This is a genomic window from Variovorax sp. YR566 (assembly GCF_051992195.1).
Lineage (GTDB): Bacteria > Pseudomonadota > Gammaproteobacteria > Burkholderiales > Burkholderiaceae_C > Variovorax.
This window is the reverse complement of record NZ_CP197092.1, coordinates 765991-822307: the sequence shown is the minus strand read 5'-3', so window position 1 is coordinate 822307 and position 56317 is coordinate 765991. Positions and strand designations below refer to the sequence as shown.

The window sequence follows — 56317 nt, the reverse complement described above, 5'->3', positions numbered from 1 at the left end:
GCCTGATGGAAGACCGCGCGACGCTGCGCATCTCCAGCCAGCACATCGCCAACTGGCTGCTGCACGGCGTGGTGACCAAGGCGCAGGTCGACGAGACCTTCCAGCGCATGGCCAAGGTGGTCGACGAGCAGAACGCGGGCGACCCGCTGTACCAGCCGATGGCCGGCAACTTCACGACCTCGTCGGCCTACAAGGCGGCGCAGGACCTGGTGTTCAAGGGCATCGAGCAGCCGAGCGGGTATACCGAGCCGCTGCTGCATGCGTGGCGGTTGAAGGTAAAGGGCGAAGCCTGAGACCCGATCAGGCAAAGCAAGCCAAGCCACACAAACGGCACCTTCGGGTGCCGTTTTTTATGCGCCCGGCGCTTTCTTCCTGGAGGCCCTCTTGAGCTGCGGCGTCATGGATAACTGCCGGATTTCCCGGCGCAACTCTCGTTCGAGTTCCTGCTCGGTCGGCAGGTGCAACTGGTAGCGGCTGGCGAAGATATTGCGCTCCTGCTGCTCGCCCAAGGTGTACTTCACCACGGCATCGTTCTTGTCCGGGCAAAGGATCACGCCCAAAGTCGGGTTGTCGCCTTCAGTGCGACGCTCGCGGTCGTAGTAGTTCACATAGAACTGGATCTGACCGAGGTCGCCATGAGTCAGCTTGCCGACCTTGAGATCGATGAGCACATAGCACTTGAGCACTGCGTGATAGAAGACCAGATCGATGTAAAAGTGGTCGCCGTCGATGGTGATGCGCTCCTGACGCGACACAAATGCAAAGCCCTTGCCCAGCTCGAGCAGGAAGGTTTGCAGGTTGTCGATGAGCGCCTGCTCCAGCTTGGACTCGACCAGCCTTGGGGACTCCGGCAGGCCGAGGAACTCAATGACTACCGGGTCTTTCAAGGCATCGAGCGGCTGCATCACCTCCTGGCCGTGAGTTGCCAATCGCATCAACCCCCTCTTGTCCTTGCTTTTGGCCAGGCGGTCGTACAGCAGGCTGGCCGTCTGGCGCTGGAGCTCACGCACGGACCACGCGCTTCGGATCGCTTCGATCTCGTAGAAGGCACGCGCTTGCGGCCTCGTCACACGCAAGAGTTGACGGTAGTGACTCCACGAAAGAGACGGGTGCAGCGATCCGGGGCACCAGTCCGTGCCGCCATCGGATTTCCGAGACGGCGTCTCGGAACTGGCTTGAAGAGGCAGCACCAGCGGTGCGGTCGATTTCCGAGACGCCGTCTCGGAAATCAGTTGCGGATAGTCCAGATAGAACTGCCTGAACGCTTCCAGGTTGTCCACGGAATAGCCGCGACCAAACTCGGCATTCAGGCGGGTCGACAGATCGGCAAGCAGCTTGGCCCCATAGCCCGCTCGGCGCCGCCCTCGCTGCTCTTCCTCGACGATCTCGCGTCCGATCAACCAGTTGGCCGCGACCTGTGTCGTGTTGACCGTACGCGCTACACCGGCACGTGCAGCATCCAGGATCTCGCGCACACGGCTGAAAAGCGGCTGCGCGGCTGGCGCACCCTTTGCCGTGCGGGTACTGGGGGAGGTGGAGGGCGTTGGCAATGCGAAGCTCTGAAGAGTTGTCTGGAAATTATGGGGGTACCTGTCATGCTCAGTCGAATGCGCACAAAGCGTCGCCGCCGCGACTACGCGCGCTCCATGATCAACTAGCATCCAGGTCGCCCATCCTTCCTGGCCTCTCGCCCCATGAACCCGAACGCGGCATCCAAGCCCGCGGAGCGCACCGGCAACCCCGGCTCCAGCTCACGCTTTTTCCGCTGGTCCGACTCGACCACCGCGATGCTGATCGCCCTCGCCACCGCTTTCGCCCTGAGCCAGGCCTTCCGCACCGTTGGCGCCATGATGGCCACGCCCCTCAGTGGCTACTTCGGCCTGACGCCCCAGCAACTCGGCATGTGGGCAGGCACCTTCCACTTCGCCTTCGGGATCATGCAGCTCGCTATGGGCGTGTCGATCGACATCTTCGGCGTGCGCCGCACGGTGCTGACAACCTTTCCCCTGGCCGTCGCTGGCGCAGCGCTGTGCGCCGTGGCGCCGAACTTCCACGCACTGCTGCTCGGGCAGGCGTTGATCGGCGTCGGTTGCGCGCCGGCGTTCCTGGCCTGCACGGTGTTCATCGCGCGGCATTTCGATGCCTCGCGCTTCACCGCGATGTCGGGGCTGGTGATGAGCATGGCCGGCATGGGCATCCTGTTCACCGGCACGCCGCTGGCCTTGCTGATCGAGGCTGCGTCCTGGCGCGCCGGCTACGCGGTGCTGGCCGCATTCGCGGTGCTCTCGTGGCTGGTCATTTTCTGGCGCGTGCGCGAGCCCGCCGCGCGCGCGAACCCGCAGCCCGAACCGGCCGAACGCCAGTCGCTGCGCAAGGCCGTGCGCGAACTGCTGCCGCTGTTCGCGATGCCCCACACCTTGGGGCTGGTGTGCTTCGCCTGCGTGTCGTACGCGGCATTCATCACGCTGCGAGGCCTGTGGCTCGGCCCGGTGCTGCACGACCGCCACGGCCTCTCGCTGGTGGCCAGCGGCAACGTCGCACTGGTGATGACCGTCGCCGGCATGATCAGCCCGATGCTGTTCGGCCGCATGGACCCGGGCGGCGCGCGGCGCACGCGCTGGATGATGGGTTGCGCGTTCGCCGGTACGCTGATGTTCGGCGCGATGGCGCTCACGCATTCGCGCATGGTGGACATCGGCCTGCCGATCATCTATGGCCTGCTGTCCGGCTACAGCGTGCTGCAGTACGCGTACACCAAGAACGCTTACCCGGCGGCCATGACGGGGCGCGCGATGGCGCTGATGAACATGGCCATGTTCCTCGGTGTCTCGTTGATGCAGTGGACGACCGGCGTGGCCGCATCGTGGGCTGTGGCGCATGAGGTCGAGCCGTACCGCGCGGTGTTCCTCACGGTGGCGGGCATGCTGGCCGCGGGCACGATTGCGTTCCTCGTGCTGCCGCGGGCGCCGGCGCGAGCTGGCTAGCGCTTGATCGCCAGCATCAGCACGCCGCCGGCGATCAGCCAAAACGCTTTCGCACCTCCCATTGGCTGAGTCTGCGCATGGCGGAGGCGTACACATGATCGCGCCCATACATCTCCCGATGATCGGCTGAACCGAAGGCCGGCTTTTCGCAACCGCCGCGCCGCGTGACCGGGCAGCGGCGCAACACGTCGTAGTACGTCACATCGAGCATCGTCCGCCGCAACTCGGGCAGCGGCGCGAGCGTGACCTCGTCGATCACATGAAAGACAGGCGCCTTGCCGGCCGGCGGCCTGCTCCACGCGGCGCGATAAGCCAGCTTCTGCGCCTTGCGCGCTTCATGCAAGCGCCGGTTGGGCAGCAGGATGCCGGTGACCGGATGCACGAAGAGTTCCACATGTGCCGCTTCACTCAGTAGCGTGCGAAGGCGGCTCCGCCACCGCTCGGCAGGCACCCACACCTGGCCGTCGCGCAGTTCGGCCCTGCGCTCCACGAAGCCGTCGATGTGCTCGAAGATGTGCGCCTGCACCGTGCTGCGGCGGTCAATGCCGCTACAGAGTTCGGCGTACACCTTGTCCCACGGCCGGTGTACCTGCTTGTGCAACCAGCGCTTGAGCGGCGCGAGGTTTTCGCTGAGCCACTTCGGGTGGGCATGGCCACGCTTCATGCCCAGGTGCGACCCCCGGTCCTTGCTGTTGCGCCACTTGCGCCCATCTCCCTGCACGCGCCAGCCGCCTCGCGGCCGCTCGACGATGACCTTGTCCATGTCTTCACGCATCGTCGCCCCTCCCGCCCAGGCTGCGCGCAGCCTTCTGCAGCGCCACCTTCTGCGCACGCCGCTCCGCGCGGTGCGTACGCAGGTGACGTCCCGCGCCTTGGCTCGATTCGCCGCGCGCCATCGCGGCCACCACTGGATTGCGAGGTGCCGCAGTCGGCACCGAAAAATAGAACCGGCCCAGACGCTTGTCGTCGTCGCGGGCCTTTCGTTGAGCACTCATGTGCACACACTCCAAAAAACAAAAAAGCCCCGGCGAATGGCTGCGCGGGGCCTTTGTCGATAGGCCTCGGCGGATGCGTGGATGCACGTCCGGCCGGGGCGGTCGGTGTGCGGGTCAGGTGTTCAGGAAACGGTTCATTGAATTGGTTTGTCGCCCGGGAGGTTGGTCGTCGCCAGGCGCGGTGAAAAGAAACTGTTGCTGAAAAACGAAGGGCGGATTCTGTCGAGCGCGCTCGTGATGCGCAAGCGCCGCACGCGCGGTTGTGGCGCAAAGCCGACGCGTGAATCCAGTTGCGCGGCCGCGCCGTATTCGACTCAAGCGCATCGCGCCTCCGAGCTGCCGGCGGTTTCCGCAGAGAACTTCAAGAACCATTCTTTTCAGGAGCCTTCAATGAAAAAACTCATGATTGCAGTCGGCGTTTCGGTCCTGCTCGGCGCTTGCGCGGGCGGCATGGGCGGCAGCAGCGGCGGCATGTCGTCGACGAACCCGATGGTCGGCGGCGCCGCGATGTACCCGACGAAGGACATCGTCGACAACGCCGTGAATTCGAAGGACCACACGACGCTGGTGGCCGCAGTGAAGGCCGCGGACCTGGTCGGCACGCTGAAGAGCCCCGGCCCGTTCACCGTGTTCGCACCGACCAACGCGGCCTTCTCCGCGCTGCCGGCCGGCACTGTCGACACGCTGCTCAAGCCCGAGAACAAGCCCACGCTGACCAAGGTGCTGACCTACCACGTGGTGCCCGGCAGGATGGACGGCCCGGCGCTCATGAGCGCCATCAACGCAGGCGGCGGCAAGGCCACGCTGAAGACCGCGAGCGGCGGCACGCTGACCGCGACGATGAGCGGCAGCAACGTGATGGTGACCGACGCCAAGGGCGGCACGGCGATGGTGACGATCGCCAACGTCTACCAGTCGAACGGCGTGATCCACGTCGTCAACAAGGTGCTGCTGCCGGGTTGATCGTCGGTCAGCTTCGCTGCGCGGCCTCGGCTTCGTCGCGCAGCCACTGCGCGAAGTCCTGCGCGTCGCGGTTGCCCGCGGCGCGCCTCGACATCTCGATGAAATAGCCGCGGTGCGATGCGGCGCCTTCGCCGAGCGGCGCCACGAGCCGGCCATCGCGCACCAGTTCGCTCAGCAACGGCAGCCGGCCGATCACCACGCCCTGCCCCGCCACCGCGGCGGCCACGGCATCGGCGTACTGCGTGAAGTGCAGCGTGCTCTTCATGCGCAGGTCTTCCAGCCCCATCACCTTGAGCCAAGGCTCCCAGTCGGCGGTCGGGGCTTCGCTGTGGTCGGGGTATTCCACGGTCAGCAGCGTGAGCTTCGAAAAGTCCGAGAGCTGGCGCAGCGACGCGGCAAGCTGCGGCGAACACAGCGGGATGACGGACTCCTCGAACAGCGCCGGTCCGATGCCGCGGCCAATGGGCGCGAAGCGCACGGCCAGGTCGATGCGGCTGCTTTCCAGGTCGAGCACGTCGAGCGTGGCCGACACGCGCACGTCGACCTGCGGATGGCTGCCGGTGAAGCGCGCCAGTTTGGGAATGAGCCAGATCGACGCGAAACCCGGCGTGGTGGTGATCGCCACCTGGCGCGGCGCCGAACTCGCACGCACACGCGCCGTGGCGTCGCGCAGCCGCTCCAGGCTGTCGGTAACGGCTCGCTGCAGCACGCCGCCGGCCTCGGTGAGCGCCAGCGCGCGGTGGCGGCGCTCGAACAGCAGCACGCCCAGGCTGGCTTCGAGTTGCTGGATCTGCCGGCTGACGGCCGATTGCGTCAGGTGCAGTTCGCCAGCCGCCAGCGTGAAGCTCAGCCGGCGCGCGGCCGCCTCGAAACTGCGCAGAAGTTCGAGCGGCGGCAGCTCGCCGCTCATGGCGCCTGGGGCTTTCGCATTCTCTGGGTGCATGCAACGAGTTCCGAATAACCGTGTGTAAATGGGAGGTCGGCTCACTATATTCATTCGTATCACGAATGCAATGGAGCTTGCCATGAGCGCCTCTTCTTCCAGCACCTCCCGCTTCCACGTCAACCTGCCGAAACGTTCCGTCTTCACCGTGCCCGACGGCGCGGGCGTGGGCATCGAGTGCCGCAGCGGCTCGGTGTGGGTCACGCTCGACCGCGATACGCGCGACATCGTGTTGGAGCCCGGCGACCGCTTCGAGAGCACCGATCACCGGCGCGTGCTGGTGTCGGCGCTGGAGCCGTCGTGCATCACGGTGTCTGACGCACAGCCGGCCGCCATGCCACTGCCCGCGCGTTCGCACGCATGGTCGCCTTGGCGACTTCTGCCCCACGGGTTGTCCCCGGCTTGACCGTGCTCCATGGGCGCCGAACCATCGATACCCATGAGCCCCGACGCACCGATACAACCCTTCATCCTCCAGGAACAGGCCGACGGCATCGCAACGCTGACACTGAACCTGCCCGCCAAGCTCAACCCGATCGCGCACGGCCTGCAGGTCGAACTGCGTGATGCGCTGGAACGCATACGCGACGACCGCTCGGTGCGCGCCGTGATCCTCACGGGCGCCGGCAAGGCCTTCTGCGTGGGCGCCGACCTGAGCGCGATGGCGCCGGGCGACAAAGACAAGTCACTGGGCACACAGACTGCCGAGTGGATGCAGGAGCTCAGCAACCCGCTGATCGAAACGCTGCGCAGCCTGCCGGTGCCGGTAGTTGCCGCAGTCAATGGCCCGGCGGCCGGTGCCGGCGTGGGCCTGGCGCTGGCAGCCGATGTGACCATCGCGGCACGCAGTGCCTACTTCTACCTGCCCTTTTTGCCGAAGCTCGGCATCGTGCCCGACCTCGGCTGCACCTGGGCCATTCCGCGCCGCGCCGGCCGGGCGCGCGCGATGGGCATGGCCCTGCTCGACGAGCGCGTAGGCGCGGGGCGTGCCGTGCAGTGGGGGCTGATCTGGGCCTGCGTGGACGACGAGCAGTTGCTGGAAGAAGCCAAGGGCATCGCGCAGCGCCTCGCCCGCCTGCCGGCGCATGCCGTGCTCGAAGCGCGCGAAGCCTTCGAGGCCTCGGAGCACCACACGCTGAAGGAACAGCTGCACTACGAGAGCGAGCGCCAGCGCGAGCTGATCGACCGCCCCAGCTTCCGCGAAGGCGTGAGTGCTTTCCTGCAGAAGCGGCCGCCTGTCTTCGAGAGCCGCTGACATCCTGACACGCCGGCACTGGCGCCTGTCGTAGGGCTGCGGGAGAATCCCGCGCATGCCCATCCTCAACGCCTTCTACGCCCAGTCGGGCGGCGTCACCTCGGTCATCAACGCGTCGGCCTGCGGCGTGATCGAGACGGCGCGCCGGCACCCGGACCGCATCGGCAAGCTCTACGCCGGGCGCAACGGCATCATCGGCGCGCTGACCGAAGAGCTGATCGACACCGGCGCCGAATCGGCCGAGGCAATCGCAGCGCTGCGCAGCACACCTTCGGGCGCCTTCGGCTCGTGCCGCTACAAGCTCAAGTCGCTGGAGAAAAACAGGCGCGAGTACGAGCGGCTGATCGAGGTGTTCAGGGCGCACGGCATCGGCTACTTCTTCTACAACGGCGGCGGCGATTCGGCCGACACCTGCTTCAAGGTGAGCCAGCTGTCGCAGTCGATGGGCTATGCGCTGCAGGCCATCCACGTGCCCAAGACCATCGACAACGACCTGCCGCTGACCGATTGCTGCCCGGGCTTCGGCTCGGTCGCGAAGTACGTGGCGGTGTCGACCATCGAGGCTTCGTTCGATGTGCGCTCGATGGCGGCAACCTCGACCAAGGTGTTCGTGCTCGAAGTGATGGGCCGGCACGCGGGCTGGATCGCCGCGGCGGGCGGCCTGGCGGCGGACCAGGGCATTCCGGTGGTGGTGCTGTTCCCGGAGATCGAATTCGACAAGGCACGCTTCATCGCACGTGTCGATGAACTGGTGAAGCAGCACGGCTACTGCTCGGTGGTGGTGTCCGAAGGCTGCCATCACCCCGACGGCACATTCCTCGCGGAGCAGGGCACGCGCGACGCCTTCGGCCATGCGCAGCTCGGCGGAGCCGCGCCGGTGGTGGCGCAGATGGTCAAGGAAGCGCTGGGCCACAAGTTCCACTGGGCCGTCGCCGACTACCTTCAGCGCGCGGCGCGCCACATCGCCTCGGCAACCGACGTGAAGCAGGCCTACGAGTTGGGCCAGCGCGCGGTGGAACTGGCGCTGGAAGGCCGCAACGCGGTGATGCCGACCATCGAGCGCATGTCCGACGTGCCGTATGCCTATCGCATCGGCAGCGCGCCGCTCGAATCCGTCGCCAACGTCGAGAAGCCGATGCCGCGCGATTTCATTTCGGACGACGGCTACGGCATTACCGAGAAGTGCCGTCGCTACCTGCTGCCGCTGATCGAGGGCGAGGACTACCCGGCCTACAGCGGCGGGCTGCCGGTGTACGTGACGCTGCAGAACGTGGCCGTGCCGAAGAAGCTGCCGGCCTTCGAGATCGCATGACCACTCTGGCGGCAGTCCCGGGCCTGATCGACGCCACGCGCTGTCCGCTGTGCGGCGAGCCGAACCGCTGCGCGATGGAGATCGAACGAGAGACGGGGCAAACGCAGCCACCCTGCTGGTGCATGCAGGTCGACTTCAGCAGGGCGCCGCTCACGAACCTGCCGGAAGACATGCGCGGGCTGGCGTGCATCTGCATGCGCTGCGCGACGGGCGAGTCGCCGCCTCAGGGCTGACCGGAGCTTTGCGATTGCGTCTGTGATTGCACCTGCTCGGGTGCAGGGTCGGCCACATCGCCAGCCACCACCATCGTCGGCGCATCGCCCGGCCGCTGCTGCGTGATCACGCGGTGAATGAACTGCAGCTTTCCCACCGCCACGCGCGGCAGCACGAAGGGGTAGTAATCGGGCTGGCCCATGCTGCGCGACAGTTCGTTGAGCACGTTGGTGAGCAACACCCAGCCGTTGATGAAGTCCAGGAACTTGCCGGCATCGGGATCTTCCGGCTGCCACAGGTCGTCGAGGGTGAACAGGTCGCTCGTGAGCTCGACGTTGGTCGCGTCGACGCCAAAGCTCATCGCCGTGTCTGCGGTGTCGGCCATGTGCAGGTAGTGGGCCCAGGTCTCGGCCCAGTCTTCCCACGGATGGGTGCTCGCGTAGCTGCTCACGAAGCGGTCGGCCCAGTCGGGCGGCGGGCCCTGCTCGTAGTGGGTCTGCAGCGCGGCGGCGTAGTCGGCGCGGTCGTCGCCGAAGAGCGCGCGGAAGTCGTCGATCCACGGCGTGGGCAGCACCAGCAGGTCCCAGTAGTAGTGGCCGATCTCGTGGCGGAAGTGGCCGAGCAGCGTGCGGTAGGGCTCGCGCATCTCGGCGCGGATGCGCTCGCGCACGGCGTCTTCGGCCTCCTCGGCGTTGAGGGTGATCACGCCGTGCTGGTGGCCAGTCATCACGTGCGGGCCGCCCGGCATGTTGCTGAGGAAGTCGAAGGTCAGGCCGTGCACGGGATCGACATGGCGGCTCACCACCGGCAGGCCGAGCGCGAGCAGCTGCGAGATGAGCCGGCGCTTGGCGGTTTCGAGCTTGCGCCAGAGTTCTCCGTTGCTCTCCAGCGAGAGATCGGGGATGGTGCGCGTGACGCTGCAGGCCAGGCAGTAGCCCGGCGCAAGGCCTTGGGTATCGGGAGGCAGTTGTTCGCCGTCGCGCGCGGCGGGCACCATCCAGCTGCAGGCGGCCGGCGTCATGAGGTTCGCGCAGCGGCGGTAGGTGTTGCCGTGCGGATCGCCGAACACGGTGAAGGTGTCGGGCTGCGCGCCCTCGCCCACGGCCGGTGCGAGCGGCATGACGCCGAGCCGGTCGATCACGTAGCCGAGCGGCGTGTGGCAGGCCAGGCATTCGCTGTTGCGCAGGAAGACGGGGCGGCCGCACTGGCAGCGATAGGCGCGGCTGACGGTCGGCGAGGCCAGTTCGGCCGCAAGCGTAGGCGCGCCTTCGGGCTCGATGGCAGCCTGCGGGGCATTGGCTTGTTCGTCGGGTGAAGAGTCCATGTTCTTGTCTTGATCTTCTTGACGCGGAGGGGACAGCGGATGCATTGTGCGGCCGCCTCGCGCAGTCCCGGCCGTGCAAAGACCGATATGCTTGTAGGACGACGGACCCCGAGACATTCCGCCGCCCCATGACCTCCCCACAGACTTCCGAAGCCGCGATCGCGCCGGCCCCGCCTTCCATCGGCTCGCTGCGCGAGCGCTATGGCGAACGCTACCGCTGGTACTTGCTGCTGTCGGTCATGGTGGGGACGATGGCGTCGATCATGTCCTCGACCATCGTCAACGTTGCGATTCCGGGCATGAGCCATCACTTCTCGCTCGGGCAGGAGCGCGCGCAGTGGGTGAGCTCGGGCTTCATGGTGGCGATGACGGTCTCGATGCTCACCACGCCGTGGCTGCTGTCGCGCTACGGCTACCGGCGCACGTACGTGGGCACGATGCTGTTGCTGCTGGTGGGTGGCATCGTGGGCGGCGTGGCCAACGACTTCTCGCTGGTGCTGTTCGCGCGCGTGGCCGAAGGGCTGGCGGCGGGGGTCGTGCAGCCCATTCCGGCCATCATCATCCTGCGCGCCTTCGAGCCGCACGAGCAGGGGCGTGCGAGCGGCATCTTCGGCATGGGCGTGGTGCTGGCGCCTGCCATCGGGCCGAGCATCGGCGGGGTGCTGGTCGACCTGTTCGGCTGGCGCTCGATCTTCTTCATGGTGGTGCCGTTCTGCCTGGCCTCGCTCTGGCTGGCCTACAAGTTCGTACCCAAGACTGCGCCCGGCGGCGTGGCCGCGGTACGCGGCAGCGGGCTCGACGCGCGCGGGCTGGCGCTGGGCACGGTCGGCACGCTGTGCCTGCTGAACGGGCTGGTCGCGCTGCGCGGCGATTCACCGCTGCAGGCGGGCCTGCTGCTGGCCGGTGCGCTGCTGGCGTTCGGCATCTTCGTGTGGTGGCAGCGGCGACTTGCGGCCTCGGGCGGCACGCCGCTGATGAACCTCGCGCTCTTCCAGTACCGGCAGTTCGCGATGGGCAGCGTGGTCGCCTTCATCTACGGCACGGCGCTGTTCGGCTCGACCTACCTGCTGCCGGTGTACATGCAGGTGGGGCTGCATCTTTCCGCATCGCACGTGGGCACCATCCTGCTGCCGGCGGGCATCGTGCTGGCGCTGACCATCGCCGGCGTGGGCCGGCTGGCCGACAAGCATCCGACCTGGGTGCTGGTGACGATCGGGCTCGTGCTGCTGGCAGCCTCGTTCGCGCTGATGATGGTGCTGCGGCTCGACAGCGCGCTGTGGCTGCTGGTGGCCTTCGCGATCATCGGGCGCATCGGGCTGGGCTTCATCCTGCCTTCGCTCAACCTGGGCTCGATGCGGCCGCTGGCCAAGCCGCTGATCCCGCAGGGCGCGAGCGCCATCAACTTCGTGCGCATGCTGGGCGGCGCGGCGGGCGTGAGCCTGTGCGCGATCGTGCTGGAGTGGCGTCTCGCGGCGCACGGCGATTCGCTCGCCAACCCGATGACCAGCCCGGCGCGGCTCGCGGCCTTCGACGAGGTCTTCGCGATGCTCGCCGGCCTTTGCGCGCTGGCCATCTGCGCAGCGTGGCAATTGCGCCGCCCGCCACAGTCAGGGTAAGCACCAAGTAGTACGAAAGAACCCATCGTCTCTAATTGTGAGAATTTGTTAAATCAGTTGGGATGGGTCTTACATGCAACGCAGAAGTTTTATCGCCTCGACGGCCGTGGCGGCCGCCGGGCTCGCTCGGCTCTCTTCCGCGCAAGCCGCCGAAACGGGGGTGAGCGACAGTGAAATCGTGCTCGGCAGTTCGGCCGTGCTGAGCGGGCCGCTCGGATCGCAGATCAAGGTCGTGCACAACGGTGCCGCGCTGGCGTTCGATGCCGTCAACGAACAGGGCGGCGTGAACGGGCGCAAGATCAAGATGGTGGCGCTGGACGACGAGCTGAAGGCCGACAAGGCGGTAGAGAACTACACCAAGCTGCTGAACGACCATCGCGTGTTCGCCTTCTTCGGCTGCGTGGGCTCGGGCACCACGGCCGCCGCGGCCAAGCTGCTGCAGCAGAGCGGCGCGCCCAGCGTGGGCGGCTACGGCGTGGGCGACAGCGCGCGCGAACGCGTCGCGGGATCGGCTTACTTCGTGCGCGCCAGCAACGCCCGTGAAGCGCAGGCCCTGGTCGAGCACCTGGCGACCATCGGTGTGAACAAGATCGCGATCGCCCACCTCGACAACCCCGGCGGCGCCGAGGCGGTCAAGCTGATCGAGGCGGCCATGGTCCCCCACAAGCTGGTGCCGACGGCCAAGGTGGTCGCCAAGGGCGACGGCTCCGACGCCGCCGCCGCCGGCAAGGCGCTGGCCGACAGCCAGTCGCAGGCCATCCTGATGTACCTGGCCGGCACCGTGGCCGGCGAGGTGATCAAGGCCACCTACGCCGCCGGCAGCAAGCCGATGTTCTACGGCATGTCGATCGTGCCGGGCGAAGTCACGGCCAAGGTGGTGGCCCTGCAGGCGGGCGGCCTCGCGATCTCGCAAGTCATGCCCTATCCCTGGGGCGAGGTGGAGACGGTGACGCGCGACTATCGCCGGCTGGCGGAGCGGGCACAGGTACCGGTGGGTTACGGCAGCTTCGAGGGCTACCTGAACGGGCTGGTGATGATCGAGGCACTCAAGCGCACCGGCCGCGACCTGACGCGCGCCCGCCTGCATGCGACGCTGCGCGCGCTCAAGTTCCGCCTGGCCGGCATGGACATCGATTTCTCGACCGGCAACACCACCGGCTCGCGCTTCATCGAAATGGTGCGCGTCACGCCCGAGGGCCGCTTCGTGCGCTGAGCGGCGAGCGGATCCGCCGCACGGCCGGCCGGCACTCGCGCTCTAATAGCGCCATGTGCCAATTGCTAGGAATGAACTGCAACACGCCGACCGACGTGACCTTCAGCTTCACGGGGTTCGCGCAACGCGGCGGCCGCACCGACCACCACGCCGACGGCTGGGGCATCGCGTTCTTCGAGGACCGCGGGCTGCGCCATTTCGTCGACCACCAGCCGGCGAGCGAATCGCCGGTTGCGGAGCTGATCCGGCGCTATCCCATCCAGAGCCGCAACGTCGTGGCGCACATCCGCAAGGCGACTCAGGGCGAGGTCAACCTGCAGAACTGCCACCCCTTCGTGCGCGAGCTGTGGGGGCGCTACTGGGTGTTCGCGCACAACGGCGATCTGAAGGAATTCCGCCCGCGGCTGCACGGCAACTTTCATCCGGTGGGCAACACCGACAGCGAACACGCCTTCTGCTGGATCATGCAGGAGCTGGCCAAGTCGCATGCGGGCGTGCCGAGCATCGAAGAGCTGACGCTCACGCTGCGCGAGCTGGCGCCACAGCTCGCGAGCCACGGCACCTTCAACTTCATGCTGTCCAACGGACAGGCGCTGTGGGCCCATGCCTCGACCAACCTTTGGTACGTGGAGCGCCGCCACCCCTTCGTGACCGCGCAACTGTCGGACGAAGACGTGGAAATCGACTTCGCGCAACACACCACGCCCAATGATCGCGTGGCCGTGGTCGTCACCGCGCCGCTGACCACCAACGAGACCTGGACACCCTTCGCGCCGGGCGAGCTGCATGTGTTCGTGGACGGGCAGCGATCCGGGTTCTGACGCAGATGTGAAGTCTTTCGACTGACACTTTTTTGCAACATTGCAAGAAAGTATCAATAGGTGGATGCAATCGAGTGAACAATAACCGTTCTCATTTGCATCTTATCCGGATCGTCCATGCCCGCTCCCCGCTTCTTCCTCCGGCCGACCGTGGTCGCGTCGCTGCTCGCGCTCAACACCGTGGCCGCCCTGGCCCAAACCACCACTGCCGAGCCGGCTGCGGCAGCGGCCAGCGGCACGCTCTCCACGGTGACCGTGGAAGCCAGCGCCGATGCATCGGCCGAAGGCCTGACCAAGCCCTATGCGGGCGGCCAGGTGGCGCGCGGCGGGCGGGTCGGCATCCTGGGCAACCAGGACATGATGAGCACACCGTTCTCCAGCACCAACTACACCAACGAACTGATCCAGGACCAGCAGGCCAAGAGCGTGGCCGACGTGCTGCTGAACGACCCGTCGGTGCGCCAGGCGCGCGGCTTCGGCAACTTCCAGGAGCTGTACGTGGTGCGCGGCTTCCCCGTCTACTCGGACGACGTCTCGTACAACGGCCTCTACGGCATGCTGCCGCGCCAGTACATCGCCTCTGAGTTCTTCGAGCGCGTGGAGGTGTTCCGCGGCGCCAACACCTTCCTGAACGGCGCCGCGCCCGGCGGCAGCGGCATCGGCGGCGCGATCAACCTGCTGCCCAAGCGCGCGCCCAACGAGCCGCTCACCCGCGTCGGCTTCGGCGTGCAGACCGGCGGCCAGGGCTTCGTCAACCTCGACCTGGCCCGCCGATTCGGTCCCGACGACAGCCTGGGCATTCGCGTGAACGCTGTGCGCCGTGAAGGCGGCACCGGCGTGAAGAACGAAAGCCAGCAGCTCAGCGCCTTCGGCGTGGGCCTCGACTGGCACAACCGCAACGTGCGCCTGTCGGCCGACTTCGGCTACCAGGACTACGACCTGAAAGACGGCCGCCCGAGCCTGACGCCCTCGTCCACGCTGCCGATCCCCCGCGCGCCCGACGCCCGCACCAACTTCGCCCAGCCCTGGACCTACTCGAAGGAAAAGGACAAGTTCGCCACCTTCCGCGGCGAAGTCGACATCACCGACAACATCACGGCCTGGGCCGCCGGCGGCGTGCGCCGCAGCGACGAAGACAACGTGCTGTCGAACCCCACGCTCACCGACTCGTTCGGCAACACGAGCAACACTCGCTTCAGCAACACCCGCAAGGACCGCATCGGCACCGCCGAGCTCGGCGTGCGCGGCAACTTCGCGACCGGCCCGGTGAAACACACGGTGGTGGCCTCGGTCGCCAAGTACAGCAACGACCGCGACAACGCGTACACGATCTCGCGCGGCACCATCCGCAACAACATCTACGCACCGTACGCAACGGCATACCCGGTCGCCAACGCCTTCACCGGCAACACGCTGGAAGACCCGCGCCTGACCGACAAGATCGACACCTCGAGCGTGGCCATCGCCGACACCATGTCCTTCATGGACGACCGCCTGCTCGTCACCCTCGGCGCGCGTCGCCAGACCATCGAGCAGACCAGCTTCGCCTACACCACGCTCAAGCAGACGAGCACCTACGACAAGAGCAAGACCACGCCGGTGGCCGGCGTCGTGTTCAAGATCACGCCGACTGTCTCGGCCTACGCCAACTACATCGAAGGCCTCGTCAAGGGCAACGTCGCGGGCACCACGGTGAACAACCGTCCCGTCACCAACGCCGGCGAAATCTTTGCGCCCTACCAGGCCAAGCAGAAGGAAGTCGGCGTCAAGTACGACGGCGGCACGCTCGGCGCCAGCGCCGCGTTCTTCACCACGGACCAGCCCACCTACTACTACTCGGGCCAGACCTACGGCCTGTACGGCAAGCAGCGCAACCAGGGCCTGGAGTTCTCGGTGTTCGGCCAGCCCACCAAGGGCCTGCGCTTGCTCGGTGGGCTGACGCTGCTCGACGCCAAGCAGAAGAACACGCAAGGCGGCGCGACCGACGGTCTCACCGCCATCGGCGTGGCCAAGCAGCAGGCCAACCTCGGCGCCGAATGGGACGTGCCCGGCCTGCGCAACCTGTCGCTGAACGCACGCGTGCTGTACACCTCGAAGCAGTACGCCAACGCCACCAACACGCAGTCGGTGCCGTCGTGGACGCGCTTCGATATCGGCGCGCGCTACCTGGTCGACCTCGGCAACGGCCGCGCGCTCACGCTGCGCGCCCGCATCGACAACCTGTTCAACAAGTCGTACTGGGCCTCGGTGGGCGGCACGCAGGGCAGCAACTACCTGGTGCTGGGCGCGCCACGCACCTTCGCGGTGAGCGGCACCATCGACTTCTGACCTGCTGCGTCAGCGGCCCTGCGTGCGCAGGGTCTCTTCCAGCGCATCGATGAACATCGCCGGCACGTCGAAGCCGGTCTGTTCGGTGATCTCCTGGAAGCAGGTCGGGCTGGTCACGTTGATCTCGGTCACCGAGTCGCCGATCACGTCGAGCCCGATCAGCAGCAGCCCGCGCGGCGCGAGCGCACGGCCCACGGTCTCGGCGATCTCGCGGTTGCGCGCAGTCAGCGGTTGCGCCACGCCCTTGCCGCCCGCAGCCAGGTTGCCGCGCACCTCGGTGCCCTGCGGAATGCGCGCCAGCACGAAGGGCGCCGGCTCTCCCGCGATGATCAGGATGCGCTTGTCGCCCTGCACGATCTCGGGCACGAAGCGTTGCACCATGATCGTCTCTGCGCCGTCCTTGTTGAGCGTCTCGACGATGGAGCCGAGGTTCAGCGCGTCTTGCCGCACGCGGAAGATGCCCATGCCGCCCATGCCGTCGAGCGGCTTCAGGATGATGTCGCCGTGCTCGGCGTGGAAGTCGCGCACGGCCTGCGAGCTGCGCGTTACCAGCGTGGGCGTGGTGAACTGCGGAAACTCCATGATCGCGAGCTTCTCGGGGTGGTCGCGCAGCGCGCGCGGCTTGTTCACCACCTGCGCGCCCTCGCGCTCGGCCTGCTCCAGCAGGTGCGTGGCGTAGATGTACTCGGCGTCGAAGGGCGGGTCCTTGCGCATCAGCACGGCGTCGAAGTCCTTCAGCGCCTTGGCTTCGGTGATGTCGACGCTGTACCAATCTTTCGGGTCGCCGGTCAGCGTGATCTGCTGCACCGTGGCCGTGACCACGCCGCCCGACTTCCACTGAATGTCCTGCGGCAGGCAGGCCGCGATGCGGTGGCCGCGGCGCTGGGCCTCGCGCATCATCGAGAAGGTCGTGTCCTTGTAGATCTTGAAGTGATCGAGCGGATCGGCGACGAAGAGGATGTTTTTCATCAGGCGTTCTTTCTTGCGGTGCCGGGAGCGACGGCTGCCACCGGGATATCGGGCGCGATGTTGCCGGAAGCGGCGATGTCCTTGCCGACTGGGGCCTTTTCTTCATGCGTCCGGCCGAGCTTGGGGAATCGCATCGGGCGATTGTGCCGGGAGGCCGGCAGCACAAGATTGTCAACAATCTGAATTCCATAATGTCAACCATCAGGCACGGGAATTGCACGAACCCAGTCGCGACATCCCGCCGTGCACCGCCATGGCCCAGCAAGATTGGAGAACCCCGTGGACGCATCCGTTTCGCAGCAGAGCAACCCCGCGCTCGACCCCGCCGCCGTGGTCGACGAGTTCCTTCGCCTGGTGATGATTCCCGACCCGGAGTCGGCCTCCCGCTTCACCGCGCCCGGCATCCGCATCCGCTTTACAGGCAACCGGCCAATGCAGGCGCCCGGCGACACCTCCGCCTTCAACGCAAAGCGCTATGCGTGGGTCAAGAAGAAGATCGAGCGCACCGAAACGGTGGCCGGCGGAACGCCCGAGGAAACGGTGGTCTACAGCCTCGGCACGCTCTACGGCGCATGGCCCGACGGCACGGCCTTCGAAGGCAATCGCTATGTCGACCGCTACGTGGTGCGCCATGGCCTGATCGTGCAGATGGACGTGTGGAACGACAGCGCCGAATGGCTGCTGGTGCGCGCCGGCCTCGCCGTGCTGTGATGAGGCCCCTGGCATGACGACGCGCTGGCCCGACCGGCTTCCCACGCACGACCGCTTCGACTACCGGCCCATCACGCGGCGGCCCGACTACGTGTGGCCGAACGGCGCGCGGCTGGCGGTGTACATCGGCTTCAACGTCGAACACTTCGCCTTCGGCGACGGGCTGGGCGCATGCATCGGCCCGGCCTCGCCGCAACCCGACGTGCTCAACCACGGCTGGCGCGAGTACGGCAACCGCGTCGGCGCGTGGCGCTGCCTGGAGCTGTTCGACGCGCTCGCGCTGCCCACCGGCGCGCTCGTCAACACCGCGCTGTACGACCACTGCCCCGAGCTGGTCCAGGCGCTGGTGGCGCGCGGCGACGAGCTGATCGGCCACGGCCACAGCAATGCCGAGCGCCAGGGCGCGCTCGACGAAGTGCACGAACGCGCGCTGCTGCAGCGCTGCCGCGAACGCATGGTGCGCGAGAGCGGGCAGGCACCCGCCGGCTGGCTCTCGCCATGGATTTCGGAAAGCGCCGTCACGCCCGACCTGCTGGCCGAGACCAGCTACAGCTACACGCTCAACTGGTGCCACGACGACCAGCCGCTGCGCATGCGCACGCGCGGCGGCGGCTCGCTGTGGTCGGTGCCATATCCGCAGGAGCTCAACGACATTCCGATGATCGTCGGCCGCCTGATGGACGCAAAGGACTTCAGCTCGATGGTGATCGACAACTTCGAGGAGATGCTCGAACAGTCGCGCACGCAGCCGCTGGTGATGGGCCTGGCGCTGCACCCGTACATCGTGGGCCAGCCCTATCGGCTGCGGCACCTGCGCACCGCACTCACGCACCTGGCGCAGGCGCGCGACCGGGGCGACATCTGGTTCACCACGCCGGGCGCGATCGCCTCGCACGTGGAAGGGCTCGCGAAGGAGCGCCCAGGAGAATTCGACTGAGGCGCCCTGCCTGAGCCTCAGATCTCGATCTTCGACCCCAGCTCCACCACCGCGTTGTTCGGCAGCCCCAGGAATGCCGCCGCCCCGCTCGCATTGTGGTGCATCTGCGCGAACAGCTTCTCGCGCCACGGCGCCATGCCGCTGCCGAGCGTCGGAATCACGACGTCGCGCGACAGGAAGTAGCTGGTCGTCATCGGCTCCAGCTGGCAGCCGCGCATGCGCGCGTTTTCGAGCGCGCGCGGCAGGTCGATGTCGTTCTTGAAGCCGTAGTGCACGATGATCTGCCAGCAGTGGTGGCCGAGCGCCTCGATCTCGATGCGCTTGTCCATCGGAATCCACGGCACCTCGTGGTTGCGCACGGTGACGAACATGTTCTGTTCGTGCAGCACTTTGTTGTGCTTCAGGTTGTGCAGCAACGCATTCGGCACGGTGCCCGGCTCGGCCGTGAGGAACACCGCCGTGCCGTCGACACGCGCCGGCGGGCTCACGAACACCGAGTCGAGAAAGGACTTCAGGTCGATCGCGTCGGCATGCTGCGCCTCGCCCATCAGGCGGCGTCCTTCCTTCCACGTCATCATCAGCGTGAAGACGAAGCCGCCGATCAGCAGCGGGAACCAGCCGCCCTCGAACAGCTTGAGCAGGTTCGACGCGAAGAACAGGAAGTCGACCACGAAGAAGACCGCTGTCGATGCGATGCACAGCGCCAGCGGAAGCTTCCACGCATAGCGGATCACGAAGAAGGTCAGCACCGTGGTGATCAGCATGTCGGTGGTCACGGCAATGCCGTAGGCCGCGGCCAGGCTGCTCGACGAGCGGAACATGACCACCGCCAGAACGATGGCCACGAACAGGCCCCAGTTGACCAGCGGAATGTAGATCTGGCCCGCCGTGCGCACGCTGGTGTGCTCGATATTCAGGCGCGGCAGGTAGCCCAGCTGGATGACCTGGCGCGTGACGCTGAAGGCGCCCGTGATGAGGGCCTGCGACGCGATCACCGTGGCCGCCGTGGCCAGCAGCACCAGCGGAATGAGCGCCCATTCGGGCGCCATCATGAAGAACGGGTTCTTCACCGCCTCGGGGTTCTCCAGCAGCAGCGCGCCCTGGCCGAAGTAGTTGAGCGTCAGCGCCGGCATCACGACCGAGAACCACGCAATGCGGATTGGGCTCTTGCCGAAGTGGCCCAGGTCGGCGTACAGCGCCTCGGCACCGGTCACACACAGCACGGTGGCGCCCAGCAGGATGAAGCTGGTGCCCGGGTTGTCCCACATGAACTTCAGCGCATAGAACGGGTTCAGCGCCTTCAGGATCTCGGGGTGGTGCAGGATCTGCGACACGCCAAGCACGGCAATCGCCAGGAACCACACGAGCGTGATCGGCCCGAAGAACTTGCCGATGCCCGCCGTGCCGCGCTTTTGCACCACGAAGAGGCAGAACAGCACGACCAGCGTGAGCGGGATCACGTAGTGCGTGAAGTGCGGCGACACCACTTCCAGGCCCTCGACCGCCGAGAGCACCGAGATGGCCGGGGTGATGACCCCGTCGCCATAGAAGAGCGAAGTGCCGAAGATGCCGACCACCAGCAGCAGGTGGCGCAGCCTGGGCTTGTCGGCCACCGCGCGGGAGGCCAGCGCCAGCATGGCAACGAGGCCGCCCTCGCCTTCGTTGTCGGCCCGCAGCACGAGCACGACGTACTTGATGGAGACGATGACGGTGAGCGTCCAGAAGAACATCGAGAGGATGCCGTAGACGTTCTCGACGGTGAACGGCACGTGGCCGTGGCCGAACACTTCCTTGACGGCATACAGCACGCTGGTGCCGATGTCGCCATAGACGACGCCGATGGCGCCGACGATGAGGCCGGCTGAGAGATTTTTGGGGGCTGACACGAAGTCGATGGGAAAAGGGCAGGCTGCTGGAATCGACGCGTCAGACACGCCGGGGCGAGGCAAGTGTGAACTTTAGTCCACCTGCGTCACCCTCCCGCCCTTTTGTTTCCGTTGCTGTGGGGCCGCTATTTTGCCGTTGCTTGTGGTCGGCGCAAGCCGCCACAAGCCGCCCCCGGCAATCATTCGTAGATTTCGGCGTCCGGATCGGTCGCTTCCATCTCGTAGCTGGCGGCCACCATGGCCAGCCGGCCGACCACGCCATACATGTAGAAGCGGTTGGGCGCGCTGGCGCCAGGCTTGGCGCCGGGCTGTGGCAAGTGCGCACTTTCAGAAAAAGCCAGCGGCACGAAGCTCGCACCGGGCAGCTTGAGGTTTTCGTCGGCGGCGCGCTCGGCATGCACGCGGTAGAAACCGCCGACAACGTAGCGATCCATCATGTAGACCACCGGCTCGGCCACGCCGTTGTGCACGCGCTCGTTGGTGAGCACGCCTTCCTGGACGATCAGCTCGGTGGGTTCGCGCAGCTCGCGGCCGGCGCCGGTCTTGCCGGCCGGGGCGCTGCTGGCGGTGCCGCGCGGCTTGCCGATCAGCGCCTCGACGTCCTTGGCATCGCGCACCGTCACCACGCCCGGGCTGCCGCTACCGCTGTGGCCGCCCTTGACGACCACGAACGGCTTCTCGTTGATGCCGTATTCCTTGTACTTGCGGCGCACCTTGGTCAGCACCGCATCCACATGGCTGGTCAGCACGTCGATGCCGCGCCCCTCGGCCACATCCACGCCTTCGGCGCGCGCATAGATCGGGTTGATGAGCCACGGGTCGATGCCCAGCAGCTTGCCGAGGCGCTTGGACAGTTCCTCGTAGCTGTGCAGGTGGTTGCTCTTGCGGCGCACCGACCAGCCTGCGTGCAGCGGCGGCAGCAGATACTGCTCATGCAGGTCTTCGAGGATGCCGGGCGTTCCCGCAGAAAGCTCGTTGTTGAGCAAAATTGTGCAGGGATCGAAGTTCTTCAGCCCCAGTCGGCGCTTGCTGCGCACCACCGGCTCGAGCGTCACGGTCTCGCCGTTCGGCAGTTCGATCTTCTTGGGCGACTTGATGGCCGGATCGATCGACCCGATGCGCACGTTGAGCCCCGCCATGTGGAAGATGCGCACCAGTTGCGCGACGTTGGCGAGATAAAAGGTATTTTTGGAGTGATTTTCCGGAATGACGAGCAGGTTGCGCGCTTCCGGACAGATCTTCTCGATGGCCGCCTGAGCAGCCTGCACCGCCAGCGGCAGCATCTCCTTGGTGAGATTGTTCCAGCCGCCCGGAAAGAGGTTGGTGTCGACCGGGGCCAGCTTGAAGCCGGCGTTGCGGATGTCGACAGCGCTGTAGAACGGCGGCGTGTGCTCCATCCACTCGAGCCGGAACCAGCGCTCGATGGCGGGCATCGAGTCGAGCACCCGCTGCTCCAGTTCGTTGATCGGGCCGGTCAGGGCGGTGACGAGATGCGGAACCATGCGGCGGCCTTGTTGGTTTTGTGCTTAAAGGTGGAGCGGAATTGTAGGATTTGGGGATGGCCGCCCCAATGACAAGACCGCACGCGGGCGCATCGGATCAGGTCCGGACTTCGCCCTGCCCCAGCACCACGTACTTGAGCGAGGTCAGTCCTTCGATGCCCACCGGACCGCGGGCGTGGAACTTGTCGGTGCTGATGCCGATTTCGGCGCCCAGCCCGAACTCGAAGCCATCCGCGAAGCGTGTGCTCGCATTGACCATCACGCTGGCCGAATCGACCTCGCGCAGGAAGCGCTGTGCGTGGACATGGTCGCGCGTGACGATGGCATCGGTGTGATGGCTCGAATAGCGGTTGATGTGCGCGATGGCCTCGTCCACGCCGGCCACCACCTTGATGCTGATGACGGCGGCCAGGTATTCCTCGGACCAGTCGGACTCGACCGCATCGACCACCCGGGCCTTCGGATCGAGCGCCTCGTCGGCGCGCAGGATGGCGGCAGCCACCGGGTCGCAGCGCATTTCCACACCCTTGGCCGCGAAGATGGCGGCGATCTCGGGCAGGAAGTCGTCGGCCACCGACGCCGACACCAGCAGGCCTTCGGCGGCGTTGCAGGGGCTGTACTTCTGGGTCTTGGCGTTGTCGACGATGCGCAGCGCCATGTCGAACTCGGCCGTGTCGTCCACGTAGACGTGGCAGTTGCCGTCCAGGTGCTTGATGACCGGCACCTTGGCGTCGCGGCTGATGCGCTCGATCAGCCCCTTGCCGCCGCGCGGAATGATCACGTCGACGAACTCGGGCATGGCGATGAGTTGGCCGACGGCCTCGCGGTCTGTGGTCTGCACCAGTTGCACCGCTTCGACCGGCAGGCCGGCTTCGGCCAGTGCCTCGGACACCAGCAGCGCCAGCGCCTTGTTCGACTCGATGGCTTCCGAGCCGCCGCGCAGGATGGCCGCGTTGCCGCTCTTGATGGCAAGACTCGCGGCCTCGATGGTCACGTTGGGCCGGCTCTCGTAGATCATGCCGAAGACGCCGATCGGCACGCGCATCTGGCCCACGCGGATGCCGCTGGGCTGCTGCTTCATGCCGATGATTTCGCCGATGACGTCGGCCATGCCGGCAAGCTGTTCGCAGCCGATGGCCACGGTCTCGATGACCTTGGGCGTGAGCTTGAGACGATCGACCATCGGCGCCGAGAGGCCGGCGGCGGTGGCGCGTTCCAGGTCCTTCTGATTGGCGACCGCCAGCACCGGGCCGGCTTCGCGCAGACGCCGGGCCAGCGCCTTCAATGCTATGTTTTTGGTAGCTGCATCCGCACGGGCCATGAGGAATGCAGCGGCTTTGGCTTGCAGACCCAGGGTCTGCATGTGCTCGCTGACGTTGAACGCGTTCATGTACGCATTTTCCCACGCCGACCTGTGACCCGGCTTACACGGGCCTTTTGATGGCTGGAGCCATCGCGCCCAAGCGGATCAGGCGCGCCGAGGAGCGGTCGCCGCGCTGCAGCAGGCGCGGCACAGCATCAGCGCCAGCCGCTGCAGGGCCTGCCAGCCACTGGCGGGCCAGTCGGGCTGCCTCAGCCCCTTCACGATGCCGTCCACCACATGCGCCGCGCGCAGCAGCCGGGTCAGCATGCGGTCGTCCAGCCGCGGCAGCACGCGCTCGAAGGCGCGCTCGCGCGGGCCCCAGATGCGGTTCTCGCGCAGCGCCATCGGCAGCGGGCGTCCCGAGGCCATGGCGTCCTTCACACGCTTGAGCGCGCGGATGTCCTCGGCAATCGTGTAGTGCACCAGCACCTCGGCCTCGCCCTCGGCCTGCAGGCCATCGAGCATGCGCGCCACGCGCTGCGGATTGCCGGCCAGCACGGCTTCGGACAGCTTGAACACGTCGTAGCGCGCCACGTTGTTGACCGCACCTTCGACCTGCTCCCAGCTCAGCTCGCCGGCCGGGTGCAGCAGCGCGAGCTTCTGGATTTCCTGGTGCGCGGCGAGCAGGTTGCCCTCCACGCGATCGGCAAAGAACTGCAGCGTGCGCTGGCCTTCGTCGCCGGGCATCACGCGCTGGCCCTGCTGGCCCAGGCGCTGCGCGATCCATTGCGGCAGCGCGCCGCGCTCGATCGGGTCGACCTGGATGCTCGCGCCGTTATTCTCCAGCGCCGAGAACCAGGCGCCGGTGCGCGTGGCCTTGTCCAGCCGCGGCAGCATCACCAGCGTGAGCGTGCTGTCGTTGCCGGGCGCGGACTCGGCCATCTGCTGAAGGGCCGCGCTGCCGTCCTTGCCGGGCTTGCCCGAGGGGATGCGGATCTCGACGATCTGCTTGTCTGCGAACAGCGAGAGCGAGCCCCCGGCCGCGAGCACCGCGCTCCAGTCGAAGTGCGCGCCGGCCACGGTGTAAGAGCTGCGCTCGGTGTAACCCTGCGCGCGCGCGGCGGTGCGGATGGCGTCGGCCGCTTCCTGCGCGAGCAGCGGCTCGTCGCCGTGAATCGTGTAGAGCGGCTTCAGGCCCTTCTGCAGGTGGGCTCCGAGCTGGGCGCTGGCAAGTTGCATGGAAATGGAATGGCCGGAGCGCGCGGGCTCAGAGTTCCTTGACGGCCGCCAGGCGGCGCATCAGCTGCTGCGCGATGTCCGACTGCATGTCGCGGAACAGCAGGTCGGCTTCGCCTTCCTTGGCCAGCGCGTTGGTTTCGTTGAAGCTCAGGTCGCGCGTCTGCGAGACGTCGGTGGCCGGCAGCAGGTCTTTGCCGCCCGGCGTGCGCAGGCGGAAGCGCACCTTCAGCTGAAGCTGCAGCTCGCGCACCAGGCCGGCCGAATTGGTCGAGATCACGATGCGGTTGCGGTCCTCGCTCAGGATCTCCAGCACCACGTCGGCGGCCGGCGCCGTAGACGAACCACCGGCGGTGGACGTGTCGGGCGTCACCACCGTCACGGTGCCCGTCGCCCGCAGCTCACGCCGGATCTGGTTGATCATGGCCGAGTTGCCCGACACCTGCAGCGTCTTGAACGCGAAGACAGGCGCCTTGCGCAGCTCGAAGCCGCAACCGGCCAGGCCGAGCGAAGCGCCCGCCGCCGTCAATCCGAGAAGAAAGCCGCGGCGCGGCAGCGAGACATTGCGAGTGTTCATGCTTGAGTCGTTCAAAGGACCACGTTGACCAGACGGCCGGGAACCACGATCACGCGCTTGGGCGGCGCGCCTTCGGCGAAGTTGACGAAATCGTCGCAGGCAAGCGCGAGCTTCTCGATCTCGTCCTTCGATGCGCCGGCCGGCACGCTGAGCTTGCCGCGCAGCTTGCCGTTGACCTGCAGCATGAGCTCGATCTCGTCCTGCACCAGCGCACCGACGTCGACCGCGGGCCAGGGCGCGTCGAGCAGGCCGCCCAGGTCCTTGTCGTAGCCGAGTTCGTTCCACAGCTGCTGGGCGATGTGCGGCGTGGCCGGGTACAGGCAGCGCAGCAGGATGCCGAAGCCTTCGCGCACCGCGGCCAAGTCGCCCGGGGTGCCCTCGGATTTGAAGCCCTCGAGTGCGTTGAGCAGCTTCATCGCGCCCGACACCACCGTGTTGTATTGCATGCGCTGGTAGTCGTAGTCGATCTGGCGCAGCACGGTGTGCACCTCGCGGCGCAGCGCCTGGGCGCCCTTGCCGAAGGTCTGGCCGCTGACAGCCACTGGCGCCACGTCCGCCTGCGCCACGCCGAAATTCCACACCCGGCGCAGGAAGCGGTAGCTGCCCTCGACGGCCGCGTCGTTCCACTCGAGCGTGGCTTCGGGCGGCGCGGTGAACATGGTGTACAGGCGCGCGGTGTCGGCGCCGTATTTCTCGATCAGGTCCTGCGGGTCGACGCCGTTGCGTTCGCTCTTGCCCATCTTGCCGACGCCGCCGTACTCGACCTTCGTGCCGTCGGCGGTGGTGCCGCCGGTGATGCGGCCCTGCGCATCGAGCACCGTCGTGACTTCGCTGGGCGGGAAGTAGTCCTTGCCGCCCTTTTCATTGCGCTTGTAGAAGATGTGGTTGAGCACCATGCCCTGGGTGAGCAGCTTGCTGAAGGGCTCGTCGGCCTTCACGAGGCCGAGGTCGCGCATCACCTTGGTCCAGAAGCGCGCGTACAGCAGGTGAAGAATGGCGTGCTCGATGCCGCCGATGTACTGGTCCATCGGCATCCAGTAGTCGGCGCCGCCGGCCACCATCGCCTCTTCGTTCTTCGGGTCGCAGTAGCGCATGAAGTACCACGACGAATCGACGAAGGTGTCCATCGTGTCGGTCTCGCGCCGCGCGGGCTTGCCGCAGACGGGGCAGACCACGCCGGCGTGGAAGCCTTCGTGCTTGTGCAGCGGGTTGCCCGAGCCGTCCGGCACGCAGTCGGTGGGCAGTACCACGGGCAGGTCTTTTTCGGGCACCGGCACCGCGCCGTGTTCGTCGCAATGGATGATCGGGATCGGCGTGCCCCAGTAGCGCTGGCGGCTCACGCCCCAGTCGCGCAGCCGCCAGGTGGTCTGCAGCTCGCCCAGGTCCTTCTGGCCCAGCGCATGCGCCACGGCGGCCACGGCCTCCTTGTACGACATGCCGCTGAAGTTGTCGGAATTGATGGTCACGCCGCGCTGCTTGTCGCCGTACCAGTCCTGCCACTTGTGATAGTCGAAGTGCGGCTCGTCGTCGACCAGCACCACCTGGATGATCTCGATGCCGTACTTGTTGGCGAAGGCGAAGTCGCGCTCGTCGTGCGCGGGCACGCCCATCACGGCGCCGTCGCCGTAGCCGATCAGCACGTAGTTGCCGACCCACACGGGCACCTGCTCCTCGGTGATCGGGTGCTTGACGGTCAGGCCGGTGGGCACGCCCTTCTTCTCTTGCGTGGCGAGTTCGGCCTCGGTGGTGCCGCCGCTCTTGCACTCCTCGATGAAGGCCGCGACCTTGGGGTCGAGCGTGGCGGCGTGCGCGGCCAGCGGATGCTCGGGCGCCACGGCGCAGAAGGTCACACCCATGATGGTGTCGGCGCGCGTGGTGAACACGTACATGCGGCCGTCCTGGATCGGCTTGCCGCTCGCGTCCTTGATGTCATGCGTGAAGGCGAAGCGCAGGCCCTCGCTCTTGCCGATCCAGTTTTCCTGCATCAGCTTGACGCGCTCGGGCCAGCCCGGCAACTTGTGCTGGGTGTGTTCGAGCAGTTCCTCGGCGTAGTCGCTGATCTTCAGGTAGTAGCCCGGGATCTCGCGGCGCTCGACCGTGGCACCGGTGCGCCAGCCCTTGCCGTCGATCACCTGCTCGTTGGCCAGCACGGTCTGGTCGACCGGGTCCCAGTTGACGACCTGGGTCTTGCGATAGGCAATGCCCTTTTCGAGCATCTTCAGGAACAGCCACTGGTTCCACTTGTAGTAGCTGGGGTCGCAGGTGGCGATCTCGCGGCTCCAGTCGATGGCCAGGCCCATGGCCTGGAGCTGGCCCTTCATGTAGGCGATGTTCTCGTAGGTCCACTTGGCCGGCGGCACGCCGTTCTTCAGCGCCGCGTTCTCGGCCGGCAGGCCGAAGGCGTCCCAGCCCATGGGCATCAGCACGTTGTAGCCGCTCATGCGCAGGTGGCGCGTGAGCATGTCGTTGATCGTGTAGTTGCGCACATGGCCCATGTGCAGCTTGCCGCTGGGGTACGGCAGCATCGAGCAGGCGTAGTACTTCTTGCGGCTCGTGTCCTCGGTGACGCGGTAGGCATCGGCGGCGCTCCATTGCGCCTGGGCAGCGGACTCGACGTCGCTGGGTTTGTAGCTGGGATTCATGGCGGTTCGGCAAGAGCCCGGCTCGGAGCGGCCGGGAACGCGGGATTATCGCGCCCGGGCGAAAGCCCCGGCCGGCAGACTCTAGACTCGGGGCACGTAACCTGCGTGTTGCGCGGGTAACGCCTGCCGTCCGACAGGTTTTTCGCACCGCCTGGAACACCATGAAACTGCGCCTGAAACACCTCGCCCTGGGCCTCGCGGCCGCCGTCGGCCTCGCCGCCACGCCCCTGTGGGCCCAGCAGAACGACAAGCCCCTGCGCATCGTCGTGCCCTTCGCCACCGGCGGTGCGCAGGACGTGATCGCCCGCTACCTGGGCGCCAAGCTCACCGACAAGCTGGGCCAGCCCGTCATCATCGACAACAAGGCCGGCGCTGGCGGCATCGTGGCCGCCGACGCGGTGGCCAAGGCAACCGACGGGGCCACGGTGCTGCTGGCCACCGGCGGTGCGGTCACGATCGCTCCCCACCTGCAGCCCAAGCTCCCCTACGACCCGGTGCACGAACTGGTACCGGTGGCCCTGGTGGCCGACACGCCGATGACGCTGTCCGTGCGCACCGAGAGCCCCTACAAGACGGTGGCCGACGTGCTGCGCGACGCCAAGGCCAGGCCGGGCCAGGTGACCTATGCCTCGACCGGCAACGGCACCGTGTCGCACCTGACCGGGGCACTGCTGGCGCAGGCGAGCGGCACGAACCTGCTGCACGTGCCCTACCGGGGCGCCGCACCGGCCATGACGGACCTGCTGGGCGGCCAGGTGGCGACCATCGTTACCAGCGTGGCCTCGATCGAACCCATGGTCGCCAGCGGCAAGGCGCGCGTGCTCGGCACCTTCTCCCGGGTTTCCCTTCCCAGCATGGGTTCGGCCCCGACCATCGGCGAGGCCACCGGCCTGCCGGGAATGGAAGTGCCGGTCTGGGTCGGCGTGATGGCGCCCGCGCGCATGCCGGCGGCGAGCGTCGAGAAGCTGTCGGCGGCGCTGCTCGAGGTGTGCAACCTGCCGGAGACCAAGCAGCGCTTCGCCCAGTTGGGCGCGGTGAACACCTGTGGCGGCCCGGCTGCCTTGGGCAAGGTCGTGACGGAAGACAGCCAGCGCTGGGCGAAGGTGATCAAGCAGGGCGGGATCAAGGTTGACTGAGTTTTCGGGCAAGAAGTACCGCGTCGGCATCGCGGGCACCGGGGCAATCGCGCTGGCCAGCGCGGCTTGGCTGCGGCAGGCGGGCCGCGGCGTCACCATGTGGTCGCCGGGCGGCCAGGGAGCAGAAGCCTTGCGCACGCAGGCACTGGAGGCCAGTGGCATCCAGTCGTTTTCAGTGACCGTCGAGGTCGCCGACGACGCGGCCGGGCTGTGCGCGGCCTCGGACGTACTGCTGTTGGCCCTGCCGGTCAACGGCCACAAGCGCGTGATGGATGCGCTCTTGCCCTCTCTGCGCGATGGCCAGGCCGTGATCGTCAGTTCGATGGCCTCGCTGTCGTCGCTCTATCTCCATGAAGCAGCCCGCCGCGCGGGCAGGCAGATCACCGTCGCCAGCTTCGGCACGACCGTTCTGACCGCGCGCCGCGAGTCCGGCACGCAGGTCAAAGTGATGACGCAGCGCAAGGCCGTCGGCGTCTCCGCCCTGCCCGGCTCAAAAGTCGGCGAAGCCGTCGCGCTGTGCACCGCCCTCTTCGGCGATGGCTTCTCCGCGCAGGACAGCGCCCTCGCCAGCGCCCTGGCCAACGTCAACCCGCAGTCGCATGGCCCGCTCGCGGTCTTCAACTGGACCCGCATCGAGCGCGCCGAGAACTGGCCGCAGTACCACTGCATGACGCCCGGGGTGTCGCGCGCGATCGAGGCACTTGACCAGGAACGCCGCGCCGTGGCGGCAGCCTTCGGCATCGAGCTCGGCCCCATCGAGGCGCATTTCGCGCGCTCCTTCGGCACCACGTCGGAAAAGCTCGAAGACATTGCCGCCGAGCTGCACGCCAAGCGCGGCGGCCCGCCCGGCCCCACGCAGGTCGACACCCGCTACGTGACCGAGGACATGCCCTACGGCCTGGCCTTCGTCGAGGCGCTAGGCGTCATCGCGGGCGTGTCGACGCCCGCGACGCGCACCATCGTGGATGCGGCCTCGCTGGTCAACGGCGTCGACTTCCGCCGCGAGAACGATTTGCTCGAACCGCTGGGCCTGGCGAGCGAAACCGTCGCCGGGCTGCTCGCGCGCCTATGAACCGTCTGCTTCGGGGAACACCGGCTCCCCGAGGTTGAGCATCAGCCGGTTGGCCCAGGCGAAGATGGCCACCGAATGAATCAGGTCGAGGATTTCCAGCTCGCTCAGCCCGACCTCCTTCAACCCGCGCACGTCGTCGGCCGTGACCTTGTCGGGCTCCGCGCCAAGACGGATCGAAAACTCGACGATGGCCTTCTCGCGTGCCGTGGTGCCCGCGCCCGCCGGCTCCTCGAACACCTGCGAGATCACGTCGTTGCGCTTGGCCAGCTGCTCGAAGCGCTGCGCATGCACCGAGGCGCAGTACACGCAACCATTGACGCGCGACTCCACCGTGGCACCCAGTTCGCGCTCGGCGCGCGGCATGCCGCCCGGCGCGAACATGATCGCGTTGAAGGCAATCGAGCGCTGCAGCAGTATCTCGGGCTGATGCGCCAGCACCAGAAAGTATGGCGATGTGCGCGCCTGCGGGCTCATCTCGTCCAGCGCCGCCAGTTGCGCCGGCGTGGCGGTGTCGACGTTCACCGTGTCGAGCCACGGCGTCCACTTCAGCACCTCGTTGGTGAAGCCCTTGATGCGGATCGGTTGCGTCATGCCAAGGCCTCCACTGCTGCCAGCGCCTTCAGCCCCGCGGCGACGCGGATCTGGTACGACAGGAAGGCGATCAGCTGGCTCATCGCCACGATGGCGGGCGTCGACAGGCCGCTGTCGACCAGCGATTGCACGGCCGCCTTGTCGCCCTCGATAGGGCGTTCGATCAGCTTGCCGGTGAAGGCCAGCACGGCCTGCAAGCGCGCATCGGCTATGGGCTTGCCGGCGTCCACCGCCGCGGTCACGGCATCGTCCGCGCCTTCGGTCGCCAGCCGGTCGCGGTAGTGCGCAGCAAGGCTGTCCGCCTTCGACAGGCGGCAGGCATGCAGCGCCACGAGCAGCCGCTCGCTCACCGACAGGCCTTCGACGGCCGGGGAAAACATCGCGTCGTAGCTGCCTTGCGTCGCGGCGACGACCTTGTCGCGCTGGCGCCGCAGCGCCCAGGCGGGGTGGTCTGGTGCCAGCGGGACGGCGGCATCGATCACATCGGAAGTGGGGGTGCTGGTTGTCATGGTTCAGTTTCTTTCCTGAGGCGGCAGCGCGGGCGTCCATTCGTCGCCGAAGAGTTCCGGCTCGGCGTAGGCCTCGAGGTTGGCGTAGTGGTGGTCGAAGTCTTCGCGGTAGAACAGGCTGGCGATGCCGCTCGCCAGCCGCTTGGCGCCGTCGCTGATGGCCGGGATGTCGCCCGACACCGTGCCGTGCGACAGCGCCGCCGGGTAGCAGAAGCAGTGGATGCGTCCGAGCCCCGGGCATTCGCCCGGCACGCGCTCCTGGAATTCGAAGACCGGCCCGAGGTCGGGCGAGTCGGCCAGTTCCTGATCTTCGTCGCCGGGAGCGGGCACGAAGCGGTCTTTCCAGGTGCGCACCTGGGCGGCGATGCCGTCGAACTCGGGGCGGTTGGGCCAGTCGACCTTGAAGCCGGTCGAGACGATGAGGAAGTCGAATTCGAAGTCGCCCTTCGGCGTCGACACGCGCATCGAATCGCCCTTCGGCTCGATGGCCAGGATCGGGCAGCCGAAGTTGAAGAAGGCATTGGCGTGCCCCGACACCCGCAGCGTGCTGCCGTGCGGCGGCGGCACGTTTGCCACGTTGATGTAGTGGCGGATGCGCCACTTGAGTTCGTCGGGCAGGTCGTAGTGGCCCTGCGTGAGCCCCGGCACGCCCGCGCCCTTGCCCTTGTTGACGCGCGGCAGGTCGGGCCGGCGGATCAGCAGCTCGACGCTGTGCGCGCCGGCCTCCAGCGCGGTGCCTGCGCTGTCCATGGCCGAAGAGCCCGCGCCGACCACGCCCACGCGCAGGCCCTTGAACTGGCCGTAGTCCATCTCGTCGGAGGAGTGCGCCCACTTCGAACGCGGCAGCGCGTTGACGAAAGCGGGAATGGCCGGCCCGCCCAGGCCGTCTCGCCCGGTGGCGAGGACGACCCGGCGCGCCAGCACGCTGCGTTCGCCTTGCGGCGTGCGCAGGTCCAGGCGCACGCCGGTGGCATCGGTCAGCGGATGAATGCCGGTCACGGCCGTGTCGTTGCGCACGTCCACGCCCATTACGCGGCGGTACCAGACCAGATAGTCCATCCACTGCAGGCGCGGGATCTTGTCCATCGCCGTCCAGGCCTCCAGCCCGAACTGGGCCTCGAACCACGCACGGAAGGTGAGCGACGGCAGGCCCAGCGCGGGGCCGGTGAGCTCCTTGGGCGAGCGCAGCGTCTCCATGCGCGCCGTGGTCGCCCAGGGGCCTTCGCTGCCTGCGGGCGAGCGGTCGAACACCACCGCGCGAATGCCCAATTGCGCCAGCGCGACCGAGGCAGCCAGGCCGGCCTGCCCGCCGCCGATGACGGCCACGTCGAGCACGGATTCACCGCCGACTTGCCGCGCGGGCATCCAGTTGCGCCCGGGCCAGCCGAGGTATTCGAGGTCCTGGGCAAGCCGCGCTTCGAGCGCGGCGAGGGAAGAAGAAGCGGAATCTGATGTCGTCATTTTGAAAAGCGGGAGCGGCGTCCAGTGTAGAAAGCTTCACGGGTCTTCGCGCCATGCACCACCGCCCCGCACCTGCGTATCACTGGCCCGAATTTCGCATGCCACAATGATTTCAGACCACAGGGACCGGCATGGGCAGCAATACCGACAGCAGCGAATGGTGGCGCGGTGCGGTGATCTACCAGATCTACCCGCGCAGCTTCATGGACAGCGACGGCGACGGCATCGGCGACCTGCCGGGCATCACGTCCCGGCTCGAGCACGTGGCCAGCCTCGGCGTCGATGCCATCTGGGTTTCTCCTTTCTTCCGTTCGCCGATGAAGGATTTCGGCTACGACGTGGCCGACTACCGCGCCGTAGACCCCATGTTCGGCACGCTGGCCGACTTCGACGCCATGCTGGCGCGGATGCACGAACTGGGCCTGAAGCTCGTCATCGACCAGGTGCTGTCGCACACCTCCGACCAGCACGCCTGGTTCGCAGAAAGCCGCAGCAGCCGCGACAACCCCAAGGCCGACTGGTACGTGTGGGCCGATCCCAAGCCCGACGGCACGCCGCCCACCAACTGGCTCTCGGTGTTCGGCGGCTCGGCCTGGCAGTGGGATTCGCGCCGGCGGCAGTACTACCTGCACAGCTTCCTGGCGGAGCAGCCGGACCTCAATTTCCATTGCCCCGAAGTGCAGGAGGCCCTGCTGGGCGAGGTGCGCTTCTGGTGCGATCGCGGCGTGGACGGCTTTCGCTTCGACGCCTGCAACCACCAGTTTCACGACGCGCAGCTGCGCGACAACCCGCCGGCCTCGCTGGCCTCGATCGGCGAAGTCAGCACGGTGCGCGCCGACAACCCCTATGCGATGCAGCAGCATCTGTACGACAAGAGCCAGCACGAGAACCTGGCGTTCCTCGAAAGCCTGCGCCGGCTGCTCGACGGCTACGGCGCGGTGGCGCTGGGCGAGGTCGGCGACGAGAACGCGCCGCCCGTCATGGCGCAATACACCGACCGCGGCAAGCGCCTGCATCAGGCCTACAGCTTCAGCCTGCTGACGGCCGACCACAGTCCCAAGCACCTGCGCCACCAGGTCGAGGCGCTCGACGAGGCGCTCGAACCCACGAACGGCTGGGGCTGCTGGGCGATGTCGAACCACGACGTGCCGCGCGTCGCCACGCGCTGGAGCGACGGCGGCGCACCCGACACGCGCCGCGACCGGCTCTGGCTGACGCTGCTGCTCGCGCTGCGCGGCAGCGCCAGCATCTACCAGGGCGAGGAACTGGGCCTGCCCGAGGCCGAAGTGCCGTTCGAACTGCTGCAAGACCCGTACGGCCGCGCCTTCTGGCCCGAGTTCAAGGGCCGCGACGGCTGCCGCACACCGATGCCATGGACCGCCGAGGCGCCGAACGGCGGCTTCACCACCGGCGCGCCCTGGCTGCCGGTGTACGGCGCCCACCTGCCGCTGGCCGCCGGACGACAGGCCGCGGACCCTGGGTCGATGCTGGCCTTCAGCCGCACGCTGCTGCACTGGCGGCGCACGCAACCGCTGCTGCGCACCGGTGGCATCCGCTTCATCGACGCACCCGAGCCACTGCTGCACTTCGAGCGGCGCGACGGAAAGCTCTCGCTGCAGGCGGTCTTCAACTTCGGGGGGGAGCCGGTATCGATGCCGCTGCCCGACGGGCTGATGCCTCTCGTCGGACAGCCGCTTGAGCACACCGCCGTCACGCAGACCGTGGATGAAAAGCGCATGCTGACGCTGGCGCCGTACGGCGTCTTCTTCGGCACACCCGCCGTTGAAGGACGAAGCTGACCACCATGCCCTTGAAGCCGCTGCCCGAGTCCGAAGTCCATGCGCTGATGCGCGCGGAGCACGGCGATCCGTTTGCCGTGCTGGGCCCGCACGAGAGGCCCGAGGGCCTGGAAGTGCGCGCGCTGCTACCCGGCGCGCAGCGCGTGGCCGTGGTGCATTCGCGCACCGGCTGGCCGCTGGCCATCCTCGCGCGGCACGAAGGCTCGGACCTGTTCAGCGGGCTGGTTCCGGCGGCCGAAGCCCGCATGGGCTACTCGTTCCAGGTCGACTGGGAGGCGCACACCTCGCGGCTGGAAGACCCGTATCGCTTTCCGTTCGTGCTCGGCGAAACCGATGTGTGGCTGCTGGCCGAGGGCACGCACCTGCGGCCGTGGGAGCGGCTGGGCGCGCACATCCGCGAGATGGACGGCGTGAAGGGCGTGGCCTTCGCGGTCTGGGCGCCGAATGCGCGGCGCGTGTCGGTGGTCGGCAACTTCAACAACTGGGACGGCCGGCGCCACATGATGCGGCTGCGCCGCGAGTGCGGCGTGTGGGAGATCTTCGCGCCGCACGTGACCGTTGGCGACAGCTACGAGTTCGAGATCCTGTCGGCGCAGGGCGAGGTGCTGCGCAAGGCCGACCCCTTCGCGTTCTCGTCGCAGCTGCGGCCCGACACGGCCTGCGTGGTGCAGCCCCTGCCCGCGCCGGTGAAGATGCCCGAAGGCCGCGCCGCCGCGAACGAGCGCCACGCGCCGATCAGCATCTATGAAGTGCACCTGGGCTCATGGCGCCGCAAGAACGGCCACGAATGGCTGGACTACCGCGACCTGGCCGACACGCTGGTGCCCTACGTGCGCGACCTGGGCTTCACGCACATCGAGCTGCTGCCGATCACCGAGCACCCCTTCGACGGCTCGTGGGGCTACCAGCCGATCGGCCTGTACGCGCCGACCTCGCGCTTCGGCACGCCGGGCGACTTCCGGCATTTCGTGGAGGCCGCGCACGCGGCCGGGCTGGGCGTGATCCTCGACTGGGTGCCCGCGCACTTCCCGACCGATTCGCACGGCCTCGGCCGCTTCGACGGCACGGCGCTGTACGAGTACGCCGACCCGCGCGAGGGCTTCCACAACGACTGGCAGACGCTGATCTTCAACTACGCCCGCACGGAGGTGCGCAACTACCTGGTCGGCAATGCGCTGTACTGGCTGGAGCGCTACGGCGTGGACGGCCTGCGCGTGGATGCGGTGGCATCGATGCTGTACCGCGACTACAGCCGCAAGGCCGGCGAGTGGGTGCCGAACGTGCTTGGCGGACGCGAGAACCTGGAGGCCATCGACTTCCTGCGGCGCATGAACCGCGTGGTGGGTATGGAGCGGCCGGGGGCGGTGACGCTGGCCGAGGAGTCGACGAGTTTTCCCGGCGTGACCCGTCCGCCGGAAGACGGCGGGCTGGGGTTTCACTACAAGTGGAACATGGGCTGGATGAACGACACGCTGTCGTATGCGGGCACAGACCCGGTCTATCGCAAGCACCATCACCAGCAGATCACCTTCGGGCTGATGTACGCGCACAGCGAGAACTTCGTGCTGCCGCTGTCGCATGACGAGGTGGTGCATGGCAAGGGCTCGCTGATCGGGCGCATGCCCGGGGACGAGTGGCAGAGGTTTGCTGGCCTGCGCAACCTGTACGGGTACCTCTGGGCGTATCCCGGCAAGAAGTTGTTGTTCATGGGCGGGGAGTTTGCGCAGTACGCGGAGTGGAATGCGGACCGCGGCCTGGACTGGCATCTGCTGGAGCATGTCTCTCATCAGGGGGTGCGGCGGCTGGTGCGCGACTTGAACAACGTGTATCGGCACTTTCCTGCGTTGCACGAGCTTGACCATGACGGGGCGGGGTTCGAGTGGATCGTGCATGACGATGCGGATCAGTCGGTGTTTGCGTTCGTGCGGCGGGGGCGGGACGGGGCGTTTGTTGTGGCGGTTTGCAACTTCACGCCTGTGCCTCGGCATGGGTATCGGTTGGGGGTTCCCGTCTCCGGTTCCTACCGGGAGATCATCAATACGGATGGGGCGGTTTATGGGGGGAGTGGGGTTGGCAATGGGGTTGTCGAAAGCGCTCCTGTGCCTTGGCATGGGAAGGCGGACTCTGTTTCTGTCAGCGTGCCGCCGCTGGCTACTGTGATGTGGGTGTTGGCTTGAATTGCCTGGGTCTGGTTTGTTTTCCGGGGCCGGGCCGAGACCCGGCCCCGGGAAGCAGCTGCCATCGGATGCAAGCAACATGCTGAGCCCAGGCACCCCCTTCCCTTTAGGCGCAACGCTTTCAAGGCAAGGCGTCAACTTCGCCCTGGCAGCCCCAACAGCAGAAGCAGTAGAACTCTGCATCTTCGACACCACAGGCAAAAACGAACAACAACGCCTGAAACTGCCGACACACACAGACGGCATCTGGCACGGCCACCTCCCCAGCGCTGGACCAGGCCTGGTCTACGGCTACCGAGTCCACGGCCCCTGGTCCCCTCAAGAGGGAACCCGCTTCAACCCAGCCAAGCTGCTGCTGGACCCCTACGCCAAAGAGATCGTAGGCAGCTACGACGGCAGCGACATCTTCCTGGGCCACGACCCAGCGAACCCAGACAAGAGAGACACCCGAGACAACGCCGCAGTCGCCCTCAAGGCCCGGGTAACTGCACCCGGTCCGGCACCAGCAGCCACTCCCGGCCACGCGCGCATCGCAGCAGGCGACCGAGTCCTCTATGAACTGCACGTAAAAGGCCAGACAAAGCTCCACCCCGCCGTCCCCGCAGCCCTGAGAGGCACCTACGCCGGCCTGGCGGAACCCGCCGTACTCGACCACCTCCAGGCCCTGGGCATCACAACCCTGAGCCTCATGCCCGTCCAGCACCGAGCAGACGAGCAGCGCCTGCAGCACATGGGCCTGAGCAACTACTGGGGCTACACCACCATCGGCTGGTTCGCCCCCGAAGCCCGCTACTGGAGCGGCCGCCCCGGCACCACCCCCGCCGGCGAATTCCGCGCCATGGCCGACGCCATCCACGCGCGCGGCATGGAACTGGTGATCGACGTCGTCTACAACCACAGCGCCGAAACCGACGAGCTCGGCCCCACGCTCTCGCTGCGCGGCATCGACAACGCCCTTTACTACCACCTGCGCCCCGACGACCGCGCCCTCTACGAGAACTGGACCGGCTGCGGCAACTGCCTCAACCTCGGCGAGCCGCGCGTGCTGCAGCTGGTGATGGACAGCCTGCGCTTCTGGGCCTGCGAGATGGGCGTGGATGGCTTCCGCTTCGATCTCGCCCCGGTGCTCGGGCGCGATGCACAACGGGGGTTCGATGCGCGCGCGCCCTTCTTCGCCGCCATCGCCCAAGACCCGGTGCTCTCGCGCACGCTGCTCATCGCCGAGCCATGGGACATCGGCCCGGGCGGCTACCGGCTGGGCGAGTTCCCGCCCGGCTGGCTCGAATGGAACGACCGCTACCGCGACACGCAGCGCGGCTTCTGGCTGCGACAGGACCACGACGACAAGGCCAGCCTCGGCGACTTCGCCCATCGCTTCACCGCCTCCAGCACCCAGTTTGCGTGCAACGGCCGCGCGCCGACCGCAAGCGTCAACTTCGTCACCGCGCACGACGGCTTCACGCTGCGCGACCTCGTGAGCTACAACGAGCGCCACAACCTCGCCAACGGCGAGGACAACCGCGACGGCCACGGCCACAACATGAGCAACAACTGCGGCGTCGAGGGCCCGAGCGACGACCCCGCCGTGCTCGCCTTGCGCAGTCGCCTGCGGCGCGCGCTGCTCGCCACGCTGATGCTGTCCCAGGGCACGCCCATGCTGCTGGCCGGCGACGAACTCGGCCACAGCCAGCAGGGCAACAACAACGCCTACTGCCAGGACAACGAAACCACCTGGCTCGCATGGATCGGCGCGTCCGCCCCTGGCAGCGACGCCGCCCGCATGAGCGCCTTCGTGGCGCGCCTGGCCGCCCTGCGCCGCGAGGCGCCAGCACTGCGCAGCACCCGCTGGTGGCCGGCCGAAGCGCCGCAGGGCACGCCACCGGGCATCCGCTGGCTGCGCCCCGACGGCGAGCCGATGACGCCCGCCGACTGGAACAGCACGGGCACGGCCCTTGCAGTCCTCTTCAGCGATGGCACCGACGAGAACGGCAGCGCGTGGCTGGTGATGGTGAACGCAGGTCCGCAGGCCGTGTCCTTCACGCTGCCCGCGGGCACGTGGCGCCTGAGCCTTTCCACCGACCCCGGGCACGACCCGGGCGAGGTGGGCCAATCGCTAGGCGACACGGCACAAGTGCCTTTTTCGAGCATCGGGATTGCAAGAACGTAGGAGCCAGGCGCGCGGCGCGGTGCTAGTCTCGATGCAGAAACTCTGACGACGAATTCCAACAAGCGAATAGACGAACGAACGGAGACACAGGATGGACAACCTCACACCGCAAGCGCACCCGCAGCAGGAGCTGCAGGCCCATCAACTGGTACGCCGCACCATCGCCCTGGTGCTGGCCGGCGGGCGCGGCTCCCGCCTCAAGCAGCTGACCGACCGGCGCGCCAAGCCGGCCGTGTACTTCGGCGGCAAGTTCCGCATCATCGACTTTGCGCTGTCCAACTGCCTGAACTCGGGCATCCGGCGCATGGCGGTGGTCACGCAGTACAAGTCGCACTCGCTCATGCGCCACCTGCAGCGCGGCTGGAGCTTCTTGCGCGCCGAGCTCAACGAGATGGTCGACGTGCTGCCCGCGCAGCAGCGCGTGGGCGACGAGCACTGGTACCGCGGCACGGCCGACGCGGTGTTCCAGAACCTGGACATCATCCAGACCCGCTCCACCCGCCACGACTACGTGGTGGTGCTGGCCGGCGACCACATCTACAAGATGGACTACTCGATCATGGTGAAGGACCATGCCGAGCACGGCCTGGGCTGCACGGTCGGCTGCATCGAGGTGCCGCGCATGGAAGCCACGGCCTTCGGCGTGATGGCCATCGACGACGGCCGCCAGATCACGGCCTTCCTGGAAAAGCCCGCCGATCCGCCCGCCATGCCCGGCCACCCCGACGTGGCGCTGGCGAGCATGGGCATCTACGTGTTCGACTCCGAGTACCTCTACCAACTGCTCGAAGAAGACAGCGTCAACCCCGATTCGAGCCACGATTTCGGCAAGGACATCATCCCCCGCGCCGTGGCCCAGGGCCGCGCGCTGGCCCATCCTTTCGGCATGTCGTGCGTCACGCGGGCCTCGCGCGGACCCGACGCCAAGGCCTACTGGCGCGACGTGGGCACGATTGATGCATTCTGGGCAGCCAACCTCGATCTGGCCTCCATCACCCCGGAGCTCGACATCTATGACACGGACTGGCCCATCTGGACCTACCAGCGGCAGCTGCCACCGGCCAAGTTCGTGCTCGACCGACACGGCCAGCACGGCATGACGGTCAACACCATCGTCTCGGGCGGCTGCATCGTCTCGGGCTCCAAGGTCAGCAGTTCGGTGCTGTTCTCGGGCGTGCGCATCCATTCCTTCTGCGAGATCAACGAGGCCGTGCTGCTGCCCGACGTGGAAGTCGGCCGCGGCGCCCGGCTCAACCGGGTGGTGATCGACCGCGCCTGCGTCATACCCGACGACATGGTGATCGGCGAAGATGCCGCGGCCGACGCCGCCCGCTTCGAGCGTACCGAGAACGGCGTGGTGCTCGTGACACGCGAGATGCTCAAACGACTGGCCGCCTGAGGCCACAACGCCCCACGATGCGAATCCTCCAGGTCAGCGCCGAACTCTTTCCCCTCCTCAAGACCGGCGGCCTGGCGGACATCGCCGGAGCCCTGCCCCTGGCGCTCATGGCCGAAGGCGAGGACGCGCGCGTGCTGCTGCCGGGCTTTCCGGCCATCGTGGCGGGCGTGCGCGACCTGGCGCCCGTGGACGGTTTCAACGCGCCCTGGGGCGAGCGCTTCGGGCTGCGCCTGGGGCACATCGACATCGACGGGGCGCCCGGCATCCCGGCCTACGTGATCGACGCACCGGCGCTCTACGGCCGGCCCGGCAATCCTTACGAAGACACCTCGCGCCAGCCCTACGGCGACAACCACCGCCGGTTCGCGCTGCTCGGCTGGGCCGCGGCGCAACTGGCACAAGGGCTCGATCCGCAGTGGCGGCCGGAGGTGGTGCACGCGCACGACTGGCACGCCGCGCTTGCGCCGGCCTACCTGCACTTCGCGCGGCAGGCCGGGGGGCCGCACGTGGGCAGCGTCTTCACCGTGCACAACCTGGCCTACCAGGGCATCTTCGCGCCCTGGAACTTCACCGAGCTCGGCTTGCCCGGCGCTGCGTTCCAGATGAACGGGCTCGAATACCACGGCCAGGTCTCGTTCATGAAGGGCGGCCTGTATTTCGCCGACCGGCTCACCACGGTCAGCCCGACCTACGCGCTCGAAATCCAGACGCCCGAGCAGGGCTGCGGACTCGACGGCCTGCTGCGCCAGCGCAGCGGGGTGCTCAGCGGCATCCTCAACGCGGTCGACGACAAGGTCTGGAACCCGGCGACCGACGCCGCGCTGATGCAGGGCTATCACACGCCCGAAGGCCGCCACATGGCCGGCAAGGCGCGCTGCAAGTCGGTGCTGCAGCATCAGCTGGGGCTGGCCGAGCGGCCGGATGCGCCGCTCTTCATCCTGGTGAGCCGGCTCACCGAGCAGAAGGGCCTGCACCTGGTGCTGGGCGGGCTCGATGCGCTGCTCGCCCAGGGCGGCCAGCTGGCGCTGCTGGGCAGCGGCGAGACCTGGCTGGAGGAAGCCTTCCGGCAGCGCGCGGCTGCGGCGCCGCAATCGGTCGGCGTCACCATCGGCTACAACGAGACGCTGGCGCACCAGATGTTCGGTGCGGGCGACGTGACGCTGGTGCCCTCGCTTTTCGAGCCCTGCGGCCTCACGCAGATGTACGGCCTCAAGTACGGCAGCCTGCCGCTGGTGCGCCGCGTCGGCGGGCTGGCCGACACGGTGGTCGACAGCTCGCTCGAAGACATGGCCAGCGGCGAGGCCACCGGCTTCGTCTTCGACAGCTTCGAGGTCGCCGACTACGAGCGCGCGGTGCGCCGCGCCTTCGCGCTTTACGAGCGTGCGCCCGACTGGCGGCGCGTACGCGGCAACGCCATGCGGCGGCCGGCCGACTGGGCCACTGCGGCCGCGCAGTACATCGATGTCTACCGGCAGGCGCTCGAACAGCCGCGTGCCTGACCACCACAACAACTTCCACGCAACAAGGGCGCCCATGACGATCAAAGACTTCGCCTATGACCACCCCGACCGCGACGTCGCGGCCTTCAAGCGCGCTGTGGCCAACAAGCTGATCTACGCGGTCGGCAAGGACCCGGTCGCCGCCAGCCAGGACGACTGGCTCAACGCCACCTCGCAGGCGGTGCGCGACCAGCTGGTCGAGCGCTGGATGATGACCACGCGCGCCAACTACGCGCAGGACCTCAAGCGCGTCTACTACCTGTCGATGGAATTCCTCATCGGGCGCACCTTCACCAATGCGCTGCTGGCCGTGGACCTCTACGACACGGTGCGCGAGGCGCTGGCCGACTTCGGCGTCGACATGGACGCACTGGCCGAGCGCGAGCCCGACGCTGCGCTGGGCAACGGCGGCCTGGGCCGGCTCGCAGCCTGCTTTCTCGACTCGATGGCCACGCTCGGCGTGCCGGGCATGGGCTACGGCATCCGCTACGAGTACGGCATGTTCCGCCAGCGCATCGTCGATGGCCAGCAGGTCGAGACGCCCGACTACTGGCTCACGCGCGGCAACCCGTGGGAGTTCCAGCGGCCCGAGGTGAACTACCGCGTGCGCTTCGGCGGCCACGTGCAAAAGCGCGAGGGCACCAACGCCCCCTACGGCGCGGCCGACTGGGTCGACACGCACGACGTGCTGGCCGTCGCCTACGACACCATCATCCCGGGCTACGGCACGCAGGCCACCAACACGCTGCGGCTGTGGTCGGCGCGCGCCACCGAGGAAATCGACCTCTCGGCCTTCAATCGCGGCAACTACATGGGCGCGGTCGAGAGCAAGAACCAGTCGGAGAACGTCTCGCGCGTGCTCTACCCCGACGACTCCACGCCCTCGGGCCGCGAACTGCGGCTGCACCAGGAGTATTTTTTCTGCAGCGCCAGCGTGCAAGACCTGCTGCGCCGCTACCTGCGCAACCACAAGACCTTCGACCAGCTGTCCGAAAAAGTCAGCATCCACCTGAACGACACGCACCCCGTGCTGGCGGTGCCCGAGCTCATGCGCCTCTTGCTCGACGAACACGGCCTCGCGTGGGACGTGGCCTGGGCGCACACGCAGAAAGTGTTCAGCTATACCAACCACACGCTGATGCACGAGGCACTGGAGACCTGGCCGGTCGAGATGCTGGGGCGCATCCTGCCGCGGCATCTGCAGATCATCTACGACATCAACGCGAAGTTTCTCGCCACCGTGACGCAGAAGGTCGGCAACGATGTGGAGCTGATGCGCAGGCTGTCGCTGGTCGACGAGGCCGGCGAGCGGCGCGTGCGCATGGCCTACGTGGCGGTGCTGGCCAGCCACTCGATCAACGGCGTGTCGGGGCTGCATTCGGAGCTGATGAAGCAGTCGATCTTCTCGGATTTCGCGAAGATCTTTCCCGAGCGCTTCAACAACAAGACCAACGGCGTCACGCCGCGCCGCTGGCTGGCGCAGGCCAACCCGCCGCTGGCGGCGCTGCTCGACCAGCGCATCGGCAAGGGCTGGCGGCGCGACCTGTCGCAGCTCGAGGCGCTCAAGCCCATGGCCGCGCAACCGGCCTTCGTGCGTGCCTTTCGCCATGCCAAGCGCGAGAACAAGCTGCGGCTGGCCAACTGGGTCGAGCAGCACCTGAAGCTCGACATCGATACCGACGCGATGTTCGACGTGCAGGTCAAGCGCATCCACGAATACAAGCGGCAACTGCTCAACGTGCTGCACGTGGTGGCGCGCTACCACCGCATCCTCGACGCGCAGGCAGCGGGTGGGCCGATCGATATCGTGCCGCGCGTGGTGGTGTTCGCGGGCAAGGCGGCTTCGGCGTATGCGATGGCCAAGCTCGTCATCCGGCTCATCAACGACGTGGCGAGCACCGTCAACGCCGACGCGCGCGTGGGCAAGCTGCTGAAGGTGGTGTTCCTGCCGAACTACAGCGTGAGCCTGGCCGAGATCATCATGCCGGCGGCCGACCTGTCGGAGCAGATTTCCACGGCGGGCACCGAGGCCTCGGGCACCGGGAACATGAAGTTCGCGCTCAACGGCGCGCTCACCATCGGCACGCTGGATGGCGCGAATGTGGAAATGCGCGAGAACGTGGGGCCGGAGAACATCTTCATCTTCGGCAACACCACGCCCGAAGTGGCCGACATCCGCGCACGGGGCTACCAGCCGCGCGAAATCTACGAAGAGAACGCCGAACTCAAGCGCGTGCTCGACGCGATCCGCGACGGCGCGTTTTCAGCAGGCGAACCGGCGCGCTACCAGGGCATCTACGACGCACTGGTGAACTGGGGCGACCACTATCTGCTGCTGGCCGACTACGCGAGCTACGTGGCCAAGCAGGCCGAAGTCGATGCGCTGTACCGCGACTCGGATGCGTGGACGCGGATGGCGATTCTCAATGTGGCGGGGATGGGGGCGTTCTCGTCGGACCGCACGATTGCGCAGTACGCGCATGAGATCTGGCACACCAAGCCCGTGGTGCTGGGCTAGGCTAGCTTCCGGGCTTCTTCGGCGGCTCGGCCTCGGTCACGAAGCCGATGCGGCTCAGCCCGGCCTTGTTCGCGATGCCCATCAGCGCGACCACCTTGCCGTAAGGCACGGTCTGGTCGGCGCGCAGTTGCACTTCGGTGTCCTTGTTGTCGGCAGCGGCCTTTTCGAGGCGGGTGGCCAGTTCTTCGTCGGTCACGGCCTGGTCGTTCAGGAAGACCTTGCCCGAGGCATCGACGGACAGGCTCACGAACTTGGGTGCGTCGTTGGGCTGACCCGCATCGGTCTGCGGCAGGTCGAGCTTGATCGAGCTGGCCATCAGCGGCGCGGTGATGATGAAGATCACCAGCAGCACCAGCATCACGTCGACCAGCGGCGTGACATTGATGTCGGACAGTGGCCGCTGCGCGCCCGCACCCATGGCACGCCCACCGCCGCCGGCGCTGCTACCCAGTGAAGTGCGACCGAAGGCCATGGTGCTGAGTGCTCAGACCGGCATTGGCCGCGCGGGCGGCGGCGCGGCGGGCTCCGGCGGGGTGCCGAAGCTGCCCAGCAGGTCGTGCGCGAAGCCTTCGAGCTCTGCCTCGATGCGGCCGATGACCCGGCCGAAGACGTTGTAGGCCAGCACGGCCGGAATGGCCACGGCCAGGCCGAAGGCCGTCATGATGAGCGCCTCGCCGACCGGTCCGGCCACCTTGTCGATGGTGAAGCCGCCGGTCTGGCCTGCAATGCCCGTCAACGCGCCGTAGATGCCCCAGACCGTGCCCAGCAATCCGACGAAGGGCGCCGTGGCGCCGACCGTGGCGAGCAGGATCTGCCCCGCCTGGAGCCGGCGCAGCGCGCCGTGCAGGGCGTCGCGCAGCACGCGCGTGAGCCGCTGGTTGCGGTCGACCGTGGCGCCCAGCGTGCCGGCCGGCGCACCGGCGGCCACGCTCTTGATGGCCGACACGGCGGGCGACACGAGTGTCGCGCGGTCGAAGGCCTTGAGCTTCTGCTCGGCGTCGACCAGCGTGGACGACTGCCAGAACGCCGCGATGCTGCGCAGCACGTCGCGCGTGCCGCCGCGCAGCAGCCACGCCTTCCAGAGAATGATGACCCAGCTCGCGATCGACATCGCCAGCAGCAGCGCCGCCACCGAACGGCTGACGCCGTCGCCATGGGTCAGCAGATCGAGCACGCTCATCGACGGTCCTTTTGGTTAGCGCAAGCCCAGCACGTCGTACATGTCGAACAGGCCGGCGCGCTGTTCGGCCAGGAAGCGCACCGCGCGCAGGCTGCCCTGGGCGTAGGTGGTGCGGCTCGACGACTTGTGGGTGATCTCGATGCGCTCGCCGGTGCCCGCGAACAGCACGGTGTGGTCGCCCACGATGTCGCCGCCGCGGATGGCCGAGAAGCCGATGGTGGAAGGGTCGCGCTCGCCGGTGATGCCTTCGCGGGCGTACACGGCGCAGTCCTTGAGGTCGCGGCCCAGCGCATCGGCAATCACTTCGCCCATCTTGAGCGCGGTGCCCGAGGGCGCGTCGACCTTGTGGCGATGGTGCGCCTCGATGATTTCGATGTCGTAGCCCGTCGACATGGCCTTGGCCGCCATTTCGAGCAGCTTGAAGGTGACGTTGACGCCCACGCTCATGTTGGGCGCCATCATGATCGCGATGTCTTTGGCGATCTCGGCGATCTCGGCCTTCTGCTCGTCGCTGAAGCCGGTGGTGCCGATGACGGCCTGCACGCCAAGTTCGCGGCAGGCCGCGAGGTGCGCGAGCGTGCCTTCGGGGCGGGTGAAATCGATGAGCACCTGCGCGTCCTTCAGGCCGGCGCGCAGGTCGGACACGATGGACACGCCGCTGTCGAAGCCCAGGAAGGCGCCGGCATCGGTGCCGAGGGCCGGGCTGCCCGCGATGTCGAGTGCGCCGGCCAGGCGCAGGTCGGGCGCGTTGCGCACGGCCTCGACCAGCATGTGGCCCATGCGGCCCGACGCCCCGGCGACGGCGACACGGCGTGGCGCAGTGGAGGAACTGGAAGGAGTGGAGGTGGATTCAGTCACGCGGATTCAGTCTTCGAAATTTCGAAACGGCCAATGGCATGCATGGACACGGGACGGACGCCGCCTGACTCGGCGGGCGCCGCCCGCTGCTGCTCGTTCTGCGCTCAGCGCGCGGCTTCGAGCGGGGGGTAGGCGGCCGGCAGCGGCGGCAGGGAGGCCGACGTGCCTGCGGCAGCGTCGGCTTTTTTATCGTCCTTGGCGGGTGCGAATTTCTTGAGCTCGTCTTCCGAGGCCTCGAGCGTCGGCACCTTGCCCGATTTCTTGCGGGTGTCGAGCGTGGCGACGAATTCTTCTTCGCTGGGCATTTCATCGCCCTCGAAGCGGTCCATGAGCTCGCCATTGAAGAACACGGTCAGGTGGCGTTCCTGCGGGTCGACGCCCTGGCGGCGGATCGTGAACACGTAGTCCCAGCGGTTGGCGTGGAATACGTCGTTCAGCAGCGAGGTGCCGAGGATTTCACGCACCTGCTGGCGCGACATGCCCGGCTTGAGCGCCGCGACCTGTTCCTTCGACACGAAATTGCCCTGCACCACTTCGACTTTGTAAGGAGTTACAGCAGCCAGCGCGCCACGCGTGCGATCGCTGAAACCGCTGCAGGCACCAAGGCAGAGCGTTGCGGCAACGGCAGCAACCAGCAGCCAGGGACGGCGTTGGAGAATGGCAGGCATGGGAGGAAAAAGGGGGTAGCGATATGATCGGCCATTGTAGCGGCTGGCCTTTTTCGGGGCCTTTTTGCCGCAGCCCCAGGGCGCAGGAACCAACATGGCCAACATCGACGAACTGAAGAACACCGGCCTCAAGGCCACTCTACCGCGCCTGAAGATCCTCGAGATCTTCCAGACCGGCAGCCAACGGCACATGACGGCGGAAGACGTGTTTCGCGTGCTGCTGAACGAACATTCCGACATCGGCCTGGCCACCGTCTACCGGGTGCTGACGCAGTTCGAGCAGGCCGGCATCCTCGAGCGCAGCCACTTCGAAAGCGGCAAGGCCGTATACGAGCTGAACGAAGGCACGCACCACGACCACCTGATCTGCACCTCCTGCGGCAAGGTCGAGGAGTTCTACGACGCCGAGATCGAACGCCGCCAGCAGATGATCGCCAAGGACAAGGGCTGGATCCTGCAGGACCACGCCATGTCGCTGTACGGCCTGTGCGGAGACTGCGCAAAGAAGCGCTGATCCGTCTCCCTCGTTTTCAGTCCCCGTCGCGGGAGTTTTCCATCGCCTTGTGGTGGCGCGCCACGAAGTCGGCGTACGTGTCGATGCCGCGCAGCTGCAGGATCGAATTGCGCACCGCCGCTTCCACCAGCACGGCGATGTTGCGCCCCGCCACCACCTGGATGATGACCTTGCGCACCGGGATGCCCAGCACGTCCTGCGTGAGCGGCGCCGAGGGCATGCGCTCGTAGTCGCGCTCGAAGCTGTCGCGCCGCACGAGGTGCACGATGAGCTTCAGCCGCATCTTCCGGCGCACCGCCGTCTCGCCGAAGATCGCGCGGATGTCCAGCAGGCCGATGCCGCGCACTTCGAGCAGGTTCAGCAGCAGGTCGGGACAGCGGCCTTCGATGGTGTTCTGGTTGATGCGGAACAGGTCGACCGCATCGTCGGCCACGAGGCCATTGCCGCGCGAGATCAGCTCCAGTCCCAGCTCGCTCTTGCCCAGGCCCGACTCGCCCGTGATCATCACGCCCATGCCCAGGATGTCCATGAACACGCCGTGCATCGAGGTGCGCTCGGCAAAGTGCTTGGACAGGTACGCGCGCAGCAGGTCGATCACGAAGGCCGACGACTCGCGCGTGGCGAACAGCGGCAGCTGGGCGCGCTCGCAGATCGACAGCAGCTCGTCGGGCGCAGCCTGGCCGTCGGCCAGCACCAGCATCGGCGGCTCCAGCGTGACGATGCGGGCGATGCGCCGCGCGCAGTCTTCCTCGCTGCCGCGCGTCAGGTAGGCCACCTCGCGGGCGCCGAGGATCTGCACGCGGTACGGGTGGATGTAGTTGAGATAGCCAACAAGGTCGGCCGCCGACTGGGCGCGGCTGATGACTTCGGGGTCGAACTGGCGCTCTGAAGCACCGAGCCCCGCGAGCCATTCCCAGCGGAGCGAACCGCGGAACTCCTCGAACATGGCATCGGCGCTGATGACGGTCGGCTTCATGCGTTCAGGAGACGGCGCCCGGCGCCGGCATTGGATGAGTGACGGGAAGAAGTGCCGCGCAGCTTATCAGCAGCCGCACGCGCCGACACATGCGCTCAGGCGACTTGGGTCGACTGCCAGCCGGCAATGAGGCCGTGCAATGCAGAAGCGTCGGTGCTGGACTTGATCTGCTCGCGCAGGCTGGCGTCGCTCAGCAGTTCGGCGATTTCCGAGAGGATTTCGAGGTGCTTCTGCGTGGCCGCTTCGGGCACCAGCAGGAAGATCAGCAGCGCGACGGGTTGCTCGTCGGGTGCGTCGAAGCCGATGGGGTTGGCCAGCTGGAACACCGCGGCCATCGGCGCCTTGAGGCCCTTGATGCGGCCATGCGGAATGGCAACGCCGTGGCCCAAACCGGTGGAGCCGAGGCGCTCGCGGGCAAACAGGCTGTCGGTGATGAGGGCACGGCCCAGACCGTGAAGGCTTTCGAACAGCAGGCCGGCTTCTTCGAAAGCACGTTTCTTGCTAGTAGCGTCAACGCTCACAAGCACTTGAGCGGGCGGCAGGATGGACGCGAGGCGATTCATGGTGGGTGCAGAGCGGGGGCGATTATGCACCCGCTTGGTAAAAACCCCCAGTCCCCCTATTTACTTTCTGTCTACATGTTGTCCTGAGGCCTCGTGCTTCCCTCTGGGGGCTTGCCAAAGCCCTACCGCAACAGTCGGAAAACAAAAAGCCGCCCGAAGGCGGCCTTGATGCGAGCTGGGGGCTCTTACATCACGCGCTTGGGCGCCGCGTGATGGTGGTCCTGCAGGCGATCCTTGTGGCGCACCACCTGGCGGTCGAGCTTGTCGACCAGTTCATCGACCGCAGCGTAGAGATCAGCGTGGCTCGACTCCGCGAACATGTCATTGCCCTTGACGTGAATGTTGCACTCCGCCCTTTGGCGGCGTTCCTTTTCCTTCTGCTTTTCCACCGTGAGGATCACCTTCACATCGACAACCTGGTCGAAATGTCGGGTGATCCGGTCCAGCTTGCTCGTGACGTAGGTGCGCAAGGCAGGGGTGACGTCGAGGTGATGACCGCTGATCGTCAAATTCATGAATGACCTCCTGGAATTGACGGTTGGGGAAATGGCCGCGCTACGGAATGCAGCGTGGCCGGCGAAAAACGGGAGTTTTGAGAGGGGGAACGCGGGGAAGGGAAGAAGAGGAAAGAGGGGTGGGTCGATTCACTATGCCCAAGCTGTCACGGTATTGCAATACCTGAGTTGCCCGGGGTTTTGCGGCTTCGTGCGCAGCTTTTCACACGCTAGCGAATCAATAGCAGCTGGCGCTCGCGGGGCAGGCGATGCGGCGCTTCGGGAACAAATGTTTCAGCCTCGGTCCACGTGTGACCCTGCCACCGGAAGGGCCAGCGGCCCGCTCAGCGATTCAGCGCCAGGCCGCGCGCATCCGGTTGCGCAGGTCGATCACCGCGCTCGGTGGCGGCACGGCCGGCGGGCGCACCGGCGCAGGCGGCCAGGTCTGCTGCTCGAAGCCTTCGAGATCGGCATCGGCGATGAAGCGCGTGCGGTTGGCATACAAGTGCCGGTCGCCGCGCGCCGCCTGCTGCGTGATGTGGAAGCGCTGCGGTATCAGCAGGTGCAGGTGGTCGCGCGCCCGGGTCATTGCCACGTACAGCAGCCGGCGCTCTTCTTCCAGCTCGTGCGCGCTCTGCGCTACGTCGGCCGGCAGGCAGCCGTCGACCACGTTGAGCACGTGCACCGAATTCCACTCCTGCCCCTTGGCCGAATGGATGGTCGAGAGGATCAGGTAGTCCTCGTCGAGCAGCGGCGGGCCCGGACGGTCACTGGTGGCTTCGGGCGGGTCGAGCGTGAGTTCGGTGAGGAAGCGTTCGCGCGAGGCATACCCGGCCGCGAGCCGCGCCAGTTGCTCCACGTCTGCGCGCCGCACGCCGGAGGTGTCTTCGTACAGCCGCTCCAGGTGCGGCAGATACCAGTCCATTGCCAGCTCGACATCGGCCGGCCACTTCAGCGCGGGTGCGCGCAAGGCGGCGTAGGCCTCGGCAAAGTCGGCCCACTGCGCGCGTGCCGCGGAAGGCGGCACAAAGTCGCGCACCGCTGCGGCGGGGTCGGCCGCCTGGTCCATTGCATCGAGCAGGCGCGCGCCCGTGACAGGGCCGATGCCCGGGATCAGCTGCGTCACGCGAAAGCCCGCCATGCGCCCGCGCGGGTTCTGCGCAAAGCGCAGCACCGCGAGCAGGTCTTTCACATGCGAGGCCTCGAGAAACTTGAGCCCGCCGAACTTCACGAACGGGATGTTGCGCCGCGCCAGTTCGAGTTCGAGTGCCGCGCTGTGCGTCGAGGTGCGGAACAGCACCGCCTGCGACTTCAGTGCGAGCCCGCCCTCGCGGTGCGCCAGCACCTTGTCGGCCACCCAGCGCGCCTGCCCCGCTTCGTCGGGCACGAGCACCAGCAGCGGCTTGCCGGCCGAGGGCTTGTCGGTCCACAGCGTCTTGGCATGCCGCTCGGCCGCATGCGCGATCACGCGGTTCGAGACATCGAGGATCGGCTGCGTCGAACGGTAGTTGCGCTCCAGCGTGACCACGCGCGCGGCCTGCGTGAACTGCGACGGAAAGTCGAGGATGTTGCGCACCGTCGCGCCGCGAAAGGAATAGATCGACTGCGCGTCATCGCCCACCACTGTCACGCCGCGCCCGTCGGGCTTGATCGCGAGCAGGATCGAAGCCTGCAGCAGGTTGGTGTCCTGGTACTCGTCGACCAGCACGTGGTCGAAGCGCTCGCCGATGTGCGCAGCCAGCGCGGGCTCCGCGGCCATCTCAGCCCAGTAGAGCAGCAGGTCGTCGTAGTCGAGCACGTTCTGCCGCTGCTTGGCCTCTACGTAGGCGCCGAACAGCTTCTTCAGCTCGGCCTCCCATTCATCGCACCAGGGAAAGGCCTCCTTCAGCACATCGGCCAGCGGCGCGCGCGTGTTCACGCAGCGCGAGTAGATCGACAGGCAGGTGCCCTTGCGCGGAAAACGATTGACGGTGGAAGACAGGCCCAGCTCGTGACGCACCAGCCCCATCAGGTCTTCGGCATCGCCGCGGTCGTGGATGGTGAAGTTCTCGTCGAGGCCAATCTGCGGCGCGTACTCGCGCAGCAGCCGCGCGCCGATGCCGTGGAAGGTGCCGGCCCACGGCAGCGCGGGCGGGGCTTCGGACTTCAGGCCGAGCGCACGTGCCAGCGCCTGGCCTGCGCGGCGCTCCATCTCCTGCGCGGCACGGCGCGAGAAGGTCAGCAGCAGCAGGCGCTGCGGATCGACACCGCGGGCAATGAGGTGTGCGACACGGTGCGCCAGCGTGCTGGTCTTGCCCGAACCGGCGCCGGCAATGACGAGCAACGGCCGCTCGTCACGCTCGGCAATGGCTGCTCCCACCCCATGTTCGACCGCCGCGCGCTGCGCGTCGTTGAGCGTGGCCAACGCGGCGGCCAGGCGCTCGGCCTGGGTCTTCGCGGCAGCGGAAAAAGCGGGGAGCGCAGCAGTCTGCATGGGCACGACTTTACTGTATGCCCGTCCAGTCCAGCCACCGTGCTGCCATGTGGCCGGTGACATAATCGCGCCTCGCTGCAACCGGAGATTCTTCCCAATGGAAACCGCCCCGTCTCGGCAGCTTTCAACTCCCTTTCACTGACGCGTTTTTCTTAGCGCACGTCGGGCCCGGGAATTGAAAGCGCCCCTCCCTCGCCCATCGTTCAGTCATTCCCGGGAGTGAGCCAATGCTCAACATCTTCACGCTCGCCAACGGCCGCCTCGTTCAGGAAGAAATCGAGGCGCTCGAAGAGCTCTCCAAGTTTCAGCCGATCTGGGTCGACCTCGAGTCGCCCACGCTCGAAGAAAAGCGCTGGATCAAGCAGTACTACGGCCTGTCCATTCCCGAAGACGCGATGGACGAGGACATCGAGGAGTCGGCCCGCTTCTACGAAGAAGACAACGGCGAGCTGCACATCCGCTCCGACTTCTTGATCGACGACGACGAAGACCCGCGCACCGTGCGCGTGGCCTTCATCCTCAACCAGCACAACACCGACCTGCGCAGCCGCGGCGTGCTGTTCTCGATCCATGACGAAGACGTGCCCGTGTTCCGCCTGCTGCGCATGCGCGCGCGCCGCGCACCGGGGCTGATCGAAGACGCCAAGGAAGTGATGCTCAAGCTCTTCGACGCCGACGCCGAATACTCGGCCGACACGCTGGAGAACATCTACGACGAGCTCGAAGTGGCCGGCAAGAAGGTGCTCTCGGGCAATGTCAGCGACGAGCTGGCCGGCGAAGTGCTCGGCGCCATCGCGCGGCAGGAAGACTTGAACGGCCGCATCCGCCGCAACGTGATGGACACGCGCCGCGCGGTCAGCTTCATGATGCGCAGCAAGATGCTCAACGCCGAGCAGTTCGAGGAAGCCCGGCAGATCCTGCGCGACATCGAGTCGCTGGACAACCACACGGCCTTCCTGTTCGACAAGATCAACTTCCTGATGGATGCGACCGTCGGTTTCATCAACATCAACCAGAACAAGACCATCAAGATCTTCTCGGTGGCCAGCGTCGCGCTGCTGCCGCCCACGCTGATCGCCAGCATCTACGGCATGAACTTCAAGTTCATGCCGGAGCTCGACTGGGCCATGGGCTATCCGTATGCCATCGTGCTGATGGCGGCGAGCGCGCTGGTGCCGATGTGGTACTTCCGCCGGCGCGGCTGGTTGAAGTAGCAGCCAGTACAGGGCGCCGCAAGGGGCGCCGGGTGCTAGAGTGGCTGCCGGCCCAGCGCCGCCCCCCGGAGAGCCCCGTGCGCAGACTTCGTTTCCTCACCAACCGCCATCGCGCGCCGTCGACCAACACCGCGCTCGGCCTGCTGCTGGCCTTCAATGCCGGGGCCGTCAACGCGGGCGGGTTTCTCGTGCTGCACATGTACACCTCGCACATGACCGGCTTTGCGTCGCAGCTCGCGGACGGCATGGTGCTGGGCAACGCCACGCTGCTGCTGAACGCGCTGGGCGCGATCCTGGCGTTCCTGAGCGGCGCCGCGGTGTGCGCGGTGCTGGTGAACTGGGCGCGGCAGCACCGGCTGCACGGCGTCTATGCGCTGCCTCTGCTGCTGGAAGCCGCGCTGATGTTTCCGTTCGGACTCGCGGGTGCCATCACGCTGACCTGGGCAACGCCATTCGCAGTGCCGCTCACGGTGCTGCTGCTGTCGTTCATCATGGGCCTGCAGAACGCCGTGGCGTCGAAGACCTCGGGTGGCAGCACGCGCACCACCCACATGACCGGCAACATCACCGACATGGGGATCGAGCTGGGCAAGATGCTCTACTGGAACCGGCGCATGCCGTCGACACCCCTGCCGGTGCGCCACGACCGCAGCAGGTTGCGCCGCTGCGGCGGGCTGGTCGGCATGTTCGTGCTTGGGGGAACGGTGGGCGCGCTCGGCTTCAAGCACGTGGGGTTCGTCTGCGTCGTGCCGCTGGCCGCCCTGCTGCTGGTGCTGTCGATCCCGCCCCTGCTTCGCGACCTTCCGCATTGGCGGCGGGCCACGCCTTAGCTCAAGCCCTTTTCGCGTCCCGACCGGCCAGCCACGCGTTCACGAGCGCGAGGCTGTAGCGACTCGCGACCTCGGCCACGAACCGTGCGAAGTCGCCATGCGCCTCGTCGTCCGCGCGATCCGAGATCGTCCGCATGGCCGCGAATGGCACGCCGTAGCCGTGACACACCTGCGCCACCGCAGCGCCTTCCATCTCGACCGCGAGTGCGTCGGGCAAGCTGAGGCGCAGCGCTTCGCTTTCGGCGGCGGTCGAGACGAAGCGATCTCCGCTCACCAGCAAGCCGCGATGCACCTTCGGCGACTGAAGGTCGAACTCGTCGACAGCCTCTTGCCCCACCAGAGCCACCGGATCACGCAGCGTCACTTCGGCCACACCCGCCAATGCGTCGCTGATCGCAGCATCGGCCGTGAAGCGCGAAAGGCCCAGCAGCGGCACTTCGTATTTCGGAAAGATGGGCGAGGCATCGAGGTCGTGCTGCAGCAACTGCGTGGCAACGACCACGTCGCCGACATTCACCCCCGGCGCGAGTCCGCCCGCGACGCCGGTGAAGACGATGGCCCCGACGGCAAATCGCTCGAGCAGCATCGTGGCCGTGACCGCCGCCGCAACCTTGCCGATGCGCGACAGCACCGCGACCACAGGCTGGCCATGCAGATGGCCGACCCAGAAGTCGCGCCCGGCGATGCGCACGCGCTGCTCGTCGGGCATCTGCGCGAGGAGCGCACTCAGCTCCTCGTGCATTGCCGCGACGATGGCGATGGGCGCGGCCACCTGTTACTTGATGTCCACGCCGTAGAAGGTGTGGCGCCCGAACGGGCTGAGCTTGAAGTCGACCACTTCCTTGCGTACCGGCTTCAGCTGCACCGCATGCGCAATCGTGAACCACGGCGCCTGCTCCTTGAAGATCAGCTGGGCCTTCTTGTAGAGCGCGTCGCGGTCGGCCTGCTTGGTCGTGCTCTTGGCCTTCACCACGAGGTCTTCATACGGCTGGTAGCAGAACTTCGAGATGTTGCTGCCGCTGGCCGACTTGGCCGAGGCGCAGCCCAGCAGCGTGTACATGAAGTTGTCCGGGTCGCCGTTGTCGCCGGTCCAGCCCAGCATGCCCATCTGGTGCTCGCCGGCCTGCAGGCGCTTGCGGTACTCGCCCCACTCGAAGCTCTTGATCTCAGCCTTGACGTTGATCTTGGCGAGGTCTGCCTGCATCAGCTCGGCAATGCGCTTGGCGTTCGGGTTGTACGGGCGCTGCACCGGCATGGCCCACAGGTCGGTCGAGAAGCCGTCGGGGAAGCCGGCCTGCGCCAGCAGCTTCTTGGCGGCTTCGGGATCGTACGGGTCGTCCTTCACGGCATCGTTGTAGGACCACATGGTCGGCGGAATCGGGTTCTTCGCGGCCACGCCGGTCGAGAGGTACACGCCGTCGATGATGGCCTTCTTGTTGATGGCCATGTTGATGGCCTTGCGAACGCGCACGTCGTCGAAGGGCTTCTTCGTGGTGTTATACGAGAGGTAGCCGACGTTCAGGCCGGGCTGCTCCAGCAGCTGCACGTTCGGGTCCTTGCGGATCGCGTCGAGGTCGGCCGGGTTCGGGTAGGGCATGACGTGGCATTCGCCCTTTTGCAGCTTGGCCCAGCGCACCGAGGCATCGGGCGTGATGGCGAACACGAGGTCGTCGATCTTCGCCTTGCCGCCCCAGTACTGCGGGAAGGCCTTGAAGCGGATGATCGCGTCCTTCTGGTACTGCACGAGGTAGAAGGGGCCGGTGCCGATCGGGTCCTGGTCGACCTTCTCGGGCGTGCCGGCCTTCAGCATGGCAATGGCGTACTCCTTCGACTGGATGCCCGCGTACTGCATGGCCAGGTTCGCGAGGAACGGCGCCTCGGGCTGGTTGAGCACGATCTTCACCGTGTAGTCGTCGATGCGGTCCACCGTCTTCAGCAGCTTGGGCATGCCCATGTCGTTGAAGTAGGAGTGGTTCTGGCTCGTGACCTTGAAGAAGGGATCGCTCTCCTTCCACTGGCGCTCGAGCATGAAGATGAAGTCGTCGGCGTTGAAGTCGCGCGTGGGCTTGAAGCTCTTGCTCGTGGTGTGCCACTTCACGCCCTTGCGCAGGTGGAAGGTGTAGACCGTGCCGTCGGCGGAGATGTCCCACTTCTCGGCCAGGCCCGGCACGACCTTGGTGCCGCCGCGCTCGAACTCGACGATGGTGTTGTAGACCTGCGTGGTCACGTCGAACGAGGTGCCGGTGGTGTTCATCCCCGGGTAGAAGTTCTCGGGGCTGCCTTCCGAGCAATACACCAGCGTCTTGGCAGACACTGCGCCACAGGCCAGGGTAAGGGCCGCAAGCGCTGTCGGTGCCAGGAGCGCCAGGCTTCGTGAGCGGCGCGAAACGGTGGGCTGGGTCTTCATGTGGACTCCTTGAGACACGGTTGAAAAAGCGAACGTTAAGGGTTCGTCGCCATCGCGATGGCGGCGGAGGGAACATCGGCGC

General features: G+C 67.0%; 51 protein-coding genes (2 of these 51 running past the window's edge). 24 read left to right on the top strand and 27 right to left on the bottom strand.

Going from position 1 to position 56317, the window contains the following annotated elements:
* A protein-coding gene (locus ACTG4X_RS03865) for a malate synthase G (protein WP_093054054.1) crosses the window boundary here: on the top strand, positions 1 to 293 show its 3' portion. Its footprint begins 1882 nt before the window's first position; only the last 293 of its 2175 coding nucleotides appear in the window; its start codon lies beyond the left edge, outside the window; the stop codon is at positions 291 to 293.
* Between the two features lie 57 nt (positions 294 to 350).
* On the opposite strand, the gene ACTG4X_RS03860 is transcribed toward ACTG4X_RS03865, so the two are convergent.
* Entirely contained in the window at positions 351 to 1550 is a 1200-nt protein-coding gene (locus ACTG4X_RS03860; protein WP_256328959.1) for a PDDEXK nuclease domain-containing protein, read from the bottom strand.
* Positions 1551 to 1694: 144 nt separating this feature from the next.
* On the opposite strand from ACTG4X_RS03860, the gene ACTG4X_RS03855 reads away from it, so the two are divergent.
* On the top strand, positions 1695 to 2984 hold the full coding sequence (locus ACTG4X_RS03855; RefSeq protein ID WP_093054050.1) for an MFS transporter: 1290 nt from the start codon (positions 1695 to 1697) through the stop codon (positions 2982 to 2984).
* 34 nt (positions 2985 to 3018) lie between these two features.
* Here the strand turns inward: ACTG4X_RS03855 and ACTG4X_RS03850 are convergent, their stop codons facing one another.
* Positions 3019 to 3747, bottom strand: coding sequence for a hypothetical protein (locus tag ACTG4X_RS03850; RefSeq protein ID WP_440533247.1), 729 nt, complete (start codon positions 3745 to 3747; stop codon positions 3019 to 3021).
* Between the two features lie 4 nt (positions 3748 to 3751).
* On the bottom strand, positions 3752 to 3979 hold the full coding sequence (locus ACTG4X_RS03845) for a hypothetical protein (protein ID WP_093076983.1): 228 nt from the start codon (positions 3977 to 3979) through the stop codon (positions 3752 to 3754).
* A gap of 390 nt (positions 3980 to 4369) precedes the next feature.
* On the opposite strand from ACTG4X_RS03845, the gene ACTG4X_RS03840 reads away from it, so the two are divergent.
* Entirely contained in the window at positions 4370 to 4942 is a 573-nt protein-coding gene (locus tag ACTG4X_RS03840; protein WP_093054272.1) for a fasciclin domain-containing protein, read from the top strand.
* Positions 4943 to 4949: 7 nt separating this feature from the next.
* On the opposite strand, the gene ACTG4X_RS03835 is transcribed toward ACTG4X_RS03840, so the two are convergent.
* The gene (locus ACTG4X_RS03835; RefSeq protein WP_440533246.1) at positions 4950 to 5885 is read right to left on the bottom strand and encodes a LysR substrate-binding domain-containing protein; all 936 of its coding nucleotides are present in this window, start codon (positions 5883 to 5885) and stop codon (positions 4950 to 4952) included.
* Between the two features lie 82 nt (positions 5886 to 5967).
* Here ACTG4X_RS03835 and ACTG4X_RS03830 point away from each other — a divergent pair, with 82 nt between their 5' ends.
* Genes ACTG4X_RS03830 through ACTG4X_RS03815 form a run of 4 tightly spaced genes read left to right on the top strand, consistent with a single transcriptional unit; the run spans position 5968 to position 8685 of the window.
* Complete coding sequence (locus ACTG4X_RS03830) at positions 5968 to 6291, top strand: DUF2917 domain-containing protein (protein WP_440533245.1); 324 nt, start codon at positions 5968 to 5970, stop codon at positions 6289 to 6291.
* 33 nt (positions 6292 to 6324) lie between these two features.
* The gene (locus ACTG4X_RS03825; protein WP_440533244.1) at positions 6325 to 7140 is read left to right on the top strand and encodes an enoyl-CoA hydratase-related protein; all 816 of its coding nucleotides are present in this window, start codon (positions 6325 to 6327) and stop codon (positions 7138 to 7140) included.
* Between the two features lie 55 nt (positions 7141 to 7195).
* Positions 7196 to 8452, top strand: a complete 1257-nt coding sequence (locus ACTG4X_RS03820) for a 6-phosphofructokinase (RefSeq protein WP_440533243.1) — start codon at positions 7196 to 7198, stop codon at positions 8450 to 8452.
* The gene (locus ACTG4X_RS03815; RefSeq protein WP_093054040.1) at positions 8449 to 8685 is read left to right on the top strand and encodes a cysteine-rich CWC family protein; all 237 of its coding nucleotides are present in this window, start codon (positions 8449 to 8451) and stop codon (positions 8683 to 8685) included. The genes ACTG4X_RS03820 and ACTG4X_RS03815 overlap by 4 nt, the downstream gene beginning before the upstream one ends.
* Here ACTG4X_RS03815 and ACTG4X_RS03810 read toward each other — a convergent pair.
* The gene (locus ACTG4X_RS03810) at positions 8676 to 9989 is read right to left on the bottom strand and encodes a zinc-binding metallopeptidase family protein (protein WP_440533242.1); all 1314 of its coding nucleotides are present in this window, start codon (positions 9987 to 9989) and stop codon (positions 8676 to 8678) included. The two genes, ACTG4X_RS03815 and ACTG4X_RS03810, sit on opposite strands and share 10 nt — an antisense overlap.
* Positions 9990 to 10117: 128 nt before the next feature.
* Here ACTG4X_RS03810 and ACTG4X_RS03805 point away from each other — a divergent pair, with 128 nt between their 5' ends.
* From ACTG4X_RS03805 to ACTG4X_RS03790, 4 genes are all read left to right on the top strand, one after another.
* The gene (locus ACTG4X_RS03805; protein ID WP_093054038.1) at positions 10118 to 11605 is read left to right on the top strand and encodes a DHA2 family efflux MFS transporter permease subunit; all 1488 of its coding nucleotides are present in this window, start codon (positions 10118 to 10120) and stop codon (positions 11603 to 11605) included.
* A gap of 73 nt (positions 11606 to 11678) precedes the next feature.
* Complete coding sequence (locus tag ACTG4X_RS03800; RefSeq protein ID WP_093054036.1) at positions 11679 to 12818, top strand: ABC transporter substrate-binding protein; 1140 nt, start codon at positions 11679 to 11681, stop codon at positions 12816 to 12818.
* Between the two features lie 53 nt (positions 12819 to 12871).
* Positions 12872 to 13639, top strand: coding sequence for a class II glutamine amidotransferase (locus ACTG4X_RS03795; protein WP_093054034.1), 768 nt, complete (start codon positions 12872 to 12874; stop codon positions 13637 to 13639).
* A 117-nt stretch (positions 13640 to 13756) separates the two neighbouring features.
* Positions 13757 to 15967, top strand: a complete 2211-nt coding sequence (locus tag ACTG4X_RS03790; protein WP_440533241.1) for a TonB-dependent receptor — start codon at positions 13757 to 13759, stop codon at positions 15965 to 15967.
* Positions 15968 to 15976: 9 nt separating this feature from the next.
* Here the strand turns inward: ACTG4X_RS03790 and gshB are convergent, their stop codons facing one another.
* A complete protein-coding gene (gene gshB, locus ACTG4X_RS03785; RefSeq protein ID WP_093054030.1) occupies positions 15977 to 16936 on the bottom strand; it encodes a glutathione synthase in 960 nt (319 codons plus the stop codon).
* Positions 16936 to 17070, bottom strand: coding sequence for a hypothetical protein (locus ACTG4X_RS03780; protein ID WP_440533240.1), 135 nt, complete (start codon positions 17068 to 17070; stop codon positions 16936 to 16938). The genes gshB and ACTG4X_RS03780 overlap by 1 nt, the downstream gene beginning before the upstream one ends.
* A 145-nt stretch (positions 17071 to 17215) precedes the next feature.
* Between ACTG4X_RS03780 and ACTG4X_RS03775 the strand changes: the two genes are divergently transcribed.
* Both ACTG4X_RS03775 and ACTG4X_RS03770 read left to right on the top strand, forming a co-directional pair.
* Positions 17216 to 17647 carry a hypothetical protein gene (locus ACTG4X_RS03775; RefSeq protein ID WP_093077170.1) on the top strand — a complete coding sequence of 144 codons (432 nt, stop codon included), beginning with the start codon at positions 17216 to 17218 and terminating at the stop codon, positions 17645 to 17647.
* Between the two features lie 13 nt (positions 17648 to 17660).
* A complete protein-coding gene (locus tag ACTG4X_RS03770) occupies positions 17661 to 18584 on the top strand; it encodes a polysaccharide deacetylase family protein (protein WP_440533239.1) in 924 nt (307 codons plus the stop codon).
* Between the two features lie 17 nt (positions 18585 to 18601).
* On the opposite strand, the gene ACTG4X_RS03765 is transcribed toward ACTG4X_RS03770, so the two are convergent.
* The 6 genes from ACTG4X_RS03765 to leuS form a co-directional block, all read right to left on the bottom strand.
* Positions 18602 to 20470 carry a potassium transporter Kup gene (locus ACTG4X_RS03765; protein WP_093054026.1) on the bottom strand — a complete coding sequence of 623 codons (1869 nt, stop codon included), beginning with the start codon at positions 20468 to 20470 and terminating at the stop codon, positions 18602 to 18604.
* A 179-nt stretch (positions 20471 to 20649) separates the two neighbouring features.
* Entirely contained in the window at positions 20650 to 21972 is a 1323-nt protein-coding gene (gene gshA / locus ACTG4X_RS03760; protein ID WP_093054024.1) for a glutamate--cysteine ligase, read from the bottom strand.
* A 97-nt stretch (positions 21973 to 22069) separates the two neighbouring features.
* Positions 22070 to 23362 (bottom strand): glutamate-5-semialdehyde dehydrogenase, encoded by a 1293-nt coding sequence (locus tag ACTG4X_RS03755; RefSeq protein ID WP_440533238.1) that lies wholly within the window; start codon positions 23360 to 23362, stop codon positions 22070 to 22072.
* Between the two features lie 78 nt (positions 23363 to 23440).
* Positions 23441 to 24514, bottom strand: a complete 1074-nt coding sequence (holA, locus tag ACTG4X_RS03750; RefSeq protein ID WP_440533237.1) for a DNA polymerase III subunit delta — start codon at positions 24512 to 24514, stop codon at positions 23441 to 23443.
* Positions 24515 to 24542: 28 nt separating this feature from the next.
* Entirely contained in the window at positions 24543 to 25088 is a 546-nt protein-coding gene (locus ACTG4X_RS03745; protein WP_440533236.1) for an LPS-assembly lipoprotein LptE, read from the bottom strand.
* A gap of 11 nt (positions 25089 to 25099) precedes the next feature.
* A complete protein-coding gene (gene leuS / locus ACTG4X_RS03740) occupies positions 25100 to 27730 on the bottom strand; it encodes a leucine--tRNA ligase (protein WP_440533235.1) in 2631 nt (876 codons plus the stop codon).
* A gap of 161 nt (positions 27731 to 27891) precedes the next feature.
* Between leuS and ACTG4X_RS03735 the strand changes: the two genes are divergently transcribed.
* Entirely contained in the window at positions 27892 to 28866 is a 975-nt protein-coding gene (locus ACTG4X_RS03735) for a Bug family tripartite tricarboxylate transporter substrate binding protein (protein ID WP_097200457.1), read from the top strand.
* Positions 28859 to 29938 (top strand): NAD/NADP octopine/nopaline dehydrogenase family protein, encoded by a 1080-nt coding sequence (locus ACTG4X_RS03730; RefSeq protein WP_440533234.1) that lies wholly within the window; start codon positions 28859 to 28861, stop codon positions 29936 to 29938. The genes ACTG4X_RS03735 and ACTG4X_RS03730 overlap by 8 nt, the downstream gene beginning before the upstream one ends.
* Here ACTG4X_RS03730 and ACTG4X_RS03725 read toward each other — a convergent pair.
* The 3 genes from ACTG4X_RS03725 to ACTG4X_RS03715 are packed head-to-tail and all read right to left on the bottom strand — an operon-like array spanning position 29933 to position 32499.
* Positions 29933 to 30529, bottom strand: a complete 597-nt coding sequence (locus ACTG4X_RS03725) for a peroxidase-related enzyme (protein WP_097200459.1) — start codon at positions 30527 to 30529, stop codon at positions 29933 to 29935. The genes ACTG4X_RS03730 and ACTG4X_RS03725 overlap by 6 nt on opposite strands.
* Complete coding sequence (locus tag ACTG4X_RS03720) at positions 30526 to 31038, bottom strand: CMD domain-containing protein (protein WP_097200460.1); 513 nt, start codon at positions 31036 to 31038, stop codon at positions 30526 to 30528. The genes ACTG4X_RS03725 and ACTG4X_RS03720 overlap by 4 nt, the downstream gene beginning before the upstream one ends.
* Before the next feature lie 3 nt (positions 31039 to 31041).
* Positions 31042 to 32499, bottom strand: a complete 1458-nt coding sequence (locus ACTG4X_RS03715) for an NAD(P)-binding domain-containing protein (RefSeq protein ID WP_440533233.1) — start codon at positions 32497 to 32499, stop codon at positions 31042 to 31044.
* Between the two features lie 131 nt (positions 32500 to 32630).
* On the opposite strand from ACTG4X_RS03715, the gene ACTG4X_RS03710 reads away from it, so the two are divergent.
* The 6 genes from ACTG4X_RS03710 to ACTG4X_RS03685 all read left to right on the top strand — a co-directional run bounded on the left by ACTG4X_RS03710 (position 32631) and on the right by ACTG4X_RS03685 (position 44058).
* Complete coding sequence (locus ACTG4X_RS03710; RefSeq protein ID WP_097200462.1) at positions 32631 to 34298, top strand: alpha-glucosidase; 1668 nt, start codon at positions 32631 to 32633, stop codon at positions 34296 to 34298.
* Between the two features lie 5 nt (positions 34299 to 34303).
* The gene (glgB, locus tag ACTG4X_RS03705) at positions 34304 to 36475 is read left to right on the top strand and encodes a 1,4-alpha-glucan branching protein GlgB (RefSeq protein ID WP_097200463.1); all 2172 of its coding nucleotides are present in this window, start codon (positions 34304 to 34306) and stop codon (positions 36473 to 36475) included.
* A 79-nt stretch (positions 36476 to 36554) separates the two neighbouring features.
* A complete protein-coding gene (glgX, locus tag ACTG4X_RS03700) occupies positions 36555 to 38642 on the top strand; it encodes a glycogen debranching protein GlgX (RefSeq protein ID WP_097200464.1) in 2088 nt (695 codons plus the stop codon).
* Between the two features lie 91 nt (positions 38643 to 38733).
* Positions 38734 to 40041 (top strand): glucose-1-phosphate adenylyltransferase, encoded by a 1308-nt coding sequence (gene glgC, locus ACTG4X_RS03695; RefSeq protein ID WP_097200465.1) that lies wholly within the window; start codon positions 38734 to 38736, stop codon positions 40039 to 40041.
* A gap of 17 nt (positions 40042 to 40058) precedes the next feature.
* Entirely contained in the window at positions 40059 to 41540 is a 1482-nt protein-coding gene (gene glgA, locus ACTG4X_RS03690; RefSeq protein WP_440533232.1) for a glycogen synthase GlgA, read from the top strand.
* 34 nt (positions 41541 to 41574) lie between these two features.
* Positions 41575 to 44058 carry a glycogen/starch/alpha-glucan phosphorylase gene (locus tag ACTG4X_RS03685; RefSeq protein WP_440533231.1) on the top strand — a complete coding sequence of 828 codons (2484 nt, stop codon included), beginning with the start codon at positions 41575 to 41577 and terminating at the stop codon, positions 44056 to 44058.
* A 1-nt stretch (position 44059) separates the two neighbouring features.
* On the opposite strand, the gene ACTG4X_RS03680 is transcribed toward ACTG4X_RS03685, so the two are convergent.
* The 4 genes from ACTG4X_RS03680 to ACTG4X_RS03665 all read right to left on the bottom strand — a co-directional run bounded on the left by ACTG4X_RS03680 (position 44060) and on the right by ACTG4X_RS03665 (position 46764).
* Positions 44060 to 44530, bottom strand: a complete 471-nt coding sequence (locus ACTG4X_RS03680; protein ID WP_093053993.1) for an ExbD/TolR family protein — start codon at positions 44528 to 44530, stop codon at positions 44060 to 44062.
* 12 nt (positions 44531 to 44542) lie between these two features.
* The gene (locus ACTG4X_RS03675; RefSeq protein ID WP_097200468.1) at positions 44543 to 45238 is read right to left on the bottom strand and encodes a MotA/TolQ/ExbB proton channel family protein; all 696 of its coding nucleotides are present in this window, start codon (positions 45236 to 45238) and stop codon (positions 44543 to 44545) included.
* Positions 45239 to 45253: 15 nt separating this feature from the next.
* Positions 45254 to 46018, bottom strand: coding sequence for a 4-hydroxy-tetrahydrodipicolinate reductase (gene dapB / locus ACTG4X_RS03670; protein ID WP_440534356.1), 765 nt, complete (start codon positions 46016 to 46018; stop codon positions 45254 to 45256).
* A gap of 182 nt (positions 46019 to 46200) precedes the next feature.
* Positions 46201 to 46764, bottom strand: coding sequence for an outer membrane protein assembly factor BamE (locus tag ACTG4X_RS03665; RefSeq protein ID WP_097200470.1), 564 nt, complete (start codon positions 46762 to 46764; stop codon positions 46201 to 46203).
* Between the two features lie 94 nt (positions 46765 to 46858).
* Here ACTG4X_RS03665 and fur point away from each other — a divergent pair, with 94 nt between their 5' ends.
* The gene (gene fur, locus ACTG4X_RS03660; RefSeq protein WP_019655576.1) at positions 46859 to 47278 is read left to right on the top strand and encodes a ferric iron uptake transcriptional regulator; all 420 of its coding nucleotides are present in this window, start codon (positions 46859 to 46861) and stop codon (positions 47276 to 47278) included.
* A gap of 16 nt (positions 47279 to 47294) precedes the next feature.
* On the opposite strand, the gene hprK is transcribed toward fur, so the two are convergent.
* From hprK to ACTG4X_RS03640, 4 genes are all read right to left on the bottom strand, one after another.
* Positions 47295 to 48254 (bottom strand): HPr(Ser) kinase/phosphatase, encoded by a 960-nt coding sequence (gene hprK / locus ACTG4X_RS03655; protein WP_093053985.1) that lies wholly within the window; start codon positions 48252 to 48254, stop codon positions 47295 to 47297.
* A gap of 95 nt (positions 48255 to 48349) precedes the next feature.
* Positions 48350 to 48817 carry a PTS sugar transporter subunit IIA gene (locus ACTG4X_RS03650; protein ID WP_093053983.1) on the bottom strand — a complete coding sequence of 156 codons (468 nt, stop codon included), beginning with the start codon at positions 48815 to 48817 and terminating at the stop codon, positions 48350 to 48352.
* 185 nt (positions 48818 to 49002) lie between these two features.
* On the bottom strand, positions 49003 to 49332 hold the full coding sequence (gene hpf / locus ACTG4X_RS03645; protein ID WP_056515121.1) for a ribosome hibernation-promoting factor, HPF/YfiA family: 330 nt from the start codon (positions 49330 to 49332) through the stop codon (positions 49003 to 49005).
* A gap of 331 nt (positions 49333 to 49663) precedes the next feature.
* Positions 49664 to 51784, bottom strand: coding sequence for an ATP-dependent helicase (locus ACTG4X_RS03640; RefSeq protein ID WP_440533230.1), 2121 nt, complete (start codon positions 51782 to 51784; stop codon positions 49664 to 49666).
* A 227-nt stretch (positions 51785 to 52011) separates the two neighbouring features.
* Between ACTG4X_RS03640 and corA the strand changes: the two genes are divergently transcribed.
* Positions 52012 to 52998, top strand: coding sequence for a magnesium/cobalt transporter CorA (corA, locus tag ACTG4X_RS03635; RefSeq protein ID WP_093053979.1), 987 nt, complete (start codon positions 52012 to 52014; stop codon positions 52996 to 52998).
* A gap of 77 nt (positions 52999 to 53075) precedes the next feature.
* Positions 53076 to 53828 (top strand): YoaK family protein, encoded by a 753-nt coding sequence (locus tag ACTG4X_RS03630; protein ID WP_440533229.1) that lies wholly within the window; start codon positions 53076 to 53078, stop codon positions 53826 to 53828.
* A 1-nt stretch (position 53829) separates the two neighbouring features.
* Here ACTG4X_RS03630 and ACTG4X_RS03625 read toward each other — a convergent pair whose 3' ends face one another.
* The 3 genes in view from ACTG4X_RS03625 to ACTG4X_RS03615 are tightly spaced (at most 35 nt apart) and all read right to left on the bottom strand, a layout consistent with a single transcriptional unit that may run on beyond the window.
* Positions 53830 to 54600, bottom strand: a complete 771-nt coding sequence (locus ACTG4X_RS03625; RefSeq protein ID WP_097200473.1) for a 5'-methylthioadenosine/adenosylhomocysteine nucleosidase — start codon at positions 54598 to 54600, stop codon at positions 53830 to 53832.
* Between the two features lie 3 nt (positions 54601 to 54603).
* On the bottom strand, positions 54604 to 56235 hold the full coding sequence (locus ACTG4X_RS03620) for an ABC transporter substrate-binding protein (protein WP_093076939.1): 1632 nt from the start codon (positions 56233 to 56235) through the stop codon (positions 54604 to 54606).
* Positions 56236 to 56270: 35 nt separating this feature from the next.
* Positions 56271 to 56317: the 3' end of a dipeptide ABC transporter ATP-binding protein gene (locus tag ACTG4X_RS03615; protein WP_440533228.1), read on the bottom strand. It continues 991 nt past the right edge of the window; 47 of the gene's 1038 nt are visible here — the last part of the coding sequence; its start codon lies beyond the right edge, outside the window — the gene reads right to left on this strand; the stop codon is at positions 56271 to 56273.

Coding starts and splice junctions, on each gene's coding strand:
- ACTG4X_RS03855 (WP_093054050.1), top strand. CDS start 1,695: ATGAACCCGAACGCGGCATCCAAGCCCGCGGAGCGCACCGGCAACCCC.
- ACTG4X_RS03850 (WP_440533247.1), bottom strand. CDS start 3,747: ATGGACAAGGTCATCGTCGAGCGGCCGCGAGGCGGCTGGCGCGTGCAG.
- ACTG4X_RS03845 (WP_093076983.1), bottom strand. CDS start 3,979: ATGAGTGCTCAACGAAAGGCCCGCGACGACGACAAGCGTCTGGGCCGG.
- ACTG4X_RS03840 (WP_093054272.1), top strand. CDS start 4,370: ATGAAAAAACTCATGATTGCAGTCGGCGTTTCGGTCCTGCTCGGCGCT.
- ACTG4X_RS03835 (WP_440533246.1), bottom strand. CDS start 5,885: ATGCACCCAGAGAATGCGAAAGCCCCAGGCGCCATGAGCGGCGAGCTG.
- ACTG4X_RS03830 (WP_440533245.1), top strand. CDS start 5,968: ATGAGCGCCTCTTCTTCCAGCACCTCCCGCTTCCACGTCAACCTGCCG.
- ACTG4X_RS03825 (WP_440533244.1), top strand. CDS start 6,325: ATGAGCCCCGACGCACCGATACAACCCTTCATCCTCCAGGAACAGGCC.
- ACTG4X_RS03820 (WP_440533243.1), top strand. CDS start 7,196: ATGCCCATCCTCAACGCCTTCTACGCCCAGTCGGGCGGCGTCACCTCG.
- ACTG4X_RS03815 (WP_093054040.1), top strand. CDS start 8,449: ATGACCACTCTGGCGGCAGTCCCGGGCCTGATCGACGCCACGCGCTGT.
- ACTG4X_RS03810 (WP_440533242.1), bottom strand. CDS start 9,989: ATGGACTCTTCACCCGACGAACAAGCCAATGCCCCGCAGGCTGCCATC.
- ACTG4X_RS03805 (WP_093054038.1), top strand. CDS start 10,118: ATGACCTCCCCACAGACTTCCGAAGCCGCGATCGCGCCGGCCCCGCCT.
- ACTG4X_RS03800 (WP_093054036.1), top strand. CDS start 11,679: ATGCAACGCAGAAGTTTTATCGCCTCGACGGCCGTGGCGGCCGCCGGG.
- ACTG4X_RS03795 (WP_093054034.1), top strand. CDS start 12,872: ATGTGCCAATTGCTAGGAATGAACTGCAACACGCCGACCGACGTGACC.
- ACTG4X_RS03790 (WP_440533241.1), top strand. CDS start 13,757: ATGCCCGCTCCCCGCTTCTTCCTCCGGCCGACCGTGGTCGCGTCGCTG.
- gshB (WP_093054030.1), bottom strand. CDS start 16,936: ATGAAAAACATCCTCTTCGTCGCCGATCCGCTCGATCACTTCAAGATC.
- ACTG4X_RS03780 (WP_440533240.1), bottom strand. CDS start 17,070: ATGCGATTCCCCAAGCTCGGCCGGACGCATGAAGAAAAGGCCCCAGTC.
- ACTG4X_RS03770 (WP_440533239.1), top strand. CDS start 17,661: ATGACGACGCGCTGGCCCGACCGGCTTCCCACGCACGACCGCTTCGAC.
- gshA (WP_093054024.1), bottom strand. CDS start 21,972: ATGGTTCCGCATCTCGTCACCGCCCTGACCGGCCCGATCAACGAACTG.
- ACTG4X_RS03755 (WP_440533238.1), bottom strand. CDS start 23,362: ATGAACGCGTTCAACGTCAGCGAGCACATGCAGACCCTGGGTCTGCAA.
- holA (WP_440533237.1), bottom strand. CDS start 24,514: ATGCAACTTGCCAGCGCCCAGCTCGGAGCCCACCTGCAGAAGGGCCTG.
- ACTG4X_RS03745 (WP_440533236.1), bottom strand. CDS start 25,088: ATGAACACTCGCAATGTCTCGCTGCCGCGCCGCGGCTTTCTTCTCGGA.
- leuS (WP_440533235.1), bottom strand. CDS start 27,730: ATGAATCCCAGCTACAAACCCAGCGACGTCGAGTCCGCTGCCCAGGCG.
- ACTG4X_RS03735 (WP_097200457.1), top strand. CDS start 27,892: ATGAAACTGCGCCTGAAACACCTCGCCCTGGGCCTCGCGGCCGCCGTC.
- ACTG4X_RS03725 (WP_097200459.1), bottom strand. CDS start 30,529: ATGACGCAACCGATCCGCATCAAGGGCTTCACCAACGAGGTGCTGAAG.
- ACTG4X_RS03720 (WP_097200460.1), bottom strand. CDS start 31,038: ATGACAACCAGCACCCCCACTTCCGATGTGATCGATGCCGCCGTCCCG.
- ACTG4X_RS03715 (WP_440533233.1), bottom strand. CDS start 32,499: ATGACGACATCAGATTCCGCTTCTTCTTCCCTCGCCGCGCTCGAAGCG.
- ACTG4X_RS03710 (WP_097200462.1), top strand. CDS start 32,631: ATGGGCAGCAATACCGACAGCAGCGAATGGTGGCGCGGTGCGGTGATC.
- glgB (WP_097200463.1), top strand. CDS start 34,304: ATGCCCTTGAAGCCGCTGCCCGAGTCCGAAGTCCATGCGCTGATGCGC.
- glgX (WP_097200464.1), top strand. CDS start 36,555: ATGCTGAGCCCAGGCACCCCCTTCCCTTTAGGCGCAACGCTTTCAAGG.
- glgC (WP_097200465.1), top strand. CDS start 38,734: ATGGACAACCTCACACCGCAAGCGCACCCGCAGCAGGAGCTGCAGGCC.
- glgA (WP_440533232.1), top strand. CDS start 40,059: ATGCGAATCCTCCAGGTCAGCGCCGAACTCTTTCCCCTCCTCAAGACC.
- ACTG4X_RS03685 (WP_440533231.1), top strand. CDS start 41,575: ATGACGATCAAAGACTTCGCCTATGACCACCCCGACCGCGACGTCGCG.
- ACTG4X_RS03680 (WP_093053993.1), bottom strand. CDS start 44,530: ATGGCCTTCGGTCGCACTTCACTGGGTAGCAGCGCCGGCGGCGGTGGG.
- ACTG4X_RS03675 (WP_097200468.1), bottom strand. CDS start 45,238: ATGAGCGTGCTCGATCTGCTGACCCATGGCGACGGCGTCAGCCGTTCG.
- dapB (WP_440534356.1), bottom strand. CDS start 46,018: ATGGGCCACATGCTGGTCGAGGCCGTGCGCAACGCGCCCGACCTGCGC.
- ACTG4X_RS03665 (WP_097200470.1), bottom strand. CDS start 46,764: ATGCCTGCCATTCTCCAACGCCGTCCCTGGCTGCTGGTTGCTGCCGTT.
- fur (WP_019655576.1), top strand. CDS start 46,859: ATGGCCAACATCGACGAACTGAAGAACACCGGCCTCAAGGCCACTCTA.
- hprK (WP_093053985.1), bottom strand. CDS start 48,254: ATGAAGCCGACCGTCATCAGCGCCGATGCCATGTTCGAGGAGTTCCGC.
- ACTG4X_RS03650 (WP_093053983.1), bottom strand. CDS start 48,817: ATGAATCGCCTCGCGTCCATCCTGCCGCCCGCTCAAGTGCTTGTGAGC.
- hpf (WP_056515121.1), bottom strand. CDS start 49,332: ATGAATTTGACGATCAGCGGTCATCACCTCGACGTCACCCCTGCCTTG.
- ACTG4X_RS03640 (WP_440533230.1), bottom strand. CDS start 51,784: ATGCAGACTGCTGCGCTCCCCGCTTTTTCCGCTGCCGCGAAGACCCAG.
- corA (WP_093053979.1), top strand. CDS start 52,012: ATGCTCAACATCTTCACGCTCGCCAACGGCCGCCTCGTTCAGGAAGAA.
- ACTG4X_RS03620 (WP_093076939.1), bottom strand. CDS start 56,235: ATGAAGACCCAGCCCACCGTTTCGCGCCGCTCACGAAGCCTGGCGCTC.